The organism is Deltaproteobacteria bacterium (assembly GCA_016183235.1).
In the GTDB taxonomy this organism is placed as follows: domain Bacteria; phylum UBA10199; class UBA10199; order DSSB01; family JACPFA01; genus JACPFA01.
On sequence record JACPFA010000013.1, the window covers coordinates 1 to 57,671 of the forward strand.

Genomic DNA, 57,671 nt, shown 5'->3' on the forward strand with positions numbered 1-57,671 from the left:
TTGAGAAGAATATAACTTTTTTTCGAAAATAACCGCAACACCCTCTGCTCCTCTTCTATCCAAAGGACAACGAAGGCACACCCCTGCACACCCTCTTAAACCCCATTATTACTTTTGGGCCCATCCTGATTAGCGCCTACAAGTATATGTAATTATTAAATTTTTTAAATTGATCGCCTTCTAATTTACTCATAAATACTCATAATTTTTCTTTGTTTATAAGTATCCATTTGGGCTTACGATCTGTTCCTGCATTTTTAATATGTCTTTTGTATTTCAGAGCGCTCACTAGATTTGTAACTTTGTTTTTCTTTTGTTCTGTAGTTAGAGCCCGTCCGAAAACCAGCAAACCTATGATCCACAAGGGATAGCTCAATAAAAAACCCGCTTATAACTGTCGAATTCAGGGAAAACCCCAAAAGAGATGTGTTATAAGCGGGTATGGAGAACAAAAACGCCTACAGCCTGACTCGTTCCTTGGAGGAGGTGATTGTACAGTCGGCTTTGGTCCGACTCTTGGGGGTGCCATTGTTAGCAGTCTACAGGAGGTTAGTTGTTAGGGACAAATTCGTTCTTGTATTTGTCACAAAAATAGGTTACTTTTTGTGACAAGATATGGACACTAATATAAATCAAACTATTGAAAATAATATAAAAAATAGAATTTATGGCCATGACAGGGGTTGGTGCTTTACTCCTAAACATTTTATGGGCCTTGGGAGTGAGACTGGTATTCGCAAGGCCCTTTCGAGGTTGGAAGCTCAGGGCTTTATTCGGCGCATTCGGCAAGGGCTTTATGATTATCCCCATATCCACGAAAAGCTGGGAGTTATCCCGCCGTCTGTGGATGCCATTGCCAAAGCCTTGGCCGAGAGGGACAAAATCAAAATTCAATCCACTGGCGCCTACGCAGCAAATATTTTGGGGCTTTCAGATCAGGTTCCTGCACGTGTGGTGTTTGTGACCGATGGACCGCCTAAAAAAATCAAACTGGGAAACTTGGTCATTGTATTTCGAAAAACCACAGCCAAGAATATGGCCAATGCAGGAACTTTATTGGGGTTGATTATTCAGGCTGTCAAATATATCGGGAAAGACTATTTAACCGACAAAATGGCTCTCCAATTAAAAACACATCTGAAGAACATTGATCAGAAAACCTTGGAAAAGGGCATCCGCTACGCACCCGTGTGGATTGGAAAATATCTTACGAAATTACATGGGAGCCTCAATGGATAAAATTCATTTCCTCCCTTCCCAAGAAAGACTCCGTTATTTTACGGACGCTGCCAACCAAATGGGACTTGTCGTTCCCATGATCGAAAAAGATTATTGGGTTGTGTGGGTCTTGGGGCAGATGTTTGACTTGGATGAACTCAAAGATCACCTCACCTTCAAAGGTGGCACGTCTCTTTCAAAAGTGTATGGCCTGATCAAAAGGTTTTCAGAGGACGTGGATTTATCCATTGAGAAATCTTTTTTTGGATTTGCCGACGAAAAATCCCCAGAGCAAGCCAAAAGCCGAAAGCAACGGACCCTCACGCTAGAAAAACTGTCCACCGCATGCTCCCAGTACATTCAGAACCATCTTTTAAAAACTCTTAAGGAAAAGTTCTCTAAGGAGCTTTCCTCATCCGAAAAATGGGACCTTGTTGTGGATGAAACCGAAGTGGTGGTTCAAGTCTTAAATGTGGAAAGAACCTTTTGGGAGAAAGCCACCATCTTGCACCAGTACGCACATCTTCCGGCTGACAAGAAACTGCTCCTAAGATTATCCCGCCACTATTACGATTTTCATTGCCTGCTTCAGGCCCCGACAAAACACAAAGCGTTGGCCGCTCAAGATCTTTTAGGAAAAGTAGCCCATCACAAAGAACTCTATTTCCCATCCGCATGGGCCAAGTACAGCTTGGCCAAAAAAGGAAGTTTAACACTGGTGCCGCCGGATCCCATTTTGAAGGAGTTGGAAAAAGACTATGAGCAGATGGGACAAATGTTTTTTGAAGATCCCACTCCGTGGGGTGAGGTGATGGCTAGCATCAGATTGTTTGAAGAAGAATTTAATTTCTAATGAAAAAAAAGAGAAAACCTATAGCGTAAAACGCAACAGACGTTATTTAAACATGAGAAGCTGGGACGAGCAATTCAAGGGCTTGGGGAATCACTTCAAACTGCACTTGATAAGCCGAATCGGTTTCGCCATCGATGTCAAGCAACAGGGGGCGATCTTCCAAAGACTCTACCTGCAATTGGCGGATTCTTTTGTAAAGGACCGGAATCCTTTTCATTCGCTCACCCCTAAAAACTTGCATGATCTCGAAAGGTGCCTTGGTGAGCACAGACCAAAATGATAATCGTTTAATAAAAACCAGATCTAATTGCCCGTCATTTAAGCTTGCTGCAGGGGCAATTTTCATCCCCCCACCAAAATAGGCCCCATTGGCCACCACTAAAGCCGTCAACAGATCCGAAAAAGATTGATCGGCAAAAGTCATTTTAACTTTCAAAGCAGAATAGGTAAAAAAAGATTTGATGAGAACAACTAAATAGCTCAACTTTCCAAAGGCCTTTTTGGATTCATTGACCCGACGTGCCACCTCAGCCCCCAACCCAATATCGGCAATGTTAATAAAATAGCGCTCGCGAGGGTTTTTGCCGGCTTGATCGGTTAAAACCAATTTACCCACATCAATCGTTTGACTTCGGGTATGAAGTAACCAATCACAGCCCTCTCCCAACCCCCACTGGCTTTTGATCATGCGAGCAAAATCGCTACCCGTACCCGCCGCCAACACCCCAAGGCTCGGGCGCTTGGTAACCCCTGCACTAAAAATACCATGAACTATTTCAGAAACCGTCCCATCCCCTCCCACCACAATGATTTTTTTTACACCGCTTTTAGTGAATTGCTTGGCCAATTGAATGCCATGGCCGGGCCTTTCGGTAAAAAAAACGCTAGCTGAAAGTTGATGTTGCTTAATCCAATCGGGTAAATTTAATTTTTTCACTAAAACACTACCGCGCTTGGAAGCAGGATTAACGATAAAAATCGTATCGTAAGTGGTCATAAAATGATTTTGCTTAAAAGCGACAAGAGATCTTGCACCTGACAGGTTTTGGTAACGGAGGACAGCATAGCCTGTTCACTGCTATTAGCCGTAATAATTTTGTGGATCTTTTTTGTTTCTACTTCAGCAATTATTTTTTGTGCCATTTTTTGAGCAAGCTCAGGGAACAACCATTCATAACCACCCCCCACTCCACAAGCCTCAACATCTTTTCCATGATTGCCTAACTCTAGGGGCTTAAGCCCCGTCATATGTTCCAAGAGGGTGCGCGGTAATTCAACCATGCCTAAATGGCGAGAAAGGAAAAAAGAATCATAATAAACATAAGGCCCCATTAATTGAGTTTTCATATGGTAATCAACTTTTTCTAAATAGGGTTGAAGAAATTCTAAAAGATGAACCACTTTATTGACCAAAGGAAAACTTTTTTGCGAATAAATGTTGGTTAACAAAGAAGTACATTCTGCCCCATCGGTTAAAATCGTATGACAATTGCGCAAAGAATAATATTGCACCTCGGCAAGCTCTTCAAATTCTCGTTCAAACCCCAGCGCCCATAGCGGATAGCCACAACATTGAATGTCTGATAAATAAACAGAAACATTTTGCAGCTTTAATTTTTCAAAGAGTTCTAACGTCGCTAATATTTTTTCTGGATAAAAATTTAAGGTGTGACAACTCGGCCAATACAAAACATCGCTTGTTTTTTGATAAAATTTTTCAGGAAGTTTCTTTTTTATTTCCGCAATAAGATTTTTCCCATAAGGATTATTGCATTGATGAAATTTTTGCTCAAAGGCATACACCTCAGGTGGGGCCCAATGATCACTCACCGCATTAACCCTTACTTGATGCAAGGCGCTGGGAACATCCACCCCATGGGTGCAATATTCTTTACAGCGTAAACAATCGAGGCACTTATAACTTGCCAAACTTAAATTGGCATTTAACGGCAACGCCCGTTCGGTTAGCAACTTAGCCACCTGCATCTTGCCCCAAGGCGTGTAGGTTTCATTGGGTTCTGCCTCACTGGCCGGGCAAGAAAATTTGCACATCTTGGGGCAAAAAGTGCAATAATCCATCATTTTTTCGTTGGTCAGTACCATAGGCTAATCTTTAAAAAGGCTTTGTCGGATTTTCTTGGCTAAAATATCTTCTTTTGTTTTCATTTCATCTCTCCCCAAAGGGGGTGGATATTCTTCATAAAGTAATTTTTTAATTTTTTGTGCCACAGGATGACCCGATTCAACCCCTTGATGAGTAAAAGGCTTGGCTAAGTCTTGCATGGCTTCTACTTTGGCACGAACCCATTTTGCTTTTCCCCACAACATAAAAAGAAAGGCAAAGGGATATTGCCTAGAATCTATTTTGTTAACAATTTGACTCCTGCCATACAAAGGAAAGTAAAAGCCCCGCCCCAAAAGTTGCTGCTCATAGGCCAACAACATTTCATGAGTTGGAAAAGACAAGGCGCCAACCCATTCCTTTTCGGGTTTTGGCAAAATTTTAAAATAGGCTTTTGAAAAGATGCCCCACCCATGACCTGCCCCCATGAATATATTCTTAAGCGATGGCCCCACCGCCGAGCGCGGGCAAGGGCGCACGCGCAAAACTTCTCCCGAATTCAAAATCATTTCATAACCAATGCAAATATTTTCAATCCCACCGAAGGCATGGCCATACAAATTGGGTAACCGCTTGGCTAAACAATCATGGGCATTGAACCGATCAGGGGCCAAAGTAAGATAGGGCAACACATAGCCCTTCTTTTTTAAAGTTTGGCTAATCTGCGCTAAGGTGTCATCTCCCCACACCAAAACATAAGATGCACTTTCATCAATTTCGATCATGAGCTATTAACCGTCCCATCATAGTATGGACATATGACATAAGATCATGAGCCGAGACAAGGAAGATGAGCAAAAAGCGCGGAGGCGTAGCTATAGCTACGTTGAGCACTTTTTGCGAAATCTGACGCAGTCGCAGGCCATGAGCTGAAGTCAGATGTCTATACTATGATGGGACGGTTAATAAGCCCTAATTTCCCTGGATTCATAATATTGTTGGGGTCAAGTCGCTTTTTTATTTTACACAACCACGGATGCGCGACTCCCCATTCTTTTTTCATATAAGTTGCCTTGAGCAGCCCCACCCCATGATGGTGACTAATCGTGCCACCGGCCTCAAAACAAGCTTTTAAGGCCTTATCCCAAATTTTATCATAAAGGGCTTCTGAGGTTTCAAGAGTTGGCTGGTGGCCAGCAAACGTAAAATAAATCGAACACCCTTCTTGATAGGCGTGGGAAAAGTGGGCCAATACTAGGGCATAGGGCGACATGCTAGCACGCACTTTGTGATAAAGAGGCAAAAGATTATCCCAGGTGGTTGCCACTTCCATGGTGTCGGCAAAAAAACCTTCGTCAAACAGGGGCGACAACTTATAAGACACATCATAGCGATGCCGCTTCCAATAAAGGCCCGGCCCTTCACCCAAATTTTTGGCATGATAAGTTTTAAATAATTCTTCAGTAATGGCTACCTCGGCTTCAATCACTTTTTGTAAACCTTCAAAACCTAAAATCAGCAAACATCCGGTGGGCAATAATCCGGTTATTTGATTGGCCATATTAGGTTTATACAAAGCAAGTTTTTTGACCCAATGACCGATTTGTTTTGACCAACCTTCCCAGCAAGGCAGACTCTGCTCAGCCGCTTCGTCATAAGATTTGGCAACGAGGCTATCGACTTCATCATAAAGTCTCACCACGGCAGGGAAGATATTCAGTTGCAACAAATGCTGAATGGCCTTAAGCCCCAGTTTTAAATCCCCAAAGCGAAACGCACAAAATTTTTCGGCTTCAGGCAAATGATGAATTTTTAAAGTGGCTTCGGTAATAATACCCAAAGTGCCTTCACTCCCCATAAACAGCTCTTTCAAATCAACCTCACCCGTTGGATGATGCTCTGGGCTCAAATGCAGCACCTCACCTTGGGGCAACACAACCTCCATGCCGGTAACCATGTCTTCAATCTTGCCATATTGAGTAGAAAGTTGCCCGGCCGAACGACAAGCCAAATACCCACCTAAGGTTGCACTATAAATCGAAGAGGGAAAATGCCGCAGCGTCACCCCTTGGGCGTTTAAATGTCTTTCTAACACCTCTCCCCCAATACCGGTTTGTGCGGTCACTTGGAGATGAGTCAAATCTAAATGGGATACCTGATTCATGCGTTTTATATCCAAAGCAATCCCACCCTCAACAGCCCAGGTCCCGCCACAAACTCCAGAGCCGCCGCCAAAAGGAATAAGCGGCACTTCATGCTGCTGGCACCATTGCACCAATTTAACAATTTGCAGAACATCTTCTGGCCACACGATGGCATCGGGAGGATAGCGAAGCTGATGATGACGAATTTGTAAGATGGCCTTGCTGTTGCAATCTCGGCCATAACTTAAACGATCCCGATCTAACCAACTGACCTGATCATCACGGAATAAACTGCGTAAGGCCTTTTTTAAATCTCGCTTGGGGGGAGGATAAGATAACATAGTTTTTTAAAACCGACGCGATGTCTCCATAATAAATTCAGCAATCTTTCGTAGCGGAACTTGCTTGGGGCAACTTTGTTCACAACGCCCACACTGCACACAATAAGCCTGATCCATAAAATCAATATAGGAATATGAAAGCGTACTGCGAATCGAAGTTGTGGCTATGCGGCTTGGATAGGCTAATTTGGGACAAACGGCATCACAAAGCCCACAATGAATACAATGACTAGCCGCAAAAAAAAGCCCCTTCTCAGCACTGCCCAAGGTGATTATCTTATCTTCTTGATAATATTCAAGAAATTTATCTGCTGCTCTTTGGGGTGGGGCCAAAAACCTAAATAGGCCATTAACCATAAAATTCCACGCCAGGCTCAAATAAGCTTGAATTGCTCTTACCATGCCGTCTCTCTTGACATTAGGCCTACTAAACGTGTATACGCCTTTGACTTTTAACTAAAATCACGCTTTTACAATACATCGATTAAAGACATTTTTAACATGATTAAAAAATTTACTAAAAGCTTTTCTAAAGAACAAACCAAACCCAGTTGGTATCTTATTGATTTACGCAATCAGGTATTGGGTAGGGCCGCAAGTCAAATCGCTCAGATCTTAAGAGGCAAACATAAGCCGACTTACACCCCCCATGCCGATACCGGTGATTTTATCGTGGCCATTAATGCCAAACATATTCGCGTCACAGGAAATAAGGCCTCGCAAAAAAAATATTATCGCCATTCAGGTTTTATTGGTGGAATCAAAGAACGCGATTATGCCACCGTGTTGGCTAAAGACCCTGGGTTTATCATCTATGAAGCCGTTAAGGGCATGTTGCCTAAAACTCATTTGGCCAAACATTTAATAACTAAACTAAAAGTCTACCCCGACGAAGCCCATCCCCACCAAGCCCAGTCTTTACAAATGTTTACTTTAGGAGCATAAAGGTTTTAAAATGGTTACGAATAAAAAGCAATTTTATGGCACCGGAAAAAGAAAGGCCGCTATTGCACGCGTAAGGCTTCTGCCGGGCGAGGGTAAATTTACCATCAATGGGCAATACGGTTTAAATGATTATTTCAAGCGAGCCATCTATGCGATGGTGATTGTCCAACCCTTTGAAGCCACGGGTAACTTGGGCCGTTTTGATGTTCTAGCCACCTTAGAAGGTGGTGGGACTTCAGGGCAAGCCGAGGCCTTACGTCATGGCATTTCTCGAGCCCTCCTGGAGCTCAATTCTGATTACCGTAAACCACTGCGTCGTGGTGGGTTTTTAACACGTGATCCCAGAGTCAAAGAACGAAAGAAATACGGCCTGCGTAAGGCACGCAAGGCCACCCAGTACAGTAAACGGTAATGCATTCTTCTATCCAAGTCGCTATTATTGGCGCAACGGGTTACACCGGAGAGGAACTTTTACGGCTCCTTTTCCAGCACCCTTATGCTGAAATCGCTGCGGTTACTTCCCAACAACACGTGGGAAAACCGATCAGCTCTTTTTACCCTCAGTTTAGCAGACTCACTCACTTATCTTTTGAAGATTTAGCTGTTGAAAAAATTTCTCAGAACACAGAGCTGGTTTTTTTATGTCTACCCCATCATGAGTCAGCCAAAATCGCAGCACAATTTTTAGAAAAGGGGCTTAAAGTCGTCGACCTTTCCGCCGATTTTCGTTTGCATGATCTAAAGGTCTATGAAAAATTCTACGGCCCCCATCAAGCCCCTGCCTGGCTTAAACAAGCCGTTTATGGAATCCCTGAATTTTTTAAAGAAAAAATTAAATCTGCCCAACTCATCGCTAACCCGGGTTGCTACCCAACCAGTATCTTATTAGCCCTGGCCCCACTTTTAAAAGCCAAGCTCATCCATACCCAAGGTATCATTTGTGATTCAAAATCGGGGATGTCAGGTGCGGGCAGAAACACGGTCGAAGAAATCTTGCAAAAAGAGATGCGACAAAATTTTAAAGCCTACAAAGTAGGCACCCATCGACATACCCCTGAAATCGAACAAGGTTTGTCAATCTTGGCAGGAGAACCCATTAAGGTTACTTTTACCCCTCATTTGCTCCCGGTGATGAGGGGGATCTTAAGCACGATTTATTGCAAAACCAAAGGCCAGGTTACTTTGTCTGCACTACAAAACGCTTTTAAAGACTTTTATCAGCATAGCCCCTTTGTTCAGCTATTAGAAAATCAAGAATCTCCTCGTTTACACGACGTGCAAATGACCAACCTCTGTCAAATCGCTTTGCACTTTGACCCGAACCTCCAACAAATCACCCTGCTTTCAGCCATCGATAATTTAACCAAGGGTGCCTCGGGCCAAGCCATCCAAAACATGAACCTCTTGTGCAATTTCCCAGAAACCTCAGGGTTATTGCCTAGCTAAATAAATAGTCGGTTTTGAAGAAATACTAACAAGTCCTCTGTATAGGCTACAGATTGCGAGGATTATGTGGCGAAAGAAGGAAGATGAGCAAAAAGTCCGCAGGCGTACCTTAGGGTACGTCGAGGACTTTTTGCGAAATCTGACGCGCTTCGCAGCCCATAAGCCGAAGCAAGCTGTAGCCTATACAGAGGACTTGTTAGTAAGTGGGCTCATTCACTTTTCTTGAAATACATTTTTTATAGTGCAACAACCTCGATCTCTGCTCCCATACTACGTGCCTTTGCTGTCACAGATTCTAGTGATTTGGCCGCTTTTGCGTTTATCCACGATTCTCCACACTGAATACAAATTGAGGCAGGGACATTCCGAACCACCACCACGCCCTTTCCTGTATCGGCTGTAAAAGTAGTTTTACCTTTTTTTCGATCCCCACCACATAACGGACATAATTTCTGAGAATTCTTTTTCACTTTTTCATTCTCCTCGTCTTATAGTCGCTTTCAAAATATTTCAAATCGGGGGTATAAACCGTAACAATATAAACCCATTGATTTCTCTCGTCAAAGGCTGCGACCACATGCAGTGGGACTTTGTTCAAAATTCTACCATAAAACAGAGCACTGGGATATGGCTTATCTGCAAGATATTCCTCTATAATAAAACCTCTCCTGAGTACTGCAATTACTTGTTCTTGGGAGATCTGCCTTTGAACGAGTCGTTCCAATGTATGCTGCCGCCACTCAAACCTGCCTTTAGAAATCGCTTTTCTAAATTTGCCGAGGTTGATGGACATCAAGTGTCTTTTTGCAGACTCAAGCTAGGAAATTCAAGCTATTTGTATTAATTATTTACTTTAACAACAAAGATGTGTAAAAATTGCCCATCCTACTTCGGGAGGTCCCTTGAAAACCAAATTAATTTTTGTAACCGGCGGCGTGGTGAGTTCTTTAGGTAAAGGGCTTGCCTCTGCAAGTGTTGGGGCGTTGTTAGAATGCCGAGGGCTAAAAATCACCCTCATGAAGTTAGACCCCTATATCAATGTGGACCCTGGCACCATGAACCCCCTCCAACATGGTGAAGTTTTTGTCACCGACGATGGCGCCGAAACCGACCTTGACCTAGGCCATTACGAACGCTTCACCCACGCTAAACTTAGCAAACTCAGCAACATCACCACCGGGAAAATCTATCACTCGGTCATTGAAAAAGAACGGCGCGGAGAATATTTGGGCAAAACCGTCCAAGTCATTCCGCATATCACCGACGAAATCAAAAGCAGAATCATTCGAGCCACGCAAGATGTTGATTTAGGCATTATTGAAATTGGCGGAACTGTGGGCGATATTGAATCGCTGCCTTTCCTCGAAGCTATTCGCCAACTTCGTTACGACCTTGGCAAAGAAAACGTCTTATATATTCACTTAACGCTGATCCCCCACATGGACACTTCGGGGGAATTAAAAACCAAGCCCACGCAACATAGTGTGCAAAAACTACGTGAAATCGGTATTCAACCCGACATTTTACTCTGCCGCACCAAATTGCCACTCAATCAAGAAATTAAAAGTAAAATCGCCTTGTTTTGTAATGTTAATCCTGATTGTGTTTTTCAAGCGATCGATGTGAAAAGCATTTATCAAGTCCCCCTTGAATTCCGAGAAGAAGGCATTGATGAAAAAATCATTGAACTCCTCAACATTTGGACCAAAGCCCCTGACCTAAAACCCTGGGAAGATTTAATTAATCGCATTAATCACCCCACCCACGAAATTAAAATTGGCGTCGTGGGGAAATATGTTGACCTAACCGACAGCTATAAAAGCTTAAACGAAGCGCTGATTCATGGTGGTATTGAAAATGATTGTAAGGTTTTATTAAAATTTGTTGATTCAGAAAAACTTGAAGCCCTGCCCGAAGTAAGCACGGCCTTTCAAGATGTCGATGCCATCCTAGTACCCGGAGGATTTGGCAATCGAGGCATTGAAGGTAAAATCAAGGCCATTCAGTATGCGCGCGAGAACAAAGTCCCCTTTTTCGGCATTTGCCTTGGCATGCAATTGGCCTGTATTGAATTTGCCAGACACGTTTGTCGACTGCGCGAGGCCAATAGTAAAGAATTCGATCCCAACACAGCGCACCCCATCATTGCCCTGATGGAGCAACAAAAAGCTGTCATCAATAAAGGCGCGACCATGCGCTTGGGCGCCTATCTTTGTCGCATCAAAAAAGGTACCTTGGCCAATCGCATTTATGGAGAAACCGAAATTTCTGAACGGCATCGGCATCGTTATGAATTCAATAATGAATATTTAGATCGGCTCGGAGCAAAGGGGATGGTATTTTCCGGAACTTCTCCTGATGGTTCGTTGGTAGAAATCGTTGAGATTAAAAAACACCCTTGGTTTTTAGGCTGTCAATTTCACCCTGAGTTTAAATCAAAGCCCATGACCGCTCACCCCATTTTTAGCAACTTTATTGCCCACGCCCTCAAATGTAGGGTCAAAGCCGACTGGAAAGATCTTAAAGAAAAAAAATTAACCAAGGGCTTAACCCTAGAATCTTCAGGAAAAAATCCTCAAGAAACACAAGAGCGAACCGCCAAATCGTAAAAAATTGGCACGCCTCCCTTGACACCCCTTAGCCCAAACTACTATGATTAGGTTATATGGCACTGACTTTGCAGCAAAACCTCAAACTCGCCCAATCCCTTGTCATTACACCGCAATTACAACAAGCTATTAAGCTGCTTCAATTATCCCACGTTGAATTAATTGATGTGGTGCAACAAGAACTCATGGAAAATCCCCTGTTAGAAGAAGCGGCCGAAGTAGAAGAATTACCCAAGGAACCCCCCGAAATTTTAGTTGAAAAACAAGAACTTGAAAGTGAAGTCCCCACCACCACCCACCCCGCTGAACTTGAAGTAGGGGCACAATCTACCGATCTTTCCAAAGAACCCAAAGACTTTGATTGGGAAAATTATCTCAATACTTATAATAATTCTTACGGCCAAACCGAGCATTTTGAACGAGACTCCGACGATGGTAATCTGAGTTATGAAACAGTGGCCTCTTCCAAAACGAGTTTGTTTGATCATCTCATTTGGCAATTACACCTTTCAAAACTTTCCCCTAAAGAAATGGAAATTGGGGCTGAAATCATCGGCAATTTTGATGAAGATGGTTATTTAAATGCGTCGGTTGATGAAATAACCAACCAATTAAACGAACCCACAACCCCTGAAGAAGTCGAGTCGGTTTTAAAAAGAATTCAAAATTTCGACCCCATTGGAGTGGGGGCACGCAGCCTGCAAGAATGCCTATTGGTTCAAATTGAACATTTAGAGCACGATCGTGACTTGTTGCGAAACCTCATTTCTAATTTTATGCACGAATTAGAAAGAAAAGATTACTCCCGCATTGCCAGGGGTTTAAAAATTTCGCCTCACAAGGTAAAATTTTTAATCAAAACAATTCATTCGTTAGATCCAAAACCAGGCCTATCTATTTCAATTTCAGAAGCCCAATACATTTCACCCGATGTTTATGTTAAAAAAGTAGGCGATGAGTGGGTCATTCTTTTAAACGAAGATGGTCTGCCTCGCCTGCAGGTGAGTTCTTATTATAAAAACATGATTTCTCGTGGCAGCAATGGCAATGGTAAGACCGAGGCCAAAGAATATGTGCAAGGCAAATTGCGCAATGCGGTCTGGCTGATCCGCAGCATTCAGCAACGCCAAAAGACCCTTTATAAAACGGCTAAAACCATTGTTAAATTACAAAAAGAATTTTTTGAAAGCGGAATTGGGTCTTTAAAACCCATGACCATTAAGGATGTAGCCAACGAAATTGAAATGCATGAATCAACCGTTTCCAGAGTGACCACCAATAAATACATGCACACCCCTCACGGCATTTTAGAATTAAAATTCTTTTTCAGTAGCGCCATTTCCACCACTGATGGCACTCGGGTGGCGGCTGAATCCATCAAAGACAGAATTAAACATCTGATTTCGAGCGAAGATCATGGTCACCCTTATAGTGACCAAGACATTGTTGAAAGTCTCAAAAAGACAAATGTCATCATTGCTCGCCGCACCGTCGCCAAATATCGTGAAATGCTGGGTATCCTGCCTTCTTCCCAACGCAAACACGCCTTCAAATAAACTTGCCCATAAGGGCACCTCTAATAACTTGGATTTGGGGGGACCTCTAAAAAGGGCCCAGATGCAAGGCGCCCGCAAAGACGCGACCGGAGCGTATATGGAAATACGTGAGGATCGCGGCTTTGCGGGCAACGCGGCAGATGGGTCGTTTTTAACCAGTATCTTAAAAAAAGCGGCCATCATCCCTGAGTTGCGTACCGCCAGCAAAGGTGAGGTCTTAAAAGAGTTGGTCGATGCGCTTTATTTAACTGTGCCTAATATTGACCCCCATCGCTTGGTCAAACTCCTCAAAGAAAGAGAAGAATTAGGCAGCACTGGAGTAGGGAGCGGCGTCGCCATCCCCCATGCCAAATACCCCGATCTTGAAAATATTGTCGCAGCCTTTGGTAAAAGTTCATCGGGTATAGCCTTTGATGCCCAAGATGGGCAGCCCGTTCACCTATTTTTTGCTTTAGTCGCCCCAGAGCACGCTGCGGGTCTTCATTTGAAGGTCTTGGCCAAATTATCGCGCTTACTCAAAGAAGAGTCTTTTAGGCAACGCCTGCTAGCCGCTGACGACCCAGAATCGATCTATTCAATCATCCTTGAAAAGGATGATTGATCCCAAAATCCCTGGGGCTGTTGAAAAACGCCCATCTACGGAGCCTGTCCTGAGCAATAGCGAAGGATTGCCGCAAAACCGCAATCCTCACGTACTTTCATGTACGCTCCGGTTGCGGTTTTGCGGCTGCCTTGTATCTGGGCATTTTTGAACAGCCCCTAAAAAACAATATTTTTCAACATTTTCTTGTGGTATTATCAAAGCAAGGGATTTGCATGATTTCAATCCAAGTGTCTGAATTACTTAAAGATTCTTCTTATAACCTCAATCTTGAGATTCTAAGCGGGCGTAAAGGGCTCGATAAAAAGATCACGATCCCTCGTATCCAAAAACCAGGCTTAGCCCTAACCGGTGATACCTCGAACCTTCATGCCGGGCGCATTCAAGTCATTGGCAAGTCGGAGGTCAATTATTTAAATAACCTCTCAGACAATAAACTAACGACCGTCGTAAAAAAGATTTGTGAAATTGATCTGGCTTGTTTTGTGGTCACTCGAGGTAACCAACCTCCCAATATTTTATTAGACGAATGCGAAACCAAAAATATCCCTATTTTCACGACTAATTTAATCACCAGCACCTTTATCAACCGAGTTTCTAAATTTCTAGAATACAAGTTAACCGCCACCACTTCACTTCATGGCGTGCTCTTAGATGTCTTTGGGGTCGGTGTTCTCATTATTGGCAAGAGCGGAATTGGTAAAAGCGAATGTGCCCTAGATTTAATTTTGCGAGGGCATCGCTTAGTAGCCGATGATATTGTGCAAATTAAAAAACGCCCTCCGGCCACACTTTCGGGGATGGGAACCGAACTCATTAAGCATCATATGGAAATTAGAGGCTTGGGGATTATCAACATCAAAGACCTATTTGGGGTCGCCGCCATCCGCGATGCTAAAGTTATTGAAATTGTCGTTGAACTGATCGAGTGGGGTGGCCATGAAGAATACGACCGTTTAGGCATTGACGATAAATATTATTCGATTCTCGATGTTAAGATTCCTTATATTCGCATCCCGGTACGGCCTGGTAGAAACATTACCACCATTGTAGAAGTGGCCGCTCGAAACCATTTACTTAAATTGCGAGGGCATTTTTCAGCCAAAGAATTTCAAGACACCCTCAATACCGAATTAATCCGACAAGAAGAAGCCCATAAAGCCAAACTTGATGCCGTGGAATAAAGCCCAAAAACAATTTTTTTTGGTATCGGGTCTTTCTGGCTCAGGGAAAACCACTGCTTTAAAGGCTTTAGAAGATTTGGGCTTTTTCTGTATCGACAATCTACCTATTCATCTCTTAAAAAATGACCACCCCTTTGAACAATGGCTAAGCGGTAGTTTACACACCGCACTTGGCATGGATATAAGAGACCCCGGGTTTATCAAAGAATACCCTGAGCTCATCACAGAACTACAAAAAAAAATCTCTCAAATCAAAATCCTATTTCTGGATTGTGCCGAGGCAACCTTACTTCGAAGATTTTCTGAAAGTCGAAGACCGCATCCTTTAGGGCGTAATATCCCTTTAATTCAAGCCATTAAACAGGAACGAAAAAAATTAAACCTACTTAAATTAAAAGCCGACTATGTTTTAGATACCTCTCATCTAAATGTTCACCAACTCAAAAATGAGATCCATAAACTATTAGGCCGCTTTCTACCCATGCCCGCTTGTACTTTAACACTAACTTCTTTCGCCTACAAAAGGAGTATACCTTTGCAATCCGATTGGGTCGTGGATGTTCGGTTTTTAAAGAATCCCTTTTTCCACCCAAAATTATCTAAACTAACGGGAAAAGACAAACGGGTCCAAAATTTCATTTTTCGACAAAAAGAAACAAAAATTTTTATGAAAAATTTGGCTCATTTTTTAAATTATATCTTGATTCAGAATAAAAAAGAGGGGAAAGCCTATATTAATATCGCTATTGGTTGTACCGGGGGCCAACACCGTTCCGTAGCCATGGTGGAGAGGCTACCCCAACTCCTGAAGATAAAAGATTTTTCCGTGTTTACTTTTCACCGTGATTTAATAGAATGAAAACATGAGCATCGGTATCGTCATTATAACCCACGGCAACATTGGTCGAGAAATGACCAAAGTCGTAGAAACTATCACCAATGAAAAATCGGGGTTTGTTTGCGTAAGTGTCGATCACAATTCCCCCTTAGAATTCATCAGCAAAAATATTCATGCTGCTATTGAACAAGTCAAAACCACTGAGGGCGTATTGGTTTTGACCGACATCTTTGGTGCTACCCCTTGCAACGAATGTGTCCCTCTGCTTTCCAACAAAAATATTCAAATTGTTGCTGGGGTTAATTTGCCCATGCTCATGAAAATCGCCACTCACATGCTACCCTCTAATCTCTTAGAGGCTGCACACTTTATTCAAAATTATGGTAAAAATAATATCCTCGACGTTCGGGATTTATGTCAAAAGGCGGGAAAGTGAATTGGATTAAAAAAGAACTGAAAATTGGTAACGAACTTGGCCTCCATGCCCGAGCCGCCGCTAAGTTGGTAAAACTAGCGAATCGTTTCCCCTGTGAAATTTTCATTCGCAAGGGAGAAAGCATGGCCAATTCTAAAAGCATCATGGGGCTTTTAACCTTAGCTGCGGGTAAAGGCTCCGTCATTAACATCGAAGCCCGAGGGGAAGAAGCTGAACTTGCTTTAACCGCTATTGAAGATTTAATTAACTCTAAATTTGGAGAAGTGTAATTTCACTCCCGGCCCTAAAAAAACGTAGCAATCTTATTTTGCAAGGTATTGGCGCATCCCCCGGTATTTGCATGGGGACAGCTTTTGTCTTAGAGAAAAAACGCATTAACATCCCCAAATATTGGATCAACAACCGAGAAGTTGAAAATGAGATTAAACGTTTTAATCAGGCTCTGCGGAAAACCAAAGACGAATTTAATCGCATCAAAGATCGCATTTGCAAATTTGAAGGCAAAGATCAGATTAGCATTCTTGATTCTTACAATATGATCGTCAAAGACGACATGTTGGTCAAAGACACCCTCGCTTCCATTAAAAAGGAAAGCATCAACGCAGAATGGGCCTTGCAAAAAACCTTAGACCAAATCAAAGAAACTTTTCTTAAAATCGATGCTGAATATTTTAAAGAACGTAACAGCGATGTCGACTATGTGGGCGAACAAATCATTAAACATTTAGTAGGGCACAAAGAAGAACTCTTTTCTGAAATCCCTAAAGATAGTTTGATTGTTTCCCATGACATTTCACCGGCTGAAACCGCTCAACTCATGAAATTTAAGGTCAAAGGTTTTGTAACCGAGTTGGGGGGCAAAACCTCTCACACCGCTATCATCTCGCGAGCCTTAGAAATCCCTGCCATTGTGGGTTGCCCGCTGGCCGTGGTGCAGATCCAAACGGGTAATACCCTGATTGTGGATGGCGAAAAGGGCATCGTGATTATTGACCCTACCGACAAGACCAAAAAAGATTACGAATTACAAATGCGTAAACAGGTTGAAACCGAACGCATGTTATTAAAAAATATTCATTTGCCGGCTGAAACCAAAGATCACAAAAAAATTCGCCTCTCCGCTAATATCGAAATTTTAGAAGAATTAGAATCAATTAAGGAACATGGCGCCGAAGGGATTGGGTTATTCCGCACAGAGTTCACTTATTTGAATCGTGAAACCTTGCCCGACGAAGAAGAATTATTTCAACAATATAAAACCGTGTTAAAAACCATGTATCCTCATTACACCACGATTCGTACTTTTGATATGGGCGGCGATAAAATCCCCCTTAATTACGAATATAACTTAGATGAAACCAATCCTGCCTTAGGTTTGCGGGCCATCCGGCTTTGCCTTAAAGAACGTACCCTCTTCAAAACCCAACTCAGAGCTATGCTGCGGGCCAGTATTTATGGAAAACTTAAAATCTTAATCCCCATGGTGAGCAGTCTTGAAGAATTACGGGCCACGAAAGCCATTATCGACAAAGTCAAAAAAGATCTTACTAAAAAAGAAATCGAATTCGATCCCAACATTAAACTTGGGATCATGATCGAAATCCCCTCCTCTGTGATGATTGCGGACTTACTAGCTAAAGAGATTGATTTTTTCAGTGTGGGCACCAATGACCTCATTCAATATACCTTGGCCATTGACCGCTCCAACGAAAATGTAGCCTACCTGTACCAACCCCTCCACCCCTCAATTTTACGAATGCTAAAGATGATTGTCTCTGCCGCCCTTAAAGAACAAATTGAGATAAGCGTATGTGGCGAAATGGCGGGTGACCCACTTTGCATTTTAATTCTGTTGGGGTTTGGTATCACCGAACTTTCTATGAACGCCCTCTCGATTCCCAAAGTTAAAGAGATCGTTCGTTCCGTGGAATATGATACAAGCCGCTCTCTTTTAGAGCGTATTTTAGAGTTAGATTCTGCTGAAGAAATAGAAAAATTTGTTCGAAAAGAACTCGCCAAAATACTAGGCCCTGTCTACACCAAATACATTTCTTTATCTTGACGAAAGCCTCTCTCTAGGGCTAGGGTTTTCCGCTTAAATCCCTAACTTAAAAGGACCTTTTATGACCGGCAGCCATCATTTTTTTACTTCAGAATCTGTAACCGAAGGCCACCCCGACAAAGTGGCCGATCAAATCTCTGATGCCGTGCTCGACAACATCTTTGCCCAAGACCCCATGGCTCGAGTTGCCTGTGAAACCCTGGTAACCACAGGCATGGCGATTGTTGCAGGCGAGATCACCACCGAAGCTTATGTTCACATCCCCGACATCGTTCGCGAAACTATCAAACAAATTGGTTACAATGATTCTTCGATGGGCTTTGATTATGAAACTTGCGCAGTATTAACCACCATTGACCGACAATCCCCTGATATTTCGATCGGCGTAACCGAAGGCCAAGGGCTTTTCAAAGAACAAGGGGCCGGGGATCAGGGCCTTATGTTTGGGTTTGCTTGTGATGAAACCCCTGAGTTAATGCCCTTGACCATTAACCTTGCTCACAAGTTGACTCAAACTCTCGCTAAAAAAAGAAAAGATGGCACCCTCCCTTGGTTAAGGCCTGATGGTAAATCCCAAGTAACCGTGGAGTTTATCGATGGCAAACCTCACCGCATCGATACCGTGGTTGTTTCTACCCAACATGCAGAAAATGTAACCCATCAAGAAATTTACAATGGAATACTTGAAGCCATTATTAAACCTACTCTGCCGGCCAGCCTTTTAGACGCTAAGACTAAATATTATATCAACCCCACCGGCCGATTTGTGGTGGGTGGCCCTAAGGGCGATTGTGGCTTAACCGGGCGAAAAATTATCGTCGACACTTACGGTGGCTATGGTTCGCATGGTGGTGGGGCCTTTAGTGGCAAAGACCCTTCAAAAGTCGATCGTTCCGCCTCTTATTTGGCCCGCTATATTGCAAAAAATGTTGTGGCTTCAGGGGTTACCAGCAGTTGCGAAGTTCAATTGGCCTACGCCATTGGTATTGCCGATCCTGTCAGTTTACTCATTATCACCGATGAACATTGTGAAATCCCTGAAGAAAAAATTGCGGCGGCCGTGCGCGAACTATTTCCCCTCAAGCCTGCAGCCATTATTAAAGAACTCAATTTAAGGCGCCCTATTTACCGTAAAACAGCCGCCTACGGTCATTTTGGTCGCAATGAACCTGAGTTTACTTGGGAAAAAACGGACAAAGCTGAGGCCTTAAAAAAACTAATTAAATAGAGATTGCTTCGGGCCTTACAGGCCCTCGCAATGACAGGTAGTTTGTCATTGCGAGCGATGTCATCCCCGCGAAGGCGGGGACCCATGATACCGAGCGTGGCAATCTCGCTTGATCATATTTGAAATGGAGTTGATTATGACTGCAACCGCAAAAAAATTAAACCCCGATTATAAAGTAGCTGATTTGAGCCTGGCTGACTGGGGTCGCAAAGAAATTATCTTAGCCGAAAAAGAAATGCCCGGGCTAATGTCCCTGCGGGAAAAATACGGAAAGTCAAAACCCCTGCAAGGCGCTCGTATTACGGGCTGCCTGCACATGACTATTCAAACTGCTGTGCTTATCGAAACCTTGATCGAACTGGGGGCTAAAGTTCGGTGGTCGAGTTGCAATATTTTTTCTACCCAAGATCATGCTGCGGCTGCCATTGCCCAAACCGGTATTCCTGTTTTTGCTTGGAAAGGCGAATCCGAAGAAGACTATTGGTGGTGTGTGGAACAGAGCATTTATTTTCCTGAGGGTGGCCCCAATTTACTGCTCGACGATGGGGGTGATTTAACCAACTTTATTCACGACAAACGACCCGACCTTTTAAAAGACATCAAAGGGGTCAGCGAAGAAACCACCACGGGGGTACATCATCTTTATCATCGTTTGGCCGAAGGTACTTTAAAAATTCCTGCCATTAACGTTAATGACTCGGTCACCAAATCTAAATTCGACAATCTTTATGGTTGTCGTGAATCGCTGGCCGATGGCATCAAACGAGCCACCGACATCATGATGGCTGGTAAAGTCGTTGTGGTTGCAGGTTACGGCGATGTAGGTAAGGGCTGTGCTCAATCCATGCGAGCCTTTGGCGCCAAAGTTTTGATCACCGAAGTTGACCCTATTTGTGCATTGCAAGCGGCGATGGCTGGCTTTGATGTTACCACCATGGACGAAGCTTGCAAGGTGGGCGATATTTTTGTGACCGCCACTGGCTGTAAAGACATCATCCGTTTAGACCATATGAAAAAAATGAAAGACGCGAGCATTGTTTGCAACATCGGTCATTTCGATGTGGAAATCCAAGTAGCAGCTTTAAATCAATTGCCAGGCATTAAAAAAGTTTCGGTTAAACCCCAAGTTGACCAATACACCTTCCCTGATGGCCATTGTATCATTTTGTTGGCCGAAGGGCGCCTGGTTAATTTAGGTTGCGCCACCGGCCACCCTTCTTTTGTGATGTCCACATCATTTACCAACCAAGTCTTGGCTCAAATCGAACTCTTTACTAAAAAACATCCCATTAGCGTGCAGGTATTGCCCAAAAAACTCGATGAAGAAGTGGCACGATTGCATTTAGAAAAATTGGGGGTTCGTCTAGAAACACTCAGTGCCGACCAAGCCAAATATCTTGGCATTGCTCAAGAAGGCCCCTTCAAACCTGAGTATTATCGCTACTAAATTAATTTCTTGAGAAATTTAATGGCTGGACTCACTCGAATATTTTCCCTAGAAAGGTAGTCTTTGTTACCAACCATCGAGATTTGCCAAGATTCCACTTGAGGAAACTTATTTTTTAAATAAAGAAGCCCCGGGCTAATCGCAGCATCCGACCACTTGCATTCCACAAAGAAAATGGGAGTCCTTTTTTCGGTGATGACAAAATCAACTTCTCTTTTGTCGACATCGCGAAAATAATTTAAGTCAAGTTCTCTCCCCTTTGCATCTTGTTCAAAACAAACCCACTTAAGCAAATGACAAGCCACCATATTTTCAAAGCGATAGGAAAGATTCTCTACCAAAGACCAATCATAATGGTAGTGTTTCTGCTCCTTCTTAACAGCTCTAATTTTTGAAGCTCCAAATGGAGACAATCGAAATAAAACATAATTTCTTTCTAAAATATCAATCCATTTAGAAACGGAATAATGATTAACCTGCAAATCTTCCCTTAAACTATTAATCGACAGTGGAGACCCAACTAATTCAGGTAAGCGCAGCATAAGTAGTTCAATGCTCCCAACGTCGCGGATGGCCTCTAGGCTGGTTATTTCTTCTTCAACCAGTCGGGTACGATATTCAGTAGACCAACGCTTGGCAGCTTCTTTGCTTTGACCAAAATAGGGCTCCGGAAAACCACTCAAATCAAGCAATGCCATCAAGTCTTCTGAATTGTCGATTCCTAGCTCTCGTGAACTCAATGGATGCATACGTAATAAATGATAGCGCCCCTGTAAGGAATCTCCACCAAAACGGTAATAATCTAGTTTTGCACTACCCGTAACTAGAATTTGATAGCGACTTTTTTTATCATCATAAAATCCTTTAAGATAATTTCTCCAAGCGCGAAATTTATGAATTTCGTCAAATACAATTAAGGGGGCATTGGGATATTGTCTTTTTAAAATCCTTTCTCGTTGTTCAGGTATATCCCAACTGAGGTAACCCTCATTTTTTTTTAACAAAGATAAGGCGAGGGTGGTTTTACCAATTTGCCTTGGGCCTGCGATAAAAACCATTTTTTGTTTTAAATCTCTTTTGATTTGCTCGGCGAGATAACGGACTTTCATGCTAGTATTTTATAATCAATTATAAATAACTAGCAAGTTTTTTCTATATTATTAGAAATCACTGGCTTTAGACAAGCTAAACCCCAAACCGGAATTTTATCGTTATTAATCTTCCAAAATCCGAAGTTCTAATAATTTCTTTTTTCGGTGAACCCGAAAGTTAGTAGGATTCTGATTTTGAATATTTTGAAGGAATGGGATTCCTTTTTCTAAGGTAAAAGCAATACCATTCATAGAAAGTATAATGTCTCCTTCTTGTAAACCCATTTTAGCAAATGGAGATTCCTGTTTAAGGATCAAAAATTTTACACCAACTATTTGATGATTTTCTAAGAGATAAGGGATCATCCTCACTTGTGAAAAAAGGATATCCAAATTTGAGAAGGCTGCTGTTATTTCTTTTGAGTTGATTTTTATACGGACAATTTCATCAGGCTTACTTTTAGCTAAACTTTTTTTAACATCTTCTGGAGTATAGCGCAGCTTGGCTAGGGACTTCGTGTTTTTAATATTTTCATCAATAACAAGTTCTCCCTCATGGTACTTTTTCTGGCTGGAGGTTACTTTCTTGCCATTTTTATAACCATAGTATCGAATCACTCCGTCATATTCACCGTTTCTGTATTGACCCTCCCGAGCCAACATACCCTGCTCATATATTTTAAAGGGACCATTCTCAATCCCATCGTGATAAGTCATCTTATAAAGAATATTTCCCTCTTCATCATAAACTTGCTCCACCCCCTCCTGTTTCCACTTAAGATATTCACTCACCCGTTTTAACTTACCATTAAGGATGATAAATTTTTTCCTCACGACGATGGTCTTTGAAATTAATTAATTCAACCCGCAAGATGCCCTTTTGATAATGAAGTTCTTTCACAACAACCCCATTTTGATAATGAGTTTTGCTGAGCAGCATTCCATCTTTATCAAAATATCTTTCAATTCCCTGCAGTTTCCCCTTTTTATATGGAGATTCTAAAACTAATCTCCCATCTTGATAGGTTTTGGTAATACCATGGATTTGGTAGTTGTTAAAATGTGTCTCTGAATATAATTCGCCATTTTTATCATATCCACGTAAGATACCTTTCACCATATTACCTTCTTTATACAACTTGCCTTTTTCATCATAAATTTTAATGTCCCCTTTTTTGGGCAGAATCTCGGCGGCTAATTGTCCATTAGAAAAATAGTACCGATAAATAGCCTCTTGACCACCCGAAGGGGGTTTAATTTCTTCTCTAAAATCCCCATGTAAGTAACCTTCTTGAAATTCCCGAAGAAAGTCGTGCCAAGCATCTTCGGCAAAGGTAATATTGCAAAGGAACAATAACGGAACTAATATTACCTGAATCTTAAACAGACAGTTTGAATTCAATGGGTACCTCCAAAATTAAGGTAGCGTTATCTCTTTTTTATAAACCTGCATGGCCTCGGGCAGCCACTTTTTTAAGGCCTTGGCCCGCGACCCATCGCTAGGGTGAGAAGCAAAGGCGTTTTTTTTATCGTGTTTATCTTTGCGGTTCGCGGCCTGTTCCCAAATTTGCACTGCCGCCTCGGGATTGTACCCTGCTTTACTCATGTAATAAAATCCCACTCGATCGGCTTCTTTTTCATGTTTGCGGCTGTAGCCCGGCATGATGAGATTGGTGCTTAAAGAAAAGAGTGAATCAAAGGCAAATTGAGCCGATGACCCAACCCCCGCCCCCAGGGCAATCGAAGCAATAGAGCCAAGGGCGTTCAAAGCCATAGCACTCGAGATTTGGCGGGTGGCATGGCGCATGGTCGCATGAGAAATCTCATGGGACAAGATCGCTGCAATTTGTGCATCGTTGTTGATGTCCACCAAGCCTTTTTGAGGATCAAAGAGCCCCGAAAACACCCCAATCTTACCCCCTGGCAGGCAATAGGCATTCACCACCTTGGGCATATCAAACACATGCACTTCGTAAGGCAAATCCGGCATATCCGAAACTTTCGCAATTTTTCGAACAATATGGTTGATGCGATTTTTCAATTTGGCATGTTTAGGTAAATCCACGCCGATATTTTTCTTGCGAAAAATTTTAATCTGTTCTTGTAAATAATGCGTGCCAATTTTAATTTCTTGTTCCATCGAAAAACTAGTTTTGTGCTGACGCTTGTAATCCCACAAATGCTTGCCGGCTTTTTCTTTAGATTTTTTAGCTGAAACTTCAAGGGGAACCCCCTGCGGAAGCAAGAAAATAACCAAAAATATTAATAACTTACGTAGCCTAACCATAACCCCCTCCTCATAATTCTTATCACAAGTATAAATTCAAACCCCCAAACAAGCCACGAGAATTTTCAAGACAAATCATCGCACCTAAAAAGGGAGTGAGGAGACTTTGCAGTAGAGTCAGCTTTTTCGACCCGGCGCTCCAGCGGTGACCCTCATGGGGCTAGCCGGCACGGAATCCTTCCGCGTTCCCCCGCCAAAGGCGGGGGCCTCGGCTTTCCATGCCGGCTAGCCCGCATGGGGGCCCCACCGCTTCCGCGATGGGTCGAAAAAGCTGACTCTACTGCAAAGTCTCCTCACTCCCTTTTTATATCTCTACAAATATTTACGAAGAAGTCTTGCCGAAGCGGGAAGAGGTTACCCGAAACCCCTTTGCTTGGGGTTGAGGGAACCTCTGCCGGATTCGGCAAGACGTGGCTCAAATGACATATTTTCTAGTTGCTTCACTCCCCATTCCCATCCATAATTCGCGCCAGTTTTATGGATTCCTTTCATCAATTCTATGATGCGATTATTGTTGGTTCAGGAATTTCGGGTTCTTTTATTGCGGCTGACCTAACCAAAGCCGGATTAAAATGCTTATTATTAGAAGCGGGAAAATTTTTTAATAAATACACCTATCCTCGTCACGAAATTGATTCCAATTCTCAACTCTATTGGGGAGGGGGCATTGAATTTAATGCCAATGCTACGATTGGTTTTTTACGCCCCAAGGTGGTTGGTGGTGGATCGATTGTTAATCAGGCTTTGCTGGATCGCTTTGATAATATCGCCCTTGAAGCTTTTCGAGAAACTTCCGGAATCGATTTTTTCTCAACCGAAAATTTAAAGCCTTGGTACGAACAAGCCGAACAAGAATTATGTATCCAAACCATTCCTGAACAATTCCACAATGGCAATGCCAAAATTTTCAAAACCGGTTTTGAAAAATTAGGCTTTCAATACGCCCCCTTATGCCGAGCCCAAAAAAACTGCCGCTATGAAGAGGGCAATGATTGTATTGAATGCCTAGCCGGCTGCCCCATCGATAGCAAACAAAGCATGCCGGTCACGGTATTAAAAAAGGCCTTGAGCGAAGAATTGACCCTGTTAGATCAATGTGAGGTCACACAAATAGTCCCTCGCTCAGAAGATGTTGAGGTTCATGCTTTATTCAAAAATAATGAGCGCCATTGTTTTAAAGGAAACCGGCTCATCTTAGCCTCCGGCGCCATTGGCAATTCAAAATTACTTTTGCGTTCTGGGTTTAAAAAATCTTTGCCTGCTTTAGGAGAAAGTTTTTTCACCCATCCTCAATATATGGTCTTAGCCCTCTATGCCAAGCCCATCAACGCTCACAAAGGCCCCTTACAATCGGTTAAATCAAATGACCCGGGGTTTAGGCGAAAGGGGTTTAAACTTGAAAATGTGTTTGCCCCGCCGGTTGCCATTGCCATGCTATTGCCCGGCATTGAATCGCACCATCAATATTATATGAAAAACATCACTCGGCTTGCCTGCATTGAAGTGGCCGTGCGCGACACCCACCCTGGTAAAATCAAACTAAACCGAAAGGGCGAGGTCAAAATCTTTAAAACTTTAAATGGTGAAGACCAGCGACGCCGTGATGCGGGGCTCGAAACGATTCAAAATATTTTTGAAGCCACCGGCGCTCAAGAAATCATACGCGGGAAAATGCCCATTGGCCTGCATTTGATGGGAGGTTGCGGCATTGGCAGCAATGCCAAAACATCGGTGGTTAACCCTGATTTTCAATTACATGGCCATAAAAATATCTTTGCTGCCGACTCGAGTATCTTTCCTAATGCACCAGGCATCAACCCTTCATTAACGATCATGGCTCTCTCTAAATTAGCCGCTACCAGAATAGTAAGGAACCCATGATCTCTAAATATTTTTCCAAAACACAAATCAAGGGGCTACAAAAAGTAGGGGATGTTATCATCCCGGGCGATCTTGAATTTCCCGCTTTTTCCAAAACCGGTTTTATCATTCACGTTGATCGAATCCTAGATTACTTGCCCGCAACAGAGCGTAAGAGTTTTTGTCATTTAATGATTCTATTGCGTTTTTTGCCTAAATTTTTATTACGCATTATTTTTACGCTCACGGATAAAAATACAAAGTTTCCCTGGCTGCTGGGTACTGCCTTACGCCTATTGGACATTGGCGTAAAAGGAGTGGTGTTTACCCTCTATTACTCGATGCTCAAAGAACCCATCCCCATGGGCGGGAAAATCACTCAACTCATAAAATGGGACGCTAAAGTTGAACGTCCTAAATCCGATCCAAACGCGTCGAGCACCTTTCCAGAACCCAATTTGCAAAACCCAAGCCATCAAGACATTCAAAATATTTATGCGCGAGCGAAAGAAAGCAAAAAAGAATTACGCATGCTCCCCCTAGCGCAACGGCTTAAGTATGTTACATCGTTAAAAGAAATCATTCTTACACAATATGAATCCATCCTCGACCGTATTCAGGCCGATACCAAAAAATCCCGAACCGATGCCTTAATGTCAGAAATTTTTGGGGTCTTAGATCATCTCACTTATTTAGAAAAGTATGCGATCAAACAGCTACGTGATCGCAAGGTACCCACCCCGCTTTCTTTAATGGGCAAAAAATCAAAAATTCTCTTTGAACCGCTAGGTGTGGCATTGATCATCTCTCCCTGGAATTACCCCCTCTATCAAGCCCTGGTGCCGCTTACGACGGCATTTGTATGTGGCAATAGCGTGATCTATAAACCCTCCGAACTTACCCCCCTTACAGGGTTAGTCGAAGAACTCTTAACTCAAAGCGGCTTTCATCCTCATTGGATACAAGTCGTTTATGGCGATGGGCAAGTGGGTGCCAAGCTCATTGAACCTCGCCCTGATAAAATATTTTTTACCGGCAGTGTTAAAACTGGCAAGGCCATCATGGCTAAGGCCGCTGCAGCCCTCATTCCGGTAGAATTAGAATTAGGTGGCAAAGACCCAATGATCGTGTTTGAAGATGTCAATCTTGATCGTGCAGTCAAGGGAGCCGTGTGGGGGGCTTTAACCAATACCGGGCAGGCCTGTACTTCTATTGAACGACTCTATGTTCAAGAATCGATCTATGATGAGTTCCGAGATAGGCTGATCCTTGAAATCCAAAAAGTGAAACAACAGGTCGATCACGACGGCAGCGCGGATATGGGAATCATGACCTCAACCCGGCAGATTCAGATCATCCGTGAACAATTAGAAGATGCCATTAAACAAGGGGCAAAAATTCTCACCGGTCGAAATTGGGATTATGTCTCCCCCTTCATCCCCCCTATTCTTTTAGAAAACACCACCGCTGCCATGAAAATAAACCAAGAAGAAACCTTTGGCCCGCTGCTTCCGCTTTTTAAATTTCGGGATGAAGCAAGCGTGATTGCATTGGCCAACGATAGCCCCTTTGGCCTGTCGGCCAGTGTGTGGACGGCTGACCTGAATCGTGCCATGCGCGTCACCAAGGCCTTAGAAACGGGGAATGTTTCTATCAACAATGTCATGTTGACCGAAGGCAACCATGCACTGCCCTTTGGGGGCACCAAACAAAGTGGCATTGGCCGTTATAAGGGTGAGTTTGGTTTTTATTGCTTCACGAATATTAAATCGGTTTTGATCGATAAAAATGGCAAAAAAATCGAAGCCAATTGGTACCCTTACACTCCACAAAAATATCAGATTTTCAAAAAAATGATGGCGGGGTTGTTTGGAGAAGGGGTCAGGTCTTTGGGTCGTTTTATCATCAACGGGCTTAAGCTTGAACGTTATAGTAATAAAGTAGGTAAAAAGGGAAGGACATAGCCCTATTGTCATTGCGAGGGCTCCTTCGGCAAGCCTCAGGATAAACTCCGCAATCTTCCTTTTTATAATAATGAAGATTGCCACGGGCCTAAAGGCCCTCGCAATGACATAATCTATGTTTCAAAACTACCAACAATTACGTCAGCTACTCACTAACGAAACCTACCCTTTAATAGTGGTGGATCTTGACGTCTTAACTGCCAACACGCAAAGGATCGCTCAAAAAATCAAAGCCGCAGGCAAATCTTTACGCATCGCTACCAAATCCATTCGTGTCCCCTATTTAATTTCCCTTATTCAAAAAATAGCCGGCCCCACCGCTCGAGGGCTCATGTGTTTTTCTATGCAAGAAGCAGATCAACTTTCCCAACTTGGTTTTGATGATCTCTTGATCGCCTATCCCACCGTACAGCCACAAGAATTAAAAATTTTCCGTAAACTCATCGATACTGGCAAAAAAGTTACCCTGATGGTTGACCATGAATTTCATTTAGAACCCTTAAAATCGGTGGCTAGCCCAGCTCAACCCTTACCTGTGTGTATTGATATTGACATGTCTTATCGGCTTTTTAATTCCATTCATCTTGGAGTTTATCGTTCGTCTATTCGAAACATCGCTGACTTTTCTCGATTACTCGACCGCATTCAAAATGCTGCTTATTTACAGCTCGCTGGGATTATGGGTTACGAAGCCCAAATTGCAGGGCTCCCCGATCAAAATCCTTTTTCAGCCACCACGAATTTTATTAAAAAATGGGTCCGCCAGCGTTCGAAAAAAATTGTTTATGAAAAACGAAAAAGAATTGTTGAATTATTGAACCAAAAAAAGATTTCATTAGATTTTTTTAATGGTGGTGGAACTGGTAGCCTAACCAGCACCCTCGAAGAACCTTGGATTAGCGAAGTTACAGCGGGTTCAGGTTTTTTACAGTCTCACTTGTTTGATTATTACCAAGACAATGTCAACGAACCTGCGTTTTGCTTCGGCCTACCCATCACTCGTATCCCAGAAAAAGGCATCGTTACCTGTCAAAGCGGGGGATTTATAGCCAGTGGCACCCTATCCCCAGATAAAGCCCCTCAAGTTTTTCTGCCTAAGCATCTAGAACCTATTTCGAATGAAGGTTTTGGTGAAGTTCAAACTCCCTTAAAAACTTTAGAAAGCAACAAACTTTCGATGGGGGATCCCATCTTTTTCCGCCCTGCCAAGGCTGGCGAAATTGCCGAACGCTTTAATGAATATGTTCTAATTCAAGGCGGACAAATCGTTGATAGGGTTAAAACTTATCGTGGTTTAGGCTGGAATTTTTTCTAATTGGGTCCTGATCCACTTCATGATAAGTTTAAATAAATTGTGCTACTCTTACCATTGATAAAAATATTTCTAGTTTTCTCCCTATCTGGCTTTGCCATCTTTACCTATTTCCCCAAAATGTTCGACAATTTTCGTGGAATTATCGATCGCACGATTTTAGCCTTTTTAGTCGGAGCGCTTTTTTTTACCTTATTGTTTTACCCCGCTCAAAGTTTAATCGGTCTCAAAATTACACTCACTAATATTTTAATTATATTCGGTTTATTATGTCTCCCGGCCCTACTGATTCGAATAAGAAAGGGGTTATCGCCCCTTTCAATCAAACCCAAGGCCTTAGCCCAAGGTTTGCTTTTAATATTACTTGGGATTATTTTTAGTTTAAGTCTTAGTATACGATTACAAAATGCCCAAAAATATCCCAACTACCTATTAGATTCCGACCCTTATCGGCACGAGGTACGTACCTACGCCATGATGCAAACCGGAACGATCAGCAAATTTGACCCTCTCATTATCGGCGAAACCCCCATTTTTGAACTGCAGGGCTGTTATGTCCTTGCGGCATTGCTCGGTATCCTGGGGAATTTTAGTGCTTGGCAAATTTGGATGTGGGGGGCTCAAAGTGCGGGTGCTCTGTGCATTTTAGCCATGTATCTCTTAGCCAAATATACCCACGAAATGCTGTCGCGCGAGTTCCAATGGAAAGAACGTTCTTTTTTAGGGCTTCAAGCCGCCTACTGGGCAGGGTTGATTGCAGCCGCACTGTTAGGCGCATCTCCGGTCCACATTTTACGCACCAACATGGGGTTTTCTGAAGGTTTTGCCCTCCCCTATTTCCCACTAACCATTCTGTTTTATCTTTTTTGTATTCACCATCGAGAAAAAATTTATTTCATCCTCTTTGGGCTCTTTTTCACCATGTTGACCTTTAATAATCCCACCTCAGCCGTTTTTCTGGTCCCTCCTTTCCTGTTTCATACCCTTTGGATTACTTTCACCCGTCGGCAATATTTTCATCTCACCGGTTTCGCTCTGGCAGCGGGCGTTTTCTTGGTTTGGGTCTTCATTTGGAAATTTAATTTTTTAGCCACGCCCTTTTTCCAAACCGCCTCTCATTTATCAGAAACTGGAACCAAAGGTATTTTAAAAGACGTGGGGGTAGGAAAAACTTTGATGCAATCGCTCGCTTTAGGTTGGAAAGAATTTAAAGTCCAGGCCCTACGCAATCTTACGTCTTTGCAACTTTTTGGAATAATGATGGCTTGGTTGGGATTCCTCATTCTTTCATTTAAACGTTTTCGCTATCAATTGGGTGACACCAGTTCGTTTTTGATTAGCTCCACGGTCATTTTATTCAGCGTACTTTTCCTCATCCCATTCGGATTTATCTCTTTTACCATGTATTATTATCGCCATTTTATTCCGCTGGCCCATCTGTCAGCATTGCTGATCGCTACCCTTGTGGTTTGGCTTGCCACACAAAAAGAAACCCTCAAACCCTATTTAGTTTCAGCCAGCATGATTGCCGCATTAACCATCAGTTATAAAGCAAAACCCTGGGGCACCTGGGGGCTCAATTGTTCTCATGAAGAATATTCTAGCGCCCGCTGGATCAATCAAAATGCCCCTAGCGATGCTATTATTATTGCCAATTGGTTCACGGGAGACTTTCTGCGCAGTCTTACGAAACGTCAAGTCATCATGAGCGACTATGCACGGGATGAAGTCGCGAAGGCAGATAAACATACAAACTTGGATATCCGTATTTTACCCAAAGATACCAACAAGGTCATTGAATACATTCAAAAGAATCCCGGCACCTATTACTTGATCACCAGCAAATGGGGCCCTTGGGGCAAATACGACGAAGATCAACGGTTTGAATTATTAAAGACCCACGGCACTAAAAAGAAAGACCAGTCCAAAATCTATCGTATTGATCCCAATCGCATTCTACCTATAACTACGCCCGCTTTACCTCCTTAACGAAAAGCCCTTTCAAACAGGAAAAAATCAGGTTATACTCCTCCCTCTGCCGAAGCCCTGGAAGTTTTTATGCGAAAGAAAAAAGTAGCACTTGTTAATCCTCCCAATCAGTACATGTTACCTTCCAATACACCTGCCTTTCTTTCTAAGAAGGAGGGCGTTGGAGCCCTACCACCTCTAGGGTTATTGTTTATTGCAAGTTACTTAAAAAAAAATTCAGACCATGAACTCCTTTTTTTAGATGGGGTCGTTGACAAACTGGATCATCAAACGATTGCCCAACGAATTGTCGATTTTAAGGCCGACGTTGTGGGTATCACCACCATCACTTTCTTTTTAGTTGATTGCATTCAAGTTGCTAAGGCCATTAAAAAACTTGAACCCTCTATCAAGGTTGTCATGGGTGGGCCTCATGTCGCCATTTACCCAGAAGAAACCGCCAAGCTTGGTTGTTGTGATTTTGTCCTCAAAGGTGAGTGCGAACAATCTTTTACTCAACTTGTTAATCATATTGAAGATGAAGAAGAGATCAAAAAAATTAATGGTATTTATTTTAAAACTAAAAATGGAACTTTCTTCTCCAATCCTCACGTCGATTTTGTGCAAGATCTAGATTCCCTCCCTTTTCCTGACCGGTCTCTTATTCCATACAAAAAATATAACTCTATTTTAAGTCAGGAAAAACTGGGTGGCGGTTATGTAACAACGATATTTAGCAGTCGCGGTTGCCCCTTTAAATGTATCTTTTGTGATCGTCCCACTTTGGGAAAAAACTTTAGGTTTCATAGCCCTGAATACGTTCTTTCAGAAATCCAACATGCCTATAGTTTAGGTGTTCGCGAATTTTTCTTTTATGATGACACATTTACGATCAACCGAGAGCGGGTCATGAAATTATGCCAGCTCATCTTAGCAAATAACCTAAAAATAATTTTTGATATCCGTACTCGGGTCAACAATGTCGACGAAGAGTTGTTAACGGTCATGAAAAGAGCCGGTCTTGGGCGAGTTCACTATGGTATTGAAGCAGGTTCAGAAGAGATATTAAAAAAATTAAAAAAAGGTATTACTAAATCGTTAGCACGCAAGGCACTTAAAGCTACCAAAAATTTGGGAATTGAATGTCTTGGTTACTTTATGTTTGGTGCACCCAGTGAAACAAAAAAGCAAATGTTAGAAACCGTTGCCTTTGCTAAAGAATTATCTCCTGACTATTGTCATTTTGCGGTCTTAACTCCTTTTCCAGGAACACCCATCTATCTAGAAATGGTTCAAAACAATCTCACCGCTGACTATTGGAAGGCCTACGCTGAAAATCCTACTCCTAATTTTGTTCCGCCTTTTTATCCTGCTGGGTTATCAAGAGAGGAACTCATCATCATTCTCTCTCGAGCCTATAAGAAATTTTACATGACTCCAAAATATATCTTAAAACAATTAATTAAGATCCGAACGCCTGGAATGCTTTGGAAGAGAATGAGAGTATTTTTTAATTTATTTTTTACAAAAACAAAGAAATTAATAGCCCTTGACCCTGAAAATACCTCTTTCGAAAAAGCTACCCCAATGGAAGGATTCTTTCAGTAATCGTCGATGGCCGTTTTTCAACAGCTCTCCAAAAGAAAGCTCATATCCAAGGCAGGTGCAGAATGAGTAAGCCTGCCAATAGAAATATAATCGACACCTGTCCTGGCAATCGCTCGAACATTTTTTAACGTAACCCCCCCTGAAGACTCGAGTTTAGTTCGCCCAACAGCTAGTTTTACAGCCTTTTTCAAAACTGGGATTGGAAAATTGTCAAGCAAGATTCGTTTGACTCTGGTTTGCAAGGCCTGCTGCAATTCGGAAAGATTACGTACCTCTAAAATAAGATTATTTCTGTCTTTCGAAAATTTCTCGATTGCCTGTCTAATGGAACCAGCTATTTTAATATGATTTTCTTTAATCAATATTCCATCGGCCAAAGAAAATCGGTGGTTCTCACCCCCTCCCATTAGCACTGCCCACTTTTCTAATAAACGTAAACCTGACAAGGTTTTGCGTGTGTCTAAAATTTTAACCTTCGTTCCTGCCACCGCTTGAACATAGCGTTGTGTCTCTGTTGCAATGCCACTTAAGTGTTGTAGCAAATTAAGTAACGTCCTTTCACCTGCCAATAGTGACTCTACGGACCCTTCTAAGGTCGCAATGATTTCACCTTGTTTTACTGTCTGCCCATCTTTCTTCTTTAGTTGCACGCGTACACTGCCAGGCAAAAGGCTAAAGGTAAGCGGAATAGCGATGGTCCCAGCAAAAATCCCTTTTTGCTTGGCTAATAAAATACCCTTGGCTTTTTTAATTGGATTCTTTTTTAAAATTAAATCTGTGGTTAAATCACGATTAGCTTTATCTTCCTTCAAAGCTAACTTAAGGACTCGCAAGAACTCTTGTCGTAAGTTTTTCATTTATCTTAACATGCCTTTTAATCTTTGCACAAACAGGTCTCCCGTTAACAAAGCGCTAGGAGTTACCTCGCAGCCTACCCAACACCCAGGGCATTTTTTAACCCACTGTCGATCTTTGGTTAATCGGTCCGAGAACCATAGTTCTTGGAATGACAACTGTCTTAAATTGCCCACTCGGTTGGTATTAAAGTAACAAATGGGCACATCGCCATTGGGCAAGATTCGTAAATGCCGATGCAGGGCAATACAACTGGGGTTTGGATCACCCTTTTTAAGCAAAAGACGATTGCGCAGACCTAAGAGATAGTTTTGTAAGACCCAACGTTCTACCCGAGAATTAACATATTCTGCATGCTCGTCAAATAAATCTAATAACTCTTCCAAAGTATTCTGAGAATAATGCCCAAATAGTTTCATCTCTCCTGGATAAGAAGGCGCAATATTTTTATAGCCGCCTTGAGAATAAATAGGTGCTTCTTGAACTGCAAAACCTGTATGTAACGGAACCTGCAACTTATCTAGGACCGCCCTTAATTCCAGATATTGTTCTTTTGGATCTTCAGCTGTAAGTACCTGATTAACACCAAAATAAAACCGCGGCTTACTTTTGCGCAAAGCCGCCAAACGTTTGACCGTTTCAAAAGACCGTTTCCACGCATCTTGGCCCCGAATGCGATCTTGGGTGGCACCATAACCATCAATGGAAATCTTAATATCTAAATTAGTAGGTAAGGCATAATTTTCAACAAAACTCACAACCCGATCGGTCAAAAAACCATTGCTCGTAATGTGAATGTAATAAGGTTTGGTATACTGGTAAATTATTTTTGCCCGCTCATACAAATCACCCAAAATAAAGGGCTCACCCCCACTCAACCGAATAGCCAACAATTGTCGCAATTGTGAAAAAATTTTATCGACTTCGTCTAGTTGTAAGGTGGCTTCTTCTTTGGTCTTCCAAGAATCACACATAATACAATGGGCATTGCATTTCAGCGTAACCTGATAGGTTACATAGGAAGGATAATCAATCTTACCCATCCGCTCCCGAACAATCGTCTTTAATAAATTGAAATAAGAAATCATTTCGTTGAACATACCTTGAAGACAAGAGAGTGTCGAGGGTACTTTGATATTACAAAAAGTGATTTAAGTGAACATGAGATAGAAGGTAAAGTAAAGCGTGTCAACGGCTTCTGCAGCGTTTGTTTTAGGGAGAGGGCGAGGTCAAGAAAGCCCGATTTCACTCAAACCTATTTGCCATGGCAACAAATGAATATCGTCTATTTTTTTAGGAATAGGATCACAAGAGAGGCAATAAGCTTCAACGTTCTTCCCCATGTCTTTTTTGAATAAGGATAACGTGCGTATATCTCTTGAGTCTACCCTTTCTGCCGATTTGATTTCGACAATAACTAAAGGGAGCCCGGGGCGCTCAATAATCAAATCAATTTCAGCATCATCTTTTGTTCGGAGATAACTGAACCGGTAATCTTTTTCATGGTAAGCATTTAACCGATAAGCTTCAGCCATCACAAAATGTTCGAAGGTTTTTCCATATCCATAAGTGCCTTTTAAAATATCCACGGTCAAACTTCCCTCTAAAGCCCTTTTAACCCCAAGATCAAAGAAATAAAATTTAGGATTAGTCCTTTGCCGCTTACGGATGGATTGATGAAAGGGATGAAGAAGAAAACCAATCAGAGTATCTTCAAGGATCTGAAAATAGGACTGGACCGTGACCGTGTCAACACCTACATCGTGCGCTATATTGGAAAAATTCACAATTTCACCATTCTGTTGAGCGGCAATTTCAAGAAAAAGACGGAAGGGATCTAACTTGCGTATGATCTGTTCGGCAACAATCTCTTCTTTTAAATAGGTCTGAGCATAGGTACGCAAGAAACGAATTTTATCTTGTGTTGCTGAAAGTTGAAAAATCTTAGCCAAGCTCCCCCACCGCAAAATGTCAGGTAATAAAAACTCAGAACCAAGTTCTACATGGGTCAAAGGGAACAGATGATACACAAAGGCCCTTCCTGCCAAGAGATTAGCCGCACCACGTTTTAGTTTTCTTGCAGAAGAACCTGTCAGCGCAAAAAGTTTTTTATGTTTTTCAATACAAAGATGAACAACATCAAGAAGCTTGGGCAACTTTTGAATTTCGTCAATTACAATCCAGCGGGTTTTTTGGTCCAAGCCCTTCACCTGGGCTAAGAGGGCGTTGGGGTCCTTAGCCAATCGCTCCTCCTCATCAAGATTGAGAAGGTCTATATAAAGATGGGGGACAGACTCAAACTTCCATTCCAACCAGGTGGATTTACCTGTGCCACGAGCCCCAAAAATGAAAAAACTGTTATCTTTTGAGGGGTTTATTATCCTATTGAACATACTCAATAAAAGTACGCCTTTTATTGACCTAAGTCAATGAAAAATCGGTTCCTAGATTTAATCTTTCCACCGATCAATCAACTTATGAGTGCCTGCAAAAAGTAATTCAAAACCTTCTTCTCTAATACGAAATACACCTCGATAAAAACGATCGATGTGGAAAGTGCTCAAATCGTTGAGCTAGCCGTCACGAACTTTCTGTTATTGCGAGCCCAAGCCTGCCCCGGATGGCGGGCCATATGTGGGCATTGGGGGAAAGGTTCATGGACCCGTTTGGCGAAAAGGTAGAGACACCCACCGAGGCAAGAGGCGCGGTGAAATGGAACATCGGCAAGACCGGGTTTATTGTCAGCGCAGGCGGCAAGGATCTTAGCAGCGCAGAGGTCCTATCACTGTATGGATCTTGCTAATTAAAGCGAGATCAACTTGTCAATTGATTGTTCCATTTGATTTCTAGGGGGAGAAAATTTTTGTCTATGTGTCTAAATGAGCATCACGGGTTTTTTCATTGTAGTTATTGATCATCAGAGGGAGGTCTGCGAATTCTAATACGGGTAGCATCAACAACTACAATACAATTTCTAAACTCCTCAAGATTGGTGTTGGCTACAAAATTTTCAATAAAATGATTGACAGCCAATGGACCATAACTTTCAGGACGGAAAAGAATGATACCTGGAAAACAACCTGGCGGATATTTCCTTAAATCGGCAAACTCTACGTCGAGTGTTAAAAGTATTCGTCTTTCCTCTTTACAAACAGCAGCTATTATTGGATCGGGTTGTGAAAGCAATCCTTCATCAGCAGCGGTCATTACATCATGATTCAATTTTTGCAGGATGGGTTTAAGATGGCGAGAAATATTTTCATCGAGCTTTAATTTCATGACCCAGAAGCAATTTTCCACAGATGTTCACGTGAGAGTTCCGCGGCATAGGCAAGAGCAGCCTGAATATCTTCTTGGCTAAGCTGCGGATAATGATCGATAAGCTGTTGTGAAGTCAGCCCTTCTGCAAGCCCATCAAGGATAATGGAAATATAGATCCTCGTTCCCCGGATGCAAGGCTCCCCCCCAGCAACTTGTGGATTGACAACAACTCTATTCAACGCTTCTTTGTAGGTCATAAACTTAGAGTAAGTATAAACAATGACGACTTAAATTACAACTTTAAAACCAGATGGTGTGTAACATAAGAACACACGTCCGTTTGCGTATGTTGGTGAAAGGTAACTTATCATGATCTCATGGCATTTACTTGAGCAATTCTAAGGCTTCTTCGACTTCAGATTTACGAATTTCTAATTCTTGTTTTTCTTGATTCTTTTGTTGAACCAATTCGGGTGGGGCTTTTTGAGCAAAATTGGGGCTGGTCAGCATGTGGGAAACAGCATCGATCCCTTTTTGGATGCGCTTAATTTCTCTCCCTTGACGCTCTTTTTCTTTTTCAATGTCGATCAGGCCCGTTAATGGAACATAAACCAAAATTTCATCTACCCCAGTAACCCCTTTAGCAACTGGCTCCGAGGGCTTTTGATCGATGTAGGTTATTTTTTGTGCTCGGCCCAATTCTATCATACGATCTTCTAAACTTTGTATTTCTGCCTTGTTACCTTTGCCCAAATAAACCCACACGGCAATTTTTTGTGAAGCTGGCACCCCGGTTTCGGTGCGGATTTGGCGAAGCTTACTCACCATTTTTTGAAGCTTGTTGATGCGTTGATCAGATAGACGCCAAGTGCCTAAAATGTTTTCTTGAGGAACCTGGGGAAAGGCGGCTTGGAAAAGGTACCTGCCCTCTCGCTTGGCTAAAAGGTGCCACAGCTCTTCGGTAAGAAAAGGCATGAAAGGATGTAATAAGCGCAAGGCCTGATCTAAAATAAAAACCGCCACCGTTGCGGTTTGTTGTTTGGCCTGCAGGTCGTCGCCGTATAAACGGCTTTTAATCAATTCAAGGTACCAATCACAATAGGTGCCCCAAAAAAAATGATAAAGAGTTAAGGCCGCATCATTGAAACGGTAATCATCAAGGGCCTGTTTGACGCTATTCACACATTGAAAAAACTCACTCAATATCCATTGATCTTCATCCGAACTGGCCTCTGGAATATTTTGGAGATCGGTTTTGGCATGAGGGAGCGCTGCTTGAATAATAAAACGAGAGGCATTCCAAATTTTATTACAAAAATTACGATAACCTTCGACTCGATCTTCAGCCAATTTGATATCGCGGCCTTGGGCTGCAAAGGCGGCCAAAGTAAAACGAAAGGCATCGGTTCCGTATTTTTCCATCAAATGCAATGGATCCATCACGTTGCCCTTGGATTTGCTCATTTTATGCCCTTGGGCATCGCGCACTAAGGCATGAATATAAACCTCACGAAACGGAACTTCTTGCATAAAATGCAGGCCCAGCATCATCATGCGCGCCACCCAGAAAAACAAAATATCAAACCCGGTAATCAACGTGCTGGTTGGATAATATTGCTTTAATAAAGGCGAGCTTTCATCTGGCCAACCTAGAGTAGAAAAGGGCCAGAGGGCTGATGAAAACCAAGTGTCTAAGACATCGGTTTCGGGTTTCAAAGCAGAACTTTTACAAACGGGGCATTGCGTAATGTCTTGTTTAGAAACAACGATTTCCCCACATTCACAATACCATGCTGGGATGCGATGCCCCCACCAAATTTGTCGTGAAATGCACCAATCCCGAATATTTTCTAGCCAATTAAAATAGGTGTTTTGCCACTGCTCCGGGATAATTTTGGTCCGGCCGTCTTTCACCGCCTGCAAAGCCGCTCCGGCCAAGCCCTTCGTCTGCACAAACCATTGCATCGAAAGATACGGCTCCACAACCGTCTTGCAGCGATAACAATGGCCAATGCTGGTGGGATAATCTTCAATTTTCTCCAACAAATCCATCTCTTCGAGTTTAGCCACGATCGCATGACGGGCTTTAAAACGTTCAAGGCCAGCAAAGGATCCAGCAAGTTCATTCAAATGAGCATCTTCAGTAAAAATATTATAGCGGGGCAACCCGTGCCTCAACCCCACTTCAAAATCATTAAAATCATGAGCTGGCGTTATTTTAACGGCACCGGATCCAAACTGACGATCGACATATTCATCACCAATAATGGGAATTTCTCGATTAACAAAAGGCAAAATAATTTTTTTGCCTAGCAAGGCTTGATAGCGAACATCTTCGGGATGCAGCGCAACCGCACTATCCCCTAGCATCGTCTCCGGCCGGGTGGTGGCAACAATCAATACTTCGTTAGTGCCATGAATAGGGTAACGAAGGTGCCAGAGCTTGCCCTTACCCTCTTCGTGCTCCACTTCAAGATCCGAGAGTGCCGTGTGGCAACGCGGGCACCAATTGATCAATTTTTCCCCTCGATAAATCAATCCTTCTTTATACAAACTCACAAAAACTTCTTGGACTGCAGCGCTTAAGCCGGGGTCCATCGTGAACCGCTCTCGATTGTAATCGAGGCTCGCTCCAAGTTTTTTAAGCTGATGCCGAATCTGCCCACCCGATTCTTCTTTCCAACGCCACACCCGCTCCACAAATTTTTCGCGACCTATATCTTGCCGCGTTTTACCTTCGGCCTTCAGCTGTCGCTCAACGACATTTTGTGTCGCAATCCCGGCGTGATCCAAACCAAAGACCCACAAGGTGGCAAAGCCATTCATATGTTTGTAGCGAATTAAAATATCTTGCAGCGTATTATTAAGCGCATGCCCCATGTGCAAAACCCCGGTCACATTGGGCGGCGGAATCACAATAGAATAAGGAGGCAGGGTGGTATTTTCTTGGGCGGAATATAAATCGGCGTTAACCCAGGCTTCACTCCACTTGGCTTCGATCTCTTTGGGTTCGTACTTCTTGCTTAAATCAAAATCCATGGAGCCCTTAGGTTTTAGGATTTTCTTGCTCTTGTAAAAGTTTGTTTAACTCTTCACGAATAATTTTTTCAGCAAGTTCGGGGACAACTTTATTGACCACTTCTAAAATGCTTGCTTGGGTCATTTGCATTAATTTTTCTTCATCCAAAACGGCCTTGCCACTTTCACTAGCCACGGCCTGCTGCGGAGTGATAGGCTCGATCGATTCTACAGGTGCAGGCAACGGAGTGACCTCATCTTCAAAATGATCTTCAGGAGAACGTTTCCAATAAAAACCCATAATTTGGTTTCCTTATAGTAAAAAGCGTGCAAATTTATCTAGTATTTCGGCCATCCGCTTGTCAAGGAGCCTAGTATTAAGGACATTCAATGAAGAAAACCTGGAATCTGCTTAGGCAACTACTCCCTTGGCTAGTGGCCATTGGCATCTTCTATTGGTTATTCAAAAAATATCCTCCTGCCCAAGTTTTTTCTAATATTCGAGATACCAACCTATTCGCCTTTTTTGGCCTGTCTTTATTCTATGTGGGCTATGTTGCACTCATCGATTCCTATGGCCTAGCTTGGACCTTATCGCGTTTTGATTGTAAGGTTTCTCTAAAAGAAATGATCCCGCCCCGTTTTACGAGCTACTTGGTGGCCATTCTCAATTACAATGCCGGGCAGGCCATGCTCACTCTTTATTTAAAAAAATCTCACCGCTACTCTCCCTTTAAAACTTTGGGCGCCATTCTTTTATTAATGCTGATGGATTTCTTTTTGATCATCACCCTTTGTGTCGTGAGTTCTTTGTTCGTCAACCTGCACGTGCGGGGGATTGACTTGTCGGCATGGATTCAAAAATTTGGATTAGTGTTTTATGTTTCTTTATTAATCGTTGCTTTGTTAAGAAAAAAACTGCCCGCCTTTATTCATCAAAAAAAGATCTTTCAAGCCCTACACCAAGCCACCTATCGTGATATTTTAACTATGATTGGTTTGCGTATTCCCATCCACTTTGGATTTATTTTCTGCATCTATTTTCTTTTGAAAATTTTTCATGCCCATGTTCCCTTCACGAGTCTCATCCTTAGCATACCGCTAGCCCTTTTGATTGGCGCTGTGCCTATAACGCCTGGTGGATTGGGGACCATCCAAGCCGCCATCGTTGAACTGTTAAAAGATCAAATTCACTCGCCGCTTTTTTTAACTGGAACCACTCGCCCTGAAGATTTATTATTTGCCGCAAGCTTACTCTGGATTTTTTGTAACTACCTTTTAAAAGCCACCATAGGATTATTTTATTTAAGACAAGTATCAAAAGTTGTTGGCTCCGTGCTGCCCTCCGAAGCCTCTTAACGCATTGCGCCCTAAGCCCTAATTTTTCCTTAGAATTATCTCTCTTTTTCCGTATAATACTAGAGGAGGACAATGGGGATTAAGATGGTTCATCAAATTGCTCCACATACTTCGTTAAACGATTATTTTCATCAAGAAGTCCGGGTGGCTTTATTCAAACAAAACATCCAAACCACGGAACATGTTGAGTATTATTTAGTAAACTTGCTGGCTGGGTTTGCCCAAGAACTCAACCAAGTCGATTCTCCGCTAGCCATCTTATTCCTTGACTCCATGACCACCCCCGATGCCCCCAAACGATACCGGCAGCTCAAACAATTGGGTGATTTTGCTTTGCTTGTCTCGGGTTATTTTTCCGACAGCTTAAAACGCAAACTCGTCGATATTGATTATTACATTGGTTTGGGAAGCAATGCCTATCAAGCGTTGTCGTCTATCTCGATTAATATTTCTGCTTTTCAACAAACCTTCGAAGAACTAGGCGATCAATTCCCTCGCTATGTTGATGTGTTGTCGGAAATCAGTGAAAATGCGGGGATGCAAAACAACTCGGATCTCTTACGACTCTATGAAAAATATTTAAAGACCGGCAGCGAACGCCTTAAAACCAAATTGCAAGAAGCGGGCATTCCGGTAGGTGCTCAAAACCCTTTACGGGATGTGCATTAATGATCGAAGCTACCCAAAGACAAATCGAAACTCTCTATCAACTCCCAGCTACCTTCAATATTCAAAACTTTCTCTTAGCTAAATCCGATCTTAAAGGGCTGCTGACCGAAAATAATCCTTATCTACATGCCGATGAAGTCGTATTAACCGCAACTTCTGATGGTGAATTAGAAATTGGGGTGTTTTTTAGCCCCGAAATTTTAGAGAATCTTGAACAACTCAACATTCAACAAAAACTAAATCTCATCGAAGGCATCAGCCACTTTTTACTGATCGTTTACAAACATCACTCTGAAATCCCGCTGACTCAGTTAGAACTTGAACTACAAGCCGAGATCGATAAATTTTTATTATTAACCCTCAATCAAAGCTGCCCCACCAACCCAGAAGAAGCACTAGCCTTAATTTCACGCCCTATTAATTTGCCCAATTTAAATTCCAACCAAGATCAGCTTTATCGTCAAGCCAGCGAATTCGCCAAGCGCTATTGTCATTACTTATTGCAAAAGTACCTCCACTCCCATTCCATCGACCCGCTATTACAAGAAATCCGCACCTTCTACCGCCTCCCCTATTTCAATAAAATCCAAACTATTCAGATGATCTAATTCATAAATAGACCTCTTGCAGAACCGTCGCGAGCGACCCAAGGACAAGGCGGGGCGGGGCCCCAAAACCGCAGCGTATATGAAAATACGTGAGGATTTTGGGGTGACCCAACGAAGTCATTGGGTCGCGCAGTAGGTTACGCAAGAGGTCTAATAAGAAAAACCCCTTTGATTATCTCTTCATGGTATGCGATAAATAGACTATGAAATATCGAGTTCTTATTGAGCAAGATGAAGACGGAATGTACGTCTCTCAATGCCCCTCTTTGCCTGGCTGTATTTCACAGGGCAAAACTAGGCAAGAGGCATTACAGAATATTTATGATGCAATTCAAGGATACTTAACTAGCCTCAAGAAACATGGTGATCCTCTTCCCCCTTCTATTCAAGAAGAAGTCATCGACGTCGCTCTATGAGCAAATTACCTGCTATCTCTGGAGAAAAAGCTCTTAAAGCCTTTAAAAAAATGGGTTTTGCTTTAGACCACCAAACCGGTAGCCATGTGATTTTGCGGCATGAAAAACCTCCTTATCGTCGCTTAACAATTCCCAACCATAAAGAACTTGCCAAAGGGACCCTGAGAAGTTTAATTCGCGAGGCTGGATTAACTGTCGATGAATTTGTAAATTTATTATAATCAATCCCTTCGGTACACCCGTCATGATTTTTTTTCGTATTTTAGTTATTACCTTCCTATTGAATCTTGGTTTGGCCCTGCCGGCAGTCGCAGAAATCCCGTTGGGTTCACCCCCTTCGCAAAAAGGCATGACCTTAGGGCTTTTTTCTAAAGAAAATAATTACAATTACTACGAAGATTTAAAAGAAATGAAGGCCTATGGCATTACGCATATTTTGCTGGTGGTGAGTTGGTATCAACAAGATATTTATTCGACCGAACTCAAACCCATGGAGTTTGACCACGCCGATGCCATGACGATTCCTGATGCGAAATTGATCGAAGTCATCCAACAGGCAAGCTCGTTGGGGTTGAAGACCTCACTCTTTCCGATTGTTCGATTGATGCAACGTAAAGGTGGGGAATGGCGAGGCGTGCTAAAACCTAAAGACCTTGCCCAATGGTTTTTCTCTTATGAAACTTTTATTCTACATTATGCCAATCTTGCTAAGAGCTATGGTGTTGATATGCTAAGCGTGGGGTCTGAACTCGGTAGTTTGGAAAAAGAAAAAGACCGTTGGGTGGCTTTAATTCAAAAAATTCGCACGGTCTTTCCTGGTAAATTAATTTATTCGGCTAACTGGGACCACTATCAAAAAGTTACTTTTTGGGATCAACTGGATTATATTGGCATGACCGCCTATTACGAACTCACTAAAATCAAAAACCCCACTTACACGCAATTGATCAACAGTTGGCGAACCATTCGCAATCACCTCTTGCAATGGAAACAACAATATAAACAACCTTTAATTTTTACCGAGATTGGTTATTTGTCGATTGATGGCACGAACATTTACCCTTGGAATTATTTTGCCGAAGAAAAAGTAGACCTCGAAGAACAAGCCTTATGTTACCGCGCCTTTGCCAGGGCGTGGGGAAGCGTGCCCCAATTAGGTGGGGTTTATTTTTGGGTGTGGTGGGGCAACGGCGGCCCCCAAGACAAATCTTATACCCCACGCAATAAACCTGCGGGCGAAGTGGTGAAGGAATGGTATCAAAAATCTTAAAACTAGTTCTTGTGCTTATTTTAGCAAACTGTGGTTCGAGTGAGCTTAGCCCGCAAGTTATCGAACAGCCCTTTATCAATTTTGTCAGTCCCAACCCAGCATCGCTAGGTGACACAGTAGAAATCCACGGCTTTGGCTTTTCACCCGCCGCCCCTACCAATATTATTATTTTAGGTGATACGGCCCTGGTAGCTGCTAGTTTTAATTTCTCAACAACTCCTACCAGCCAAGATTTAGAAACTTTGGGGTTAGTCATCCCCCCAGATTTTACCCCAGGCACTTATGCTTTAACTCTTGTTGTAGAGGATGAGATTTCCAATACGATCTCTCTCACTATCTCCCCGTAATCACTTATATTTGTCTAAAATGCCCTAAAAAACAACAACTTACCCATAGCGGATTACCGATACTACTGGGGACTGACAGCTTTACAAAGGGGGTTAGGGTATGAAATCCATTCTTAATTTGTTCATTATAACATTATTTTTATCATTGGTTGCCTGTGGTGGTGGCGATGATCCCAAGACAAAAGCCCCCGTCCAAGATCCAGCCCTTAGTCTAGAAGAAATACTTTCAAACAATTTAAACACCATCAATGAAGGCGAAGGGGATAGCTTTTCCGATTTGAATCTTTCGGCCGAGCAGGTAAAATTTTTAGCTGAAAATGTGGCGGCCACTGCTTATTTTGGAAACCTTTATGGTTTACTTATTCAATCGGCTGAAGATCAAGGCATACCGTCTATCGATGGCCCCTTTGATTATACAAGAGAAGCCACTGCTCCTGGCGCTCAAGGGACTATCTCTGGCAAGGTTCATGGCACCGGAAATATTAGCGATGAATTCGTAGATGGCATTTTTACAATAGAATCCAATTTAAATGGTTATGCCATTGATGAGTATTACGTTCTTGCCTTAACGGGCTCTCATCAAGGCACTTTTCATGTCCAAGGCAATGAATCGTCTCAAAGTGTAGCAGCAGAGTTAACAGGGACATTTTCTGTATCCGGTTGGTTGGGTGGTTCCAAGGTAAGTTTTCAGATTACAGCTAACTTTCCAAGCATTGAAGAGCGAGTTATCCCCACAACGATCACTGGCAAAATGGTTCTTATCTCCAAAGATCAGACCTATGTTTGCGATTTTGATGGTAAGAATTTTATTAATCAAGATGGCAAAACCGTCACCACTGGGGCAAATTGCAAGAAAATCTAACCCACCTTAGTTAGATTGAACAAAATCCTGTTTATAGATTTTGAGGGCAGCTAACAACACCGCCATAATGATGGGCCCCAGCAATAACCCGGCCGGGCCAAAGACCCGAATGCCGCCTAAAATACTTAAAAAAAGCACTAGGGGATGAAGATCACTTTTGCCTTTGATAAGAATAGGTTTTAAAAAATTATCGACCCCTGAAATGATGAGGGCCCCATAGATGATTAAAAAAATGCCTGACCGAGTATCACCCACCAGCAATAGAATAATCGACATGGGCAACCAAATCCCAGCCGCGCCTACAAAGGGAATAAACGAAGTTAAAAAGGTGATAAAGCCCCACACCAAAAAGCCATCTACCTTTAAAAAGAAATAAGCCGCTGTGGCAAGAATGGCCTGAACCAGCGCTGTAAAAAAAGAACCATAAAAAACCCCATGGATGGTTCGCTTAATTTCGTAAGCTAAGATGTGTTCATATTTTTCTTGTAAAGGGGAAAGCAAAACGATTTCTTTGTAAAGCTTAGGCCCATCGGCAAAAAAGAAAAAAATCACCACCAACATAATGAAAAAAGAAACCAATACATTCAAGGTGCTGGACAAAACCCCGGGTGAATAAGCCGAAGCAAAGGCCCAGATTTGCTTCAATAGGCCTTTGGCCATGCGGCTTAAATCTAAGTTTAAATTAAATTGGGTGTTGAGCTGATTAAAATAATTACTAATATTAATACTTAGATTAGCAAATAATTTAGAAAGGCTTTCATTTTCTAAATAAAAAGAAAGTTTGTCGGCCCACGAAAAAATCTGGCTGGTCACCAAAGAACCAACTAAAATCAAAGGCACCAACACAAATAAAAAGACCACCAACGTTGAAATTGTTGCACTCAAATATCTTCGTTCTTTTAATTTTTTCAGCAAAAAGGCTTGGATGGGGTTGCATAAAATCACAAGAATGGCCGCCAAAATAGCAGGCATAGCAAACGACTTCAAAAGATAAGCCGCTAGCATTAAAAGCAAAAAGAGAAAGACAACAAAAGATTTTTTCTCAGCTGCTGTGGGTTGCATAGGGGCTCCGTTGAGGTCTTAAGATAATTTCAGTAGGGCAAACTCTAGCATTCATTTGCAACACTTGCAAAACCGTTTGTGCAACATCTTCGGGCGCAATCATTTTCTGCCGATCCAAACTTGGTGTTTTGGGAATCAACGGGGTATCAACATAACCCGGGCAAATGGCACAAACTTTAATATTGTGTTCCCTCACCTCTTCAAAAAGCGCTTGGCTAAACCCCACCACTCCAAATTTTGAGGCACAATATGCAGCTGAATCTTTCAAACCCATTTTACCCGCCATCGAAGCAATGTTAATAATGGCCCCTTCTTGTTTGGCCATCATATGGGGTAGAGCTAATTGAGCTAAATACATACCCGCGATCAAATTGACATTGAGGGTCCAAACCCAATCAGCAAGCTCACCTTTGAGAAAAGGGCGATGGGCCCCGGTGCCGGCATTATTGATTAATAGATCAATGGGCCCTAAGCTTTGTTGAATTTCTTCAAAAACTTTGGGTAGTTTTGCAAGTTCATTGAGATCGGCTGTAATGCAAACGACTTTGGTCTTTTGCCCAATCAGCTCCGCTACGGATTCTAGTTGCTTTTCAGTTCTAGCCAGTAAGGCTATTTCAACGCCCTCATTGGCAAGGGCACAAGCAATGGCCCTGCCAATGCCTCGCCCCCCACCGGTGATTAAGGCTTTTTTACCAGCAAGAAACATACTATAGACTGTTATATGGCTTATGGAAAAAAATCAAATCATTGAAAATCTTAATACCATTGCTCAATTGATGGAACTCGATGGTGAAAATCCTTTCAAAGTAAGGGCTTTCCTTAACGCCGCCCGAGTTTTAGAAAGTGAAGCAAGGGACTTGAGCACTTTGGTAAAAACCGGGGAATTATCTAATCTTCAAGGTGTTGGCAAAGGCCTCACCGAGGCCATCACCGAAATGGTGCAAAAAAACAAATCTACCCCCTTAATGGAATTGCAAAAAAAGTTCCCCGAAGGCCTTGTGGAATGTTTAAAAATCTCAGGGCTGGGGCCTAAAAAATTAAAAGTTCTCTACCAAGAATTAGGCATTCAGAACGTAGGCGAGTTGGAATATGCCTGTAAAGAAAATCGTCTGCTGGGTCTTAAAGGTTTTGGCTTAAAAACCCAAGAGAATGTTCTGCAAGGCATTGCTGCGCTCAAAAAATTTCAAGGGCGATTTCATTTAGACATGGCCTGGGCTACCGCCAATCGACTGGTGGCCTATTTAAAAGCACAACACAAGGGCCTTCAAATTGAAGTGGGGGGGAGTTTAAGAAGATGGCGGGAAACCATTGGAGATATTGATTTGCTGATTGCCAGCGATAACTCTGCTGAAAAAATTATTCAAACTTTCCAAAAAGTCCCTCAGCTCGAATCGGTGTTGGCTGCCGGCCCCACCAAGGCTAGCATTCGTTTGCAATCGAGCATTCAAGTCGACTTACGAGTGGTGCATCCTGAAGAATTTCCTTATGCCCTCGTTTATTTTACAGGCAATAAAATCCACAATACCGCCTTACGCGCCCGCGCCAAAGATTTTGGGTTAAAACTCAACGAATATGGCCTCTTCAAAGGCACAAAATGTATCCCCTGTAAAACCGAGGCCGACGTTTATGCGGCTTTAGAATTGCAATACATCCCACCAGAATTAAGAGAAGGCTTAGGCGAAATTGAAATAGCAGCCGAGCACAAAATTCCCAAACTCATTGAGGCCAAAGACATTCAAGGGGTCTTTCATGTACACTCGGACTGGAGTGATGGCATCAACGCAATGGAAGACATGCAACAAGAGGCCATGCGTTTGGGTTTTTGCTACATGGGGCAATCGGATCATAGCCAATCAGCCACCTACGCGGGCGGGCTTAATGAAACTCGAGTAAAATCCCAACTGACTAAAATTGAAGGCCTTAATAAAAAGACTAAAAACTTTCATATCTTCAAGGGCGTTGAATCCGATATTTTAGCCGATGGCTCTTTAGATTATGCCCCCAAAATTTTAAAACAGTTCGATTTTATTATTGCCTCGGTGCACAGCCGTTTTAAAATGACTAAAAGCCAAATGACTGAACGAATTTTAACCGCCATCAAAAACCCTTATACTCGCATTTTAGGCCACATGACGGGCCGATTGTTGCTGGCCCGAGAAGAATATGAAATCGATATTGAAAAAATTATAGAAGAGGCCGCTAAAAATCGCGTGGCCATTGAAATTAACGCCAACCCCCATCGCCTAGATATGGATTGGCGATTTTTGAAAAAAGCGAAAACGGCAGGGGTGAAATTTTTCATTAACCCCGACGCCCATAGCACAAGAGGCTTAAGCGACACCTGGTTGGGCGTTCACATCGCCCGCAAAGGTTGGCTAAGCAAAGAAGATGTGATTAATACGGGTTCGCTGGCCGTTATTACAAAATATTTATCTAATATGGATCCCCCGCTTCCGCGGAGGATGACATGCACGTAAAGGAGACTCTATGAAAAGTCTGGTTGTACTTTGCACCGTTCCCACTCTGGAACTGGCTAAAATCATGGCCAATGGCCTGGTCAAAGAAAAATTGGCGGCCTGTGTCAACATCATCCCCAATATTATTTCGGTTTATGAATGGGATGACAAAATTTGTGAAGACAAAGAATTTTTACTGCTCATAAAAACCAACGCCCGTAAATATCCCAAGCTAGAAAGCAAGATCTTAGCTACCCACCGCTATGAAGTGCCAGAAATTATCGCCCTACCTATTGAACGCGGCAGCCCTGCTTATTTAAAATGGTTGGGGCAATTTTTAAATAGGTGAAGATTTATTTTTTTATCCATCGCCAAAAGCGAAAGCGGGGTGGCCTTGCTTCTTCAGAGGCAGCCCCAACGCCACCATCGCATGAAATCTGTCTGACTTGATTCATGGATTAAAGTTTCTTTATGTCTCTTAGTTGGTTTTTTCTCCAGCGTTCAATTCTTGCAAGTAATGCAAAACGTTGTTGGGTAACCACGTTTGGATTTATTTTTAGAATCTCGGGCAAATCCCTTAGTACCCGGTTGTTGCCAGGGTTTCCCGTTGTTAAATAAACTCCTAAGGCCTGAGAGGAAACCCCTAAATGCTCAGCAACCTTGCCTCTCCAGCGCAGATATTGCTCAGGATCACTAATGGCATCGAGTTCAGCATACATGGCGTGCAACCCTCCTCGCCACTTGTTAATCCGGGGGGCTAGCCTTGCCTTCGGCGTTGATTGTATAAGTTCTAACTTTGAGTCCGGTACGAGCGTATCTCCAAAGTTAGTAATGAAGGCACTAATCTCGTTTGCGTATCTGTTACGTTCGATGTTCGCCAGCCACCATTGTTCGGTAGCCTTGTATAGCTGAATACGTGCTAGAGTTCTACCGTAGGCCAATGAAAAATAACGGGCGGCCGCCTCCTTACTCTGTGCATCAACAGCATAGGCAGTCCCTAAAGCCGCATACAAATCGTGAAACCAACCGTTAAATTTTGCAGCATAATCTGCCGTTGCTTTGGGACCAAGAAATTCTCCCACCGCCAGTATGGCTTTCAGTCGCCCTCTCAATAAGTTAACGTCATTCTCCCGCTCCCACATTTCAGCACGACGAGTTTCTTGAATTTTTTTGATAAGACGAAGTGCTTGTTGATCCCAATCTACTGACAAAACATCGACTGCGTCTAGCCATTGACTGGCTTTGGCAATGGTTCGAGCTAGTTCATCCGTGAAGTTCTTTTTAGCCTCCGGAGTACCAGATTTTTCCAAACGAGACGAAAACGCTTGATTGATTCGTACGGTTTCATGCAAGGCAACTCTGGCCTCATCCCACTCCCCTAACTTTAACCAAAGTTGCGCTACTGCAAAACTATCTTGGCTGACTCTATATGAGAAAACCCATGCATTCTGAGTATCCATATCATGATCCATCAAGTCACAATAATGCACCCAACCCATGTTTATTTGAACTAGCCATCCTTTCAACACCGCAAGTCTAGCATCTTGCCTTCCCTTCCGTTCGTAATCCTCTACAAACTCACCAATAGCCGTAGACAACCCTGATAAATCTTCATCGATGGATGCTAGTTCATCACGACTGGGGGCTTGATGCAGCTGATATAATAATGAAGTTAACTCTAGCGGGGTCATCCTGCCATCGGCCGAGTGACTTAGATAATCCCGCCATAATCTCAAAACTTTGGGCTGATATTGATCAGTCCCCCTAGCAAGTTCTAGGTCTAATTGCGCCTTCGTATATAAAGCTAGCCCTCGAAAGATCATTACCCTTGCCAGCTCAGGGATATCCTCACCTCCAAGATAGATCCCTATTTGAGTCTGGCTGAAAGCCTGCTCCATCATAGCTACAATCGGCCCCAACAAAGGGGCAACCGGTGCCACCGCCCATAAAAGATCATCCCACTGCTCCCGCCATAAGCCTGGCATCTCTCTAGCTACACCGTCTGTGCTCACCACCAGAGAATCTGCTCTTGCCGTAAAGGTATCTGAATCAAACGGGATGAGGGTTAACTCGCCGCCAACAACAGCAGCTGTAACCTCTGGCTCAAGTATCGGGGACTCAGTAACGTTAAACAAAGTTTCTATATTTGCGGAAGCCTCGCCTTTGGAGGCAGCAGGTACGCTCATGGGTCAAGACCTTTCCACCCATGGCCTATTCCTGACCGGAATTAATTAAACCCTTCGACTTATAAACATTTAAACATTATTGTTGCTACATTAATTAAAGTATTGGGTTTGGGTCTTCTTCAATAAATTCTATCGATCTCTCCGGAACAAACAATATCAGACCGCGCTGGCCTACATTCACCGCTGCTTCTCCCAAAACTGCAGCAGCTTTAGGAGCATGTTTAATAACATGTGCAATGAACAGGCCAGCAGTGATCAAAGTCGCACCAAAGGCAGTGGTTTTATCAGCCATGGCATGGTACCAGGGATCGGGCTCAACCTTTTCGGCCCTTCCCACCCCACTCGAAGTGCTACCGGCTGGCTTTTTGGATACCACTGCTTGTTCTAAAGTATGCACCCCATAGCCGGAGAGCATCTGTGCAGCTACTTGAGTGTCAACCCCCATCCCATCGGTCCACTTCAAGATCTGCGCAGTGCCAACTCCCATGCCTAGCCATAGGGGAACCAGGTACTCCAAAGAATTAACGCACATTTTTTGTGGCCTGGCAGCAACCGATCGATTAGGCTTTTGAACAACTGCTTGCCGGATTTGGCTGGGATGGGGTTGTATTGGGGGAGGTGAGGTAGGCGGATCTTTGGGCCCTTTATCTCGCCATTGCTGCCATTTTTCAGCAACCCAGCGCACCCCACGTACCACCCCACGTAAACCCCATTGCGCCGTGCGGACCATCCATAATTTAGAAAGTTCTTGGCCTAGGCCTCTTACTCCAAACAACCCCACCGTCTTCGCTAAAGCGTAAAGGTCATGGCAGAATGTGACGCCAACCCCAAACACCGCACTCAAAAACAAACCCCCTTTTACAATGTTCTTCCAAGAAAATTCTTCACCTCTTAATGCCGCCTTAATGATTTCTAAGGCAGTCAAAAGGGAATCAACGGGTGACGCATCTTTTTGGGTGACGTTTTCCACTGCGTTACCAACTTTGGAAAGCAGCCCTTCAATCCTGGTAATGGTCGCTTGGTCAGCCACCACATAATAAGTGTTTTCAGCAACAAGTGGGTCAGCCTCGCCATTTTCTGGCGGGCTTGCTCGAAACAATTCATTACCTGTATCTTGGAGACTAGCCCGGATTAATGCGACCATGCGAGCCGACATGGGTTTTGCGACGATTCTCCAATCCTCGAGATCATAGTTGTGTTGGGCAAGCACGGGGGGTGGGGCTGTTAAATACTCATTTAACAGCGCTTCTTTTTGCTCTCGATTGAATGGATTTCCATCTTTATCCGTAAGCGCCCAATAATCTAAATTGGTAACATCGATTTCAATCCCTGATGAAAATTCAAAGCTGGAACCCGTAAGGAGATTTGTTAAAACACTATCTCCTCGAGAAACTGATTCTGAACTTCGCCGTAAACTTGTTTCTTCATTCCCAAACTTTTTCAAAATCGCACTTAAACTGATAATATTCCCTTGGGGAATTTTAACGAATGGGTACATGCCATCCCATTGATAACAAAGCCCAAGGCTAGCCCCATCATTCTGGGTAGCCACATAATTTAATAAATATCGATAACCGGGGTCGCTCGACCTATAATAGGTTCCTCCACCCATTTCCCCTGAATGAGAAAAGTTTAGCTGTTTTAATTCTACCCATATATTTTCAGGTGATAGGGGCGGGCTTCCTTCAGCGGGCGCAGGCGGACATTCTGAAAATAGCCGGGGAATATTTTGAAGCTTAGATTCGCTAAAAGGGTTGGGTAAAGAGTCAAAAAAATTTCGGACAGGGTTTGAAGCGCTCATGGTTAGGCCTTTGAGTTAGCCATCCATACACCTGAGCAACGTTTGAGTTATCGTATGGGTAATTTATGTGTTGCTAAGCAAGTTTTAATAAATTTTTTAGAGGCCCCCTTAAACCCAATCCGGCAATAGCTTGATTGCTGGACATACTCGAATGCCATTTTGATTAAGATAATCTTTCTTACCTTTGAGGGAAATTTGGTAGGCAGGGGTTTCAGGAAACTTCGATTTTAAATAGGTTAATGCCGGATTGATTGTATCATCTGAAAGTTTACACTCTACAAATAAAATGGGCTTTGCTTTGTCGACCACGACAAAATCTACTTCACGACCCATCGGATCACGAAAATATCTCAATTCCCAAGTTTCCCCAAAAACATCGTATTTCCAATGAACCCATTTGAGCAAATGACAAGCCACCAAGTTTTCAAAACGTTTGCTTTCATCTTCAATGAGAACCCAATCAAAGTGATAATGTTTTTGTTCCTTTTTGACCGATTTGATACGAGGAGACCCAAATGGACTGAGTCGAAAAAGAGCATACATTTTTTCAAAGATTTGAATCCATTTTTCAACGGTGGTATGATGGACTTGCAAGTCCTCCCTTAACCCATTGATCGACAAAGGGCTCCCCGTCAAGTCAGGAAGTCTTAAAAAAAGTAATTCCAATCGACCTAAGTCACTAACTTCTTCTAAAGATAGGATATCTTCACGAATAAGACGGGTGCGATAATTAAGCGACCAACGTTTGGCGTCAATTTTATTTTGAGAATAAAAAGGTTCTGGAAATCCCCCATAGGTCATGAGGTCATTTAAAGTTTCTTGGGTTGAAGCCAACTCCGCAACCGAAAGTGGGTACATTCTTAAAAGGTAATAACGCCCTTGCAAAGAATCCCCCCCAAAACGATAGATGTCAAGTTTGGCACTCCCGGTAACTAAAATTTTGAAATGAGCTTTTAATTTATCAAAGGTACCCTTTAGGTAATTACGCCAACCGCGGTATTTGTGGATCTCATCCAAAACAAGAATGCCCGACTTTTTGGGAAATTCTTTCTTGAGGATTTTTGCTCTATCTTCATCATCATCCCAGTTTAAATAGTGGGATTGAGAAGAAACTAAAGACTGGGCCAAGGTGGTTTTCCCCACTTGCCTTGGCCCTGCCACAAAAACCATTTTTTTATTTAAATCTTTCAGAATCTGCTCTTTAAGATAACGCATATATCTATATTATGCATTTTTGGAATAAAAGCAATAATTTTCACCCCTATGAAAAATAATGTGTATTAATTTTCATAGGGGTGAAAATTAATAAATCTTCACGTAAGGGTTGTAATCAACGGCGTCTAAGGGTGGGAGAATTTGAGTGGAATTGAGATTGATCCCTCGGAATTGTTCGCATTCTTGTTTGGTTAGGCCTAAGCAACGAAAGGCATCTTCATTGCCATTGAGCATAATGGTTGCCCCAGCATCAAACTGGGCGATGGTATTTTGAATTTGCGAGCGCATGGCTGATAACTCGCAAGGATCGCGAGAATAAATTTTGCCAATAAGATTAATCACCATTTGATATTTAGGCACTTTGACCGAATCGACCCTTAATTGCGCTTTTTTGAGGGGGTTGAGTAATTTTTCTTTGCGCTCTAGTTTGGCGAGGGTTTCTTCTTTAGCGGCAAATAAATTCCCCAAGGCCTCAATCACCATCGATTGGGGATAGCTTTCAATCTCTATGGTAACCGGCACCAAACGATCGCCGCATTTGAGTTCGCTGCCTTCTTTATAATAAGTCACCTCTTCTTGAGGTAACACAAAATAAACCTGCACCTGCCGTTTTTCTTTTTGTTCACTGGTCCAAACTTGCGCCACGGTCGTAGGTATAAAAATCCCCATGAGGCACAAAACTAATATTATTCGTTTCATAAATTGATTACTCCCCCATCATGGATCCCGGGTCAAGCCCGGGATGACGTACTAACAAGTCCTCTGTATAGGCTACAGATTGCGAGGATTATGTGGCGAGAGAAGGAAGATGAGCAAAAAGCCCGCAGGCGTACCTTAGGGTACGTCGAGGACTTTTTGCGAAATCTGACGCGCTCGCAGCCCATAAGCCGAAGCAAGCTGTGGCCTATACAGAGGACTTGTTAGTAGAGAACATCATAAAATCAACATACAATCGCCGTAACTAAATAAACGGTATTTTTGAGCGATGGCCTCTTGATAGGCGCGTAAGATAAATTCACGGCCAGCAAGGGCACTGACTAAGATAAGCAGCGAAGATTGGGGTTGATGAAAGTTGGTTAATAAAGCGTCGGCCGCTTTAAAAGAAAAACCTGGGTAAATGTAAAGATCGGTGAATCCCTGCAAGGCAGGGGCTGGCTGTTGGAAAAGGGTTTCTAAAACACGCAAGGTTGTTGTGCCCACGCACAAAATAGATTTCCCCTCGTATTTCGCTTTTTTTAAACCTTGGTAGCTTGCTTCGGATACTTCGTAATATTCGGAATGAAGTTTGTGCTGCCGAATATCCTCGGTTTTAACCGACAAAAAAGTGCCCGGGCCTACATGCAAACACACTTTATAAATTTCGACCCCCCGCGCCGTTAACTGCGCTAGCGTTGATTCGTCAAAATGCAACCCCGCCGTGGGAGCCGCAACAGACCCTAGCTGCCGAGCAAATACGGTTTGATAACGATTTTCGTCTTGGCGCTCTGAATTTTTACGTTTGATATAAAGGGGTAATGGCATGATGCCGTAGGGCTTAATCCAGGTTTCCAGATCTTTCACCGGAGGCAATTCTACTTCAAAATGTTGGCCCTTTTCTACACGCACCACCGTAATAATTGCATCACTCGTTTCTTCAGAATCTCGAAATAGCAATTTGAGCGACATGCCCACTCGCAAACCCTTAATGGGTTGGCCCAAGGCTAACCATCGCCCATTTTCAATGGGGCGAACCAATAAAACTTCAACCACACCGCCGGTTGGTTTGCGGCAATAGAGCCTGGCTGGGAAAACCCTGCTTTCATTCAGTACGATCACGGTATTGGAGTTTAAAATTTCGGGCAATTCAATAAAGGCGCGGTGGGCTATGGCTTGTTTGTGTTTATTGAGTACCATGAGCTTGGATTGGGTACGATCTAACAAAGGATGATGGGCGATGAGCGAGTCGGGGAAATTGAAAGTATAGTTGGAGAGGTTAAAAGTCATAATAATATAGAAGATTGCCACGCTCGCCGACGGGGCTCGCTCGCAATGACATCGACGTTGTCATTGCGAGCCACAGCAGTGGCGAAGCAATCTCACTCGCATTTAAAAAATAGATTTCTTCTCCCCTTCCCTCTATACTTAATCGATGACCTTGAAAAGCCCCCTTAGCGGCCTCTCGTATTTTCTCCTCCTCATAGGGGGCATTGTTTTTATTCTATTAGTCCCTCCCCCTTTGAGGTTTCTCGACTTAGGGTTATTAATGTTTTTACTTTTGAGTGTACTCAATGGCCTGTTAGTTTTACGCGAGTTGATCTTTGATCCTAAACTGCCTTTAGGGTTCCCCTTTCTTTCTTCCACCATCATTTCTTTTTTAATCGTATTATTATTTGTGGGAATTGCCCGCCAATTCTTGATCAGCGGAGATTTTGGAGAAGTTATTTCTTTGGTCGCAAATTTAGTAATCGGAGGGAATTATGTGCAAGGGTTTTTGCTCACCCTCACTCATGGGTTATTACCCATCTTGCTTTATTTGGGAATTTTGCAATCTTGCCGAACTCCCTCCCTACCCCAAGAAAATATTTATTTAAAATCACCCTTGTTGCCTTTTTTTTATTTTTTACCCGTCTTGATCTACTTGGTCATTTTTATAAGTTTAGTAGCCTATTTGGGCATTAACGATCAAAAAGATCCCAAAAAGTTTTCTGAATTATTGCCCATCGGGCTGCTTTATTTGTCTGGCAGCACCATTATTTTTTCCTTAGGGATGCTTAGTTTTTTTATACCTTCAAGCCTGCTTTACTTAACCCGCAGCCGACAAACATCGCTACGCCAACTTTTAGACCTCCCCAAATTCATCAAAAAAACTCTATTGCCCTTTTTAATTTTATTACCTTTGGTCAACGGCATGTATTTTTTGGTTGCTGAACCTCAAGTGAAACAAATTACTTCTACCGCCATTCCCATGCTGATCCCCTTTATTTATCTACCCATGGCTTTGATCGTGGGCATGGCCTTGAGCCGCATGCATAGCCACAGGCGTTCGGGTTATCACATCATGATTGGCTTAGCCGCTCTGTTTATGATCTTGAATCTTTCACTGGTTAGTCTTGTTTTAGGTTTGGTGATCATTTATTATTCGACACAAGGGTTGAAAACAGAAGTTCCTTAGGCATCATGGATCCCGGCTCTCCGCCTGAGGCGGATCAGCCTCTGGCTGAAAGGCCGGGATGACAAGGAGTAATTA

Annotated in this window: 57 protein-coding genes (1 of these 57 running past the window's edge); 32 read left to right on the forward strand and 25 right to left on the reverse strand. The window is 42.8% G+C overall.

Annotated elements, in window-relative coordinates:
* Positions 1-615: 615 nt before the first annotated feature.
* The gene (locus HYU97_02310) at positions 616-1,239 is read left to right on the forward strand and encodes a hypothetical protein (protein MBI2335578.1); all 624 of its coding nucleotides are present in this window, start codon (positions 616-618) and stop codon (positions 1,237-1,239) included.
* Positions 1,232-2,071, forward strand: a complete 840-nt coding sequence (locus tag HYU97_02315; protein ID MBI2335579.1) for a nucleotidyl transferase AbiEii/AbiGii toxin family protein — start codon at positions 1,232-1,234, stop codon at positions 2,069-2,071. The genes HYU97_02310 and HYU97_02315 overlap by 8 nt, the downstream gene beginning before the upstream one ends.
* 46 nt (positions 2,072-2,117) lie before the next feature.
* Here HYU97_02315 and HYU97_02320 read toward each other — a convergent pair whose 3' ends face one another.
* The 5 genes from HYU97_02320 to HYU97_02340 form a co-directional block, all read right to left on the reverse strand.
* Entirely contained in the window at positions 2,118-3,068 is a 951-nt protein-coding gene (locus HYU97_02320; protein ID MBI2335580.1) for a diacylglycerol kinase family lipid kinase, read from the reverse strand.
* On the reverse strand, positions 3,065-4,174 hold the full coding sequence (locus HYU97_02325; GenBank protein MBI2335581.1) for a (Fe-S)-binding protein: 1,110 nt from the start codon (positions 4,172-4,174) through the stop codon (positions 3,065-3,067). The genes HYU97_02320 and HYU97_02325 overlap by 4 nt, the downstream gene beginning before the upstream one ends.
* 3 nt (positions 4,175-4,177) lie before the next feature.
* Entirely contained in the window at positions 4,178-4,918 is a 741-nt protein-coding gene (locus tag HYU97_02330; GenBank protein MBI2335582.1) for an FAD-binding oxidoreductase, read from the reverse strand.
* Positions 4,919-5,076: 158 nt separating this feature from the next.
* Complete coding sequence (locus tag HYU97_02335; protein ID MBI2335583.1) at positions 5,077-6,618, reverse strand: FAD-binding oxidoreductase; 1,542 nt, start codon at positions 6,616-6,618, stop codon at positions 5,077-5,079.
* A gap of 6 nt (positions 6,619-6,624) precedes the next feature.
* A complete protein-coding gene (locus HYU97_02340) occupies positions 6,625-7,020 on the reverse strand; it encodes a 4Fe-4S dicluster domain-containing protein (GenBank protein MBI2335584.1) in 396 nt (131 codons plus the stop codon).
* A gap of 99 nt (positions 7,021-7,119) precedes the next feature.
* On the opposite strand from HYU97_02340, the gene rplM reads away from it, so the two are divergent.
* The 3 genes from rplM to HYU97_02355 are packed head-to-tail and all read left to right on the forward strand — an operon-like array spanning position 7,120 to position 9,009.
* A complete protein-coding gene (gene rplM, locus HYU97_02345; GenBank protein ID MBI2335585.1) occupies positions 7,120-7,563 on the forward strand; it encodes a 50S ribosomal protein L13 in 444 nt (147 codons plus the stop codon).
* A 10-nt stretch (positions 7,564-7,573) separates the two neighbouring features.
* The gene (rpsI, locus tag HYU97_02350; GenBank protein MBI2335586.1) at positions 7,574-7,975 is read left to right on the forward strand and encodes a 30S ribosomal protein S9; all 402 of its coding nucleotides are present in this window, start codon (positions 7,574-7,576) and stop codon (positions 7,973-7,975) included.
* A complete protein-coding gene (locus tag HYU97_02355; GenBank protein MBI2335587.1) occupies positions 7,975-9,009 on the forward strand; it encodes an N-acetyl-gamma-glutamyl-phosphate reductase in 1,035 nt (344 codons plus the stop codon). Before rpsI ends, HYU97_02355 begins: the two co-directional genes overlap by 1 nt.
* Positions 9,010-9,245: 236 nt before the next feature.
* Here the strand turns inward: HYU97_02355 and HYU97_02360 are convergent, their stop codons facing one another.
* Both HYU97_02360 and HYU97_02365 read right to left on the reverse strand, forming a co-directional pair.
* Positions 9,246-9,479, reverse strand: a complete 234-nt coding sequence (locus HYU97_02360; protein MBI2335588.1) for a type II toxin-antitoxin system MqsA family antitoxin — start codon at positions 9,477-9,479, stop codon at positions 9,246-9,248.
* Positions 9,476-9,802 (reverse strand): DUF4258 domain-containing protein, encoded by a 327-nt coding sequence (locus HYU97_02365; protein MBI2335589.1) that lies wholly within the window; start codon positions 9,800-9,802, stop codon positions 9,476-9,478. The genes HYU97_02360 and HYU97_02365 overlap by 4 nt, the downstream gene beginning before the upstream one ends.
* A gap of 109 nt (positions 9,803-9,911) precedes the next feature.
* Here HYU97_02365 and HYU97_02370 point away from each other — a divergent pair, with 109 nt between their 5' ends.
* From HYU97_02370 to HYU97_02415, 10 genes are all read left to right on the forward strand, one after another.
* Positions 9,912-11,618, forward strand: a complete 1,707-nt coding sequence (locus HYU97_02370; GenBank protein MBI2335590.1) for a CTP synthase — start codon at positions 9,912-9,914, stop codon at positions 11,616-11,618.
* Between the two features lie 56 nt (positions 11,619-11,674).
* Positions 11,675-13,174 (forward strand): RNA polymerase factor sigma-54, encoded by a 1,500-nt coding sequence (gene rpoN, locus HYU97_02375; GenBank protein MBI2335591.1) that lies wholly within the window; start codon positions 11,675-11,677, stop codon positions 13,172-13,174.
* Positions 13,175-13,271: 97 nt separating this feature from the next.
* Entirely contained in the window at positions 13,272-13,775 is a 504-nt protein-coding gene (locus tag HYU97_02380) for a PTS sugar transporter subunit IIA (protein ID MBI2335592.1), read from the forward strand.
* A 215-nt stretch (positions 13,776-13,990) separates the two neighbouring features.
* Positions 13,991-14,959 carry an HPr(Ser) kinase/phosphatase gene (gene hprK, locus HYU97_02385; GenBank protein MBI2335593.1) on the forward strand — a complete coding sequence of 323 codons (969 nt, stop codon included), beginning with the start codon at positions 13,991-13,993 and terminating at the stop codon, positions 14,957-14,959.
* Positions 14,946-15,818 carry an RNase adapter RapZ gene (gene rapZ, locus HYU97_02390; protein MBI2335594.1) on the forward strand — a complete coding sequence of 291 codons (873 nt, stop codon included), beginning with the start codon at positions 14,946-14,948 and terminating at the stop codon, positions 15,816-15,818. Before hprK ends, rapZ begins: the two co-directional genes overlap by 14 nt.
* 4 nt (positions 15,819-15,822) lie before the next feature.
* On the forward strand, positions 15,823-16,233 hold the full coding sequence (locus tag HYU97_02395) for a PTS fructose transporter subunit IIA (GenBank protein MBI2335595.1): 411 nt from the start codon (positions 15,823-15,825) through the stop codon (positions 16,231-16,233).
* Positions 16,212-16,502 (forward strand): HPr family phosphocarrier protein, encoded by a 291-nt coding sequence (locus HYU97_02400; GenBank protein ID MBI2335596.1) that lies wholly within the window; start codon positions 16,212-16,214, stop codon positions 16,500-16,502. The genes HYU97_02395 and HYU97_02400 overlap by 22 nt, the downstream gene beginning before the upstream one ends.
* A 71-nt stretch (positions 16,503-16,573) precedes the next feature.
* On the forward strand, positions 16,574-18,295 hold the full coding sequence (ptsP, locus tag HYU97_02405; protein MBI2335597.1) for a phosphoenolpyruvate--protein phosphotransferase: 1,722 nt from the start codon (positions 16,574-16,576) through the stop codon (positions 18,293-18,295).
* Between the two features lie 61 nt (positions 18,296-18,356).
* Positions 18,357-19,523 (forward strand): methionine adenosyltransferase, encoded by a 1,167-nt coding sequence (locus tag HYU97_02410; protein MBI2335598.1) that lies wholly within the window; start codon positions 18,357-18,359, stop codon positions 19,521-19,523.
* Between the two features lie 136 nt (positions 19,524-19,659).
* Positions 19,660-20,970, forward strand: coding sequence for an adenosylhomocysteinase (locus HYU97_02415; GenBank protein ID MBI2335599.1), 1,311 nt, complete (start codon positions 19,660-19,662; stop codon positions 20,968-20,970).
* On the opposite strand, the gene HYU97_02420 is transcribed toward HYU97_02415, so the two are convergent.
* The 4 genes from HYU97_02420 to HYU97_02435 form a co-directional block, all read right to left on the reverse strand.
* The gene (locus HYU97_02420) at positions 20,967-22,079 is read right to left on the reverse strand and encodes an ATP-binding protein (protein ID MBI2335600.1); all 1,113 of its coding nucleotides are present in this window, start codon (positions 22,077-22,079) and stop codon (positions 20,967-20,969) included. The two genes, HYU97_02415 and HYU97_02420, sit on opposite strands and share 4 nt — an antisense overlap.
* Before the next feature lie 105 nt (positions 22,080-22,184).
* Positions 22,185-22,895 (reverse strand): hypothetical protein, encoded by a 711-nt coding sequence (locus tag HYU97_02425; protein MBI2335601.1) that lies wholly within the window; start codon positions 22,893-22,895, stop codon positions 22,185-22,187.
* Positions 22,870-23,463, reverse strand: coding sequence for a hypothetical protein (locus HYU97_02430; GenBank protein MBI2335602.1), 594 nt, complete (start codon positions 23,461-23,463; stop codon positions 22,870-22,872). The genes HYU97_02425 and HYU97_02430 overlap by 26 nt, the downstream gene beginning before the upstream one ends.
* Before the next feature lie 15 nt (positions 23,464-23,478).
* Positions 23,479-24,348 (reverse strand): M48 family metallopeptidase, encoded by an 870-nt coding sequence (locus HYU97_02435; protein MBI2335603.1) that lies wholly within the window; start codon positions 24,346-24,348, stop codon positions 23,479-23,481.
* Positions 24,349-24,825: 477 nt separating this feature from the next.
* On the opposite strand from HYU97_02435, the gene HYU97_02440 reads away from it, so the two are divergent.
* The 5 genes from HYU97_02440 to HYU97_02460 all read left to right on the forward strand — a co-directional run bounded on the left by HYU97_02440 (position 24,826) and on the right by HYU97_02460 (position 33,060).
* A complete protein-coding gene (locus HYU97_02440) occupies positions 24,826-26,229 on the forward strand; it encodes a GMC family oxidoreductase (GenBank protein MBI2335604.1) in 1,404 nt (467 codons plus the stop codon).
* A gap of 341 nt (positions 26,230-26,570) precedes the next feature.
* The gene (locus HYU97_02445; GenBank protein MBI2335605.1) at positions 26,571-28,172 is read left to right on the forward strand and encodes an aldehyde dehydrogenase family protein; all 1,602 of its coding nucleotides are present in this window, start codon (positions 26,571-26,573) and stop codon (positions 28,170-28,172) included.
* A 115-nt stretch (positions 28,173-28,287) separates the two neighbouring features.
* Positions 28,288-29,487 carry an alanine racemase gene (locus HYU97_02450; GenBank protein MBI2335606.1) on the forward strand — a complete coding sequence of 400 codons (1,200 nt, stop codon included), beginning with the start codon at positions 28,288-28,290 and terminating at the stop codon, positions 29,485-29,487.
* Positions 29,488-29,604: 117 nt separating this feature from the next.
* Positions 29,605-31,473 carry a hypothetical protein gene (locus tag HYU97_02455; protein MBI2335607.1) on the forward strand — a complete coding sequence of 623 codons (1,869 nt, stop codon included), beginning with the start codon at positions 29,605-29,607 and terminating at the stop codon, positions 31,471-31,473.
* Between the two features lie 69 nt (positions 31,474-31,542).
* Positions 31,543-33,060 (forward strand): radical SAM protein, encoded by a 1,518-nt coding sequence (locus HYU97_02460; protein MBI2335608.1) that lies wholly within the window; start codon positions 31,543-31,545, stop codon positions 33,058-33,060.
* Between the two features lie 17 nt (positions 33,061-33,077).
* On the opposite strand, the gene nadC is transcribed toward HYU97_02460, so the two are convergent.
* From nadC to HYU97_02495, 7 genes are all read right to left on the reverse strand, one after another.
* A complete protein-coding gene (nadC, locus tag HYU97_02465; GenBank protein ID MBI2335609.1) occupies positions 33,078-33,917 on the reverse strand; it encodes a carboxylating nicotinate-nucleotide diphosphorylase in 840 nt (279 codons plus the stop codon).
* Entirely contained in the window at positions 33,918-35,003 is a 1,086-nt protein-coding gene (locus tag HYU97_02470) for a radical SAM protein (protein MBI2335610.1), read from the reverse strand. It abuts the gene before it with no gap.
* A gap of 141 nt (positions 35,004-35,144) precedes the next feature.
* Positions 35,145-36,308 carry an ATP-binding protein gene (locus tag HYU97_02475; protein MBI2335611.1) on the reverse strand — a complete coding sequence of 388 codons (1,164 nt, stop codon included), beginning with the start codon at positions 36,306-36,308 and terminating at the stop codon, positions 35,145-35,147.
* Positions 36,309-36,822: 514 nt separating this feature from the next.
* Positions 36,823-37,194 (reverse strand): DUF5615 family PIN-like protein, encoded by a 372-nt coding sequence (locus HYU97_02480; protein ID MBI2335612.1) that lies wholly within the window; start codon positions 37,192-37,194, stop codon positions 36,823-36,825.
* Positions 37,191-37,433 carry a DUF433 domain-containing protein gene (locus HYU97_02485; GenBank protein ID MBI2335613.1) on the reverse strand — a complete coding sequence of 81 codons (243 nt, stop codon included), beginning with the start codon at positions 37,431-37,433 and terminating at the stop codon, positions 37,191-37,193. The genes HYU97_02480 and HYU97_02485 overlap by 4 nt, the downstream gene beginning before the upstream one ends.
* A gap of 127 nt (positions 37,434-37,560) precedes the next feature.
* Positions 37,561-40,215, reverse strand: a complete 2,655-nt coding sequence (locus HYU97_02490; GenBank protein ID MBI2335614.1) for a valine--tRNA ligase — start codon at positions 40,213-40,215, stop codon at positions 37,561-37,563.
* Between the two features lie 7 nt (positions 40,216-40,222).
* Positions 40,223-40,495, reverse strand: coding sequence for a hypothetical protein (locus HYU97_02495; protein MBI2335615.1), 273 nt, complete (start codon positions 40,493-40,495; stop codon positions 40,223-40,225).
* An 89-nt stretch (positions 40,496-40,584) separates the two neighbouring features.
* Between HYU97_02495 and HYU97_02500 the strand changes: the two genes are divergently transcribed.
* The 8 genes from HYU97_02500 to HYU97_02535 all read left to right on the forward strand — a co-directional run bounded on the left by HYU97_02500 (position 40,585) and on the right by HYU97_02535 (position 45,725).
* Positions 40,585-41,553 carry a flippase-like domain-containing protein gene (locus HYU97_02500; protein MBI2335616.1) on the forward strand — a complete coding sequence of 323 codons (969 nt, stop codon included), beginning with the start codon at positions 40,585-40,587 and terminating at the stop codon, positions 41,551-41,553.
* 72 nt (positions 41,554-41,625) lie between these two features.
* Positions 41,626-42,222 (forward strand): hypothetical protein, encoded by a 597-nt coding sequence (locus HYU97_02505; protein ID MBI2335617.1) that lies wholly within the window; start codon positions 41,626-41,628, stop codon positions 42,220-42,222.
* Complete coding sequence (locus HYU97_02510) at positions 42,222-42,830, forward strand: hypothetical protein (GenBank protein MBI2335618.1); 609 nt, start codon at positions 42,222-42,224, stop codon at positions 42,828-42,830. The genes HYU97_02505 and HYU97_02510 overlap by 1 nt, the downstream gene beginning before the upstream one ends.
* 203 nt (positions 42,831-43,033) lie before the next feature.
* Positions 43,034-43,246, forward strand: a complete 213-nt coding sequence (locus tag HYU97_02515) for a type II toxin-antitoxin system HicB family antitoxin (GenBank protein ID MBI2335619.1) — start codon at positions 43,034-43,036, stop codon at positions 43,244-43,246.
* The gene (locus tag HYU97_02520; GenBank protein ID MBI2335620.1) at positions 43,243-43,467 is read left to right on the forward strand and encodes a type II toxin-antitoxin system HicA family toxin; all 225 of its coding nucleotides are present in this window, start codon (positions 43,243-43,245) and stop codon (positions 43,465-43,467) included. The genes HYU97_02515 and HYU97_02520 overlap by 4 nt, the downstream gene beginning before the upstream one ends.
* A gap of 23 nt (positions 43,468-43,490) precedes the next feature.
* On the forward strand, positions 43,491-44,516 hold the full coding sequence (locus tag HYU97_02525; protein ID MBI2335621.1) for a hypothetical protein: 1,026 nt from the start codon (positions 43,491-43,493) through the stop codon (positions 44,514-44,516).
* On the forward strand, positions 44,498-44,863 hold the full coding sequence (locus tag HYU97_02530) for a hypothetical protein (GenBank protein ID MBI2335622.1): 366 nt from the start codon (positions 44,498-44,500) through the stop codon (positions 44,861-44,863). The genes HYU97_02525 and HYU97_02530 overlap by 19 nt, the downstream gene beginning before the upstream one ends.
* Positions 44,864-44,963: 100 nt before the next feature.
* Positions 44,964-45,725 (forward strand): hypothetical protein, encoded by a 762-nt coding sequence (locus tag HYU97_02535; protein ID MBI2335623.1) that lies wholly within the window; start codon positions 44,964-44,966, stop codon positions 45,723-45,725.
* Between the two features lie 6 nt (positions 45,726-45,731).
* On the opposite strand, the gene HYU97_02540 is transcribed toward HYU97_02535, so the two are convergent.
* Together HYU97_02540 and HYU97_02545 are read right to left on the reverse strand one after the other, a co-directional pair.
* Positions 45,732-46,787, reverse strand: coding sequence for an AI-2E family transporter (locus HYU97_02540; GenBank protein ID MBI2335624.1), 1,056 nt, complete (start codon positions 46,785-46,787; stop codon positions 45,732-45,734).
* Positions 46,768-47,493, reverse strand: coding sequence for an SDR family NAD(P)-dependent oxidoreductase (locus tag HYU97_02545; protein ID MBI2335625.1), 726 nt, complete (start codon positions 47,491-47,493; stop codon positions 46,768-46,770). The genes HYU97_02540 and HYU97_02545 overlap by 20 nt, the downstream gene beginning before the upstream one ends.
* Before the next feature lie 22 nt (positions 47,494-47,515).
* On the opposite strand from HYU97_02545, the gene polX reads away from it, so the two are divergent.
* Both polX and HYU97_02555 read left to right on the forward strand, forming a co-directional pair.
* The gene (polX, locus tag HYU97_02550; protein ID MBI2335626.1) at positions 47,516-49,264 is read left to right on the forward strand and encodes a DNA polymerase/3'-5' exonuclease PolX; all 1,749 of its coding nucleotides are present in this window, start codon (positions 47,516-47,518) and stop codon (positions 49,262-49,264) included.
* 10 nt (positions 49,265-49,274) lie between these two features.
* Positions 49,275-49,592, forward strand: a complete 318-nt coding sequence (locus tag HYU97_02555) for a divalent-cation tolerance protein CutA (protein MBI2335627.1) — start codon at positions 49,275-49,277, stop codon at positions 49,590-49,592.
* Positions 49,593-49,701: 109 nt separating this feature from the next.
* Here the strand turns inward: HYU97_02555 and HYU97_02560 are convergent, their stop codons facing one another.
* The 5 genes from HYU97_02560 to queA form a co-directional block, all read right to left on the reverse strand.
* Entirely contained in the window at positions 49,702-51,429 is a 1,728-nt protein-coding gene (locus HYU97_02560) for a hypothetical protein (protein ID MBI2335628.1), read from the reverse strand.
* A gap of 94 nt (positions 51,430-51,523) precedes the next feature.
* Positions 51,524-53,230, reverse strand: coding sequence for a hypothetical protein (locus HYU97_02565; protein ID MBI2335629.1), 1,707 nt, complete (start codon positions 53,228-53,230; stop codon positions 51,524-51,526).
* A gap of 108 nt (positions 53,231-53,338) precedes the next feature.
* Positions 53,339-54,445, reverse strand: coding sequence for an ATP-binding protein (locus HYU97_02570; protein ID MBI2335630.1), 1,107 nt, complete (start codon positions 54,443-54,445; stop codon positions 53,339-53,341).
* 87 nt (positions 54,446-54,532) lie between these two features.
* The gene (locus HYU97_02575; protein ID MBI2335631.1) at positions 54,533-55,144 is read right to left on the reverse strand and encodes a hypothetical protein; all 612 of its coding nucleotides are present in this window, start codon (positions 55,142-55,144) and stop codon (positions 54,533-54,535) included.
* Positions 55,145-55,378: 234 nt separating this feature from the next.
* Positions 55,379-56,428, reverse strand: coding sequence for a tRNA preQ1(34) S-adenosylmethionine ribosyltransferase-isomerase QueA (queA, locus tag HYU97_02580; GenBank protein ID MBI2335632.1), 1,050 nt, complete (start codon positions 56,426-56,428; stop codon positions 55,379-55,381).
* A 259-nt stretch (positions 56,429-56,687) separates the two neighbouring features.
* Here queA and HYU97_02585 point away from each other — a divergent pair, with 259 nt between their 5' ends.
* Together HYU97_02585 and HYU97_02590 are read left to right on the forward strand one after the other, a co-directional pair.
* Positions 56,688-57,596 carry a hypothetical protein gene (locus HYU97_02585; protein MBI2335633.1) on the forward strand — a complete coding sequence of 303 codons (909 nt, stop codon included), beginning with the start codon at positions 56,688-56,690 and terminating at the stop codon, positions 57,594-57,596.
* A gap of 74 nt (positions 57,597-57,670) precedes the next feature.
* A protein-coding gene (locus tag HYU97_02590) for a hypothetical protein (protein ID MBI2335634.1) crosses the window boundary here: on the forward strand, position 57,671 shows a 1-nt sliver of it. The gene runs 323 nt beyond the window's last position; only 1 of the gene's 324 nt is visible here; the start codon is cut by the window's right edge — 1 of its three bases falls inside, at position 57,671; its stop codon lies off the right edge, out of view.

Coding starts and splice junctions, on each gene's coding strand:
- HYU97_02450 (MBI2335606.1), top strand. CDS start 28,288: ATGTTTCAAAACTACCAACAATTACGTCAGCTACTCACTAACGAAACC.
- HYU97_02440 (MBI2335604.1), top strand. CDS start 24,826: ATGGATTCCTTTCATCAATTCTATGATGCGATTATTGTTGGTTCAGGA.
- HYU97_02325 (MBI2335581.1), bottom strand. CDS start 4,174: ATGGTACTGACCAACGAAAAAATGATGGATTATTGCACTTTTTGCCCC.
- HYU97_02315 (MBI2335579.1), top strand. CDS start 1,232: ATGGATAAAATTCATTTCCTCCCTTCCCAAGAAAGACTCCGTTATTTT.
- HYU97_02410 (MBI2335598.1), top strand. CDS start 18,357: ATGACCGGCAGCCATCATTTTTTTACTTCAGAATCTGTAACCGAAGGC.
- HYU97_02380 (MBI2335592.1), top strand. CDS start 13,272: ATGGAAATACGTGAGGATCGCGGCTTTGCGGGCAACGCGGCAGATGGG.
- HYU97_02415 (MBI2335599.1), top strand. CDS start 19,660: ATGACTGCAACCGCAAAAAAATTAAACCCCGATTATAAAGTAGCTGAT.
- HYU97_02400 (MBI2335596.1), top strand. CDS start 16,212: ATGTCAAAAGGCGGGAAAGTGAATTGGATTAAAAAAGAACTGAAAATT.
- HYU97_02310 (MBI2335578.1), top strand. CDS start 616: ATGGACACTAATATAAATCAAACTATTGAAAATAATATAAAAAATAGA.
- HYU97_02330 (MBI2335582.1), bottom strand. CDS start 4,918: ATGATCGAAATTGATGAAAGTGCATCTTATGTTTTGGTGTGGGGAGAT.
- HYU97_02470 (MBI2335610.1), bottom strand. CDS start 35,003: ATGATTTCTTATTTCAATTTATTAAAGACGATTGTTCGGGAGCGGATG.
- HYU97_02565 (MBI2335629.1), bottom strand. CDS start 53,230: ATGAGCGCTTCAAACCCTGTCCGAAATTTTTTTGACTCTTTACCCAAC.
- rapZ (MBI2335594.1), top strand. CDS start 14,946: ATGCCGTGGAATAAAGCCCAAAAACAATTTTTTTTGGTATCGGGTCTT.
- HYU97_02365 (MBI2335589.1), bottom strand. CDS start 9,802: ATGTCCATCAACCTCGGCAAATTTAGAAAAGCGATTTCTAAAGGCAGG.
- ptsP (MBI2335597.1), top strand. CDS start 16,574: ATGGGGACAGCTTTTGTCTTAGAGAAAAAACGCATTAACATCCCCAAA.
- HYU97_02570 (MBI2335630.1), bottom strand. CDS start 54,445: ATGCGTTATCTTAAAGAGCAGATTCTGAAAGATTTAAATAAAAAAATG.
- HYU97_02535 (MBI2335623.1), top strand. CDS start 44,964: ATGAAATCCATTCTTAATTTGTTCATTATAACATTATTTTTATCATTG.
- nadC (MBI2335609.1), bottom strand. CDS start 33,917: ATGAAAAACTTACGACAAGAGTTCTTGCGAGTCCTTAAGTTAGCTTTG.
- HYU97_02445 (MBI2335605.1), top strand. CDS start 26,571: ATGGGCGGGAAAATCACTCAACTCATAAAATGGGACGCTAAAGTTGAA.
- HYU97_02525 (MBI2335621.1), top strand. CDS start 43,491: ATGATTTTTTTTCGTATTTTAGTTATTACCTTCCTATTGAATCTTGGT.
- HYU97_02560 (MBI2335628.1), bottom strand. CDS start 51,429: ATGAGCGTACCTGCTGCCTCCAAAGGCGAGGCTTCCGCAAATATAGAA.
- HYU97_02490 (MBI2335614.1), bottom strand. CDS start 40,215: ATGGATTTTGATTTAAGCAAGAAGTACGAACCCAAAGAGATCGAAGCC.
- HYU97_02355 (MBI2335587.1), top strand. CDS start 7,975: ATGCATTCTTCTATCCAAGTCGCTATTATTGGCGCAACGGGTTACACC.
- HYU97_02320 (MBI2335580.1), bottom strand. CDS start 3,068: ATGACCACTTACGATACGATTTTTATCGTTAATCCTGCTTCCAAGCGC.
- HYU97_02455 (MBI2335607.1), top strand. CDS start 29,605: ATGTTCGACAATTTTCGTGGAATTATCGATCGCACGATTTTAGCCTTT.
- HYU97_02435 (MBI2335603.1), bottom strand. CDS start 24,348: ATGGTTAGGCTACGTAAGTTATTAATATTTTTGGTTATTTTCTTGCTT.
- HYU97_02460 (MBI2335608.1), top strand. CDS start 31,543: ATGCGAAAGAAAAAAGTAGCACTTGTTAATCCTCCCAATCAGTACATG.
- HYU97_02505 (MBI2335617.1), top strand. CDS start 41,626: ATGGGGATTAAGATGGTTCATCAAATTGCTCCACATACTTCGTTAAAC.
- HYU97_02420 (MBI2335600.1), bottom strand. CDS start 22,079: ATGAAAGTCCGTTATCTCGCCGAGCAAATCAAAAGAGATTTAAAACAA.
- HYU97_02485 (MBI2335613.1), bottom strand. CDS start 37,433: ATGACCTACAAAGAAGCGTTGAATAGAGTTGTTGTCAATCCACAAGTT.
- rplM (MBI2335585.1), top strand. CDS start 7,120: ATGATTAAAAAATTTACTAAAAGCTTTTCTAAAGAACAAACCAAACCC.
- queA (MBI2335632.1), bottom strand. CDS start 56,428: ATGACTTTTAACCTCTCCAACTATACTTTCAATTTCCCCGACTCGCTC.
- HYU97_02475 (MBI2335611.1), bottom strand. CDS start 36,308: ATGTTCAATAGGATAATAAACCCCTCAAAAGATAACAGTTTTTTCATT.
- HYU97_02540 (MBI2335624.1), bottom strand. CDS start 46,787: ATGCAACCCACAGCAGCTGAGAAAAAATCTTTTGTTGTCTTTCTCTTT.
- HYU97_02395 (MBI2335595.1), top strand. CDS start 15,823: ATGAGCATCGGTATCGTCATTATAACCCACGGCAACATTGGTCGAGAA.
- HYU97_02555 (MBI2335627.1), top strand. CDS start 49,275: ATGAAAAGTCTGGTTGTACTTTGCACCGTTCCCACTCTGGAACTGGCT.
- HYU97_02500 (MBI2335616.1), top strand. CDS start 40,585: ATGAAGAAAACCTGGAATCTGCTTAGGCAACTACTCCCTTGGCTAGTG.
- HYU97_02530 (MBI2335622.1), top strand. CDS start 44,498: ATGGTATCAAAAATCTTAAAACTAGTTCTTGTGCTTATTTTAGCAAAC.
- HYU97_02480 (MBI2335612.1), bottom strand. CDS start 37,194: ATGAAATTAAAGCTCGATGAAAATATTTCTCGCCATCTTAAACCCATC.
- rpsI (MBI2335586.1), top strand. CDS start 7,574: ATGGTTACGAATAAAAAGCAATTTTATGGCACCGGAAAAAGAAAGGCC.
- hprK (MBI2335593.1), top strand. CDS start 13,991: ATGATTTCAATCCAAGTGTCTGAATTACTTAAAGATTCTTCTTATAAC.
- HYU97_02545 (MBI2335625.1), bottom strand. CDS start 47,493: ATGTTTCTTGCTGGTAAAAAAGCCTTAATCACCGGTGGGGGGCGAGGC.
- HYU97_02340 (MBI2335584.1), bottom strand. CDS start 7,020: ATGGTAAGAGCAATTCAAGCTTATTTGAGCCTGGCGTGGAATTTTATG.
- HYU97_02510 (MBI2335618.1), top strand. CDS start 42,222: ATGATCGAAGCTACCCAAAGACAAATCGAAACTCTCTATCAACTCCCA.
- HYU97_02520 (MBI2335620.1), top strand. CDS start 43,243: ATGAGCAAATTACCTGCTATCTCTGGAGAAAAAGCTCTTAAAGCCTTT.
- polX (MBI2335626.1), top strand. CDS start 47,516: ATGGAAAAAAATCAAATCATTGAAAATCTTAATACCATTGCTCAATTG.
- HYU97_02575 (MBI2335631.1), bottom strand. CDS start 55,144: ATGAAACGAATAATATTAGTTTTGTGCCTCATGGGGATTTTTATACCT.
- HYU97_02495 (MBI2335615.1), bottom strand. CDS start 40,495: ATGGGTTTTTATTGGAAACGTTCTCCTGAAGATCATTTTGAAGATGAG.
- HYU97_02335 (MBI2335583.1), bottom strand. CDS start 6,618: ATGTTATCTTATCCTCCCCCCAAGCGAGATTTAAAAAAGGCCTTACGC.
- HYU97_02515 (MBI2335619.1), top strand. CDS start 43,034: ATGAAATATCGAGTTCTTATTGAGCAAGATGAAGACGGAATGTACGTC.
- rpoN (MBI2335591.1), top strand. CDS start 11,675: ATGGCACTGACTTTGCAGCAAAACCTCAAACTCGCCCAATCCCTTGTC.
- HYU97_02585 (MBI2335633.1), top strand. CDS start 56,688: ATGTTTTTACTTTTGAGTGTACTCAATGGCCTGTTAGTTTTACGCGAG.